Origin of the sequence: Streptomyces sp. NPDC008313 (assembly GCF_042956125.1) — a bacterium.
GTDB lineage: Bacteria > Actinomycetota > Actinomycetes > Streptomycetales > Streptomycetaceae > Streptomyces.
Genome location: NZ_JBIBFR010000003.1, coordinates 282,004 through 339,674 on the forward strand (window position 1 = coordinate 282,004; position 57,671 = coordinate 339,674).

Annotated in this window: 44 protein-coding genes and 2 pseudogenes (1 of these 46 running past the window's edge); 20 read left to right on the top strand and 26 right to left on the bottom strand. The window is 71.4% G+C overall.

Going from position 1 to position 57,671, the window contains the following annotated elements; genetic code table 11:
* Positions 1-33 precede the first annotated feature (33 nt).
* From murC to ACFY93_RS06015, 3 genes are all read right to left on the bottom strand, one after another.
* Positions 34-1,428 carry a UDP-N-acetylmuramate--L-alanine ligase gene (gene murC, locus ACFY93_RS06005; RefSeq protein WP_391353948.1) on the bottom strand — a complete coding sequence of 465 codons (1,395 nt, stop codon included), beginning with the start codon at positions 1,426-1,428 and terminating at the stop codon, positions 34-36.
* A 51-nt stretch (positions 1,429-1,479) separates the two neighbouring features.
* Complete coding sequence (locus tag ACFY93_RS06010; RefSeq protein WP_391353950.1) at positions 1,480-1,953, bottom strand: indole-3-glycerol phosphate synthase; 474 nt, start codon at positions 1,951-1,953, stop codon at positions 1,480-1,482.
* Positions 1,954-2,167: 214 nt separating this feature from the next.
* Positions 2,168-3,028, bottom strand: a complete 861-nt coding sequence (locus tag ACFY93_RS06015) for a dihydrofolate reductase family protein (protein ID WP_391353952.1) — start codon at positions 3,026-3,028, stop codon at positions 2,168-2,170.
* A 37-nt stretch (positions 3,029-3,065) separates the two neighbouring features.
* On the opposite strand from ACFY93_RS06015, the gene zapE reads away from it, so the two are divergent.
* The 6 genes from zapE (at position 3,066) to ACFY93_RS06045 (ending at position 8,962) form a co-directional block, all read left to right on the top strand.
* Complete coding sequence (zapE, locus tag ACFY93_RS06020) at positions 3,066-4,160, top strand: cell division protein ZapE (RefSeq protein WP_391353954.1); 1,095 nt, start codon at positions 3,066-3,068, stop codon at positions 4,158-4,160.
* A gap of 137 nt (positions 4,161-4,297) precedes the next feature.
* On the top strand, positions 4,298-5,491 hold the full coding sequence (locus tag ACFY93_RS06025; protein ID WP_391354152.1) for an SPFH domain-containing protein: 1,194 nt from the start codon (positions 4,298-4,300) through the stop codon (positions 5,489-5,491).
* Between the two features lie 97 nt (positions 5,492-5,588).
* Positions 5,589-6,956, top strand: coding sequence for an alkaline phosphatase PhoX (locus ACFY93_RS06030; protein ID WP_391353955.1), 1,368 nt, complete (start codon positions 5,589-5,591; stop codon positions 6,954-6,956).
* Between the two features lie 165 nt (positions 6,957-7,121).
* Complete coding sequence (locus tag ACFY93_RS06035; protein WP_391353957.1) at positions 7,122-7,985, top strand: polysaccharide deacetylase family protein; 864 nt, start codon at positions 7,122-7,124, stop codon at positions 7,983-7,985.
* A 16-nt stretch (positions 7,986-8,001) separates the two neighbouring features.
* Positions 8,002-8,190: a hypothetical protein gene (locus tag ACFY93_RS06040; protein ID WP_391353959.1), complete on the top strand. Its 189-nt coding sequence runs from the start codon at positions 8,002-8,004 to the stop codon at positions 8,188-8,190.
* Positions 8,191-8,233: 43 nt separating this feature from the next.
* Positions 8,234-8,962, top strand: a complete 729-nt coding sequence (locus ACFY93_RS06045; protein WP_391353960.1) for a peptidyl-tRNA hydrolase — start codon at positions 8,234-8,236, stop codon at positions 8,960-8,962.
* 131 nt (positions 8,963-9,093) lie between these two features.
* Here the strand turns inward: ACFY93_RS06045 and ACFY93_RS06050 are convergent, their stop codons facing one another.
* The 3 genes from ACFY93_RS06050 to ACFY93_RS06060 all read right to left on the bottom strand — a co-directional run bounded on the left by ACFY93_RS06050 (position 9,094) and on the right by ACFY93_RS06060 (position 12,171).
* Positions 9,094-10,206: a hypothetical protein gene (locus tag ACFY93_RS06050; RefSeq protein ID WP_391353961.1), complete on the bottom strand. Its 1,113-nt coding sequence runs from the start codon at positions 10,204-10,206 to the stop codon at positions 9,094-9,096.
* Between the two features lie 362 nt (positions 10,207-10,568).
* Complete coding sequence (locus ACFY93_RS06055) at positions 10,569-11,546, bottom strand: CU044_5270 family protein (protein ID WP_391353962.1); 978 nt, start codon at positions 11,544-11,546, stop codon at positions 10,569-10,571.
* On the bottom strand, positions 11,539-12,171 hold the full coding sequence (locus ACFY93_RS06060) for a sigma-70 family RNA polymerase sigma factor (protein ID WP_391353964.1): 633 nt from the start codon (positions 12,169-12,171) through the stop codon (positions 11,539-11,541). The genes ACFY93_RS06055 and ACFY93_RS06060 overlap by 8 nt, the downstream gene beginning before the upstream one ends.
* Positions 12,172-12,273: 102 nt before the next feature.
* On the opposite strand from ACFY93_RS06060, the pseudogene ACFY93_RS06065 reads away from it, so the two are divergent.
* The 4 genes and pseudogenes from ACFY93_RS06065 to ACFY93_RS06080 form a co-directional block, all read left to right on the top strand.
* Positions 12,274-12,383, top strand: a pseudogene (locus tag ACFY93_RS06065) (metallophosphoesterase); the annotation flags it as partial.
* 161 nt (positions 12,384-12,544) lie between these two features.
* Positions 12,545-13,900, top strand: coding sequence for a DUF692 family multinuclear iron-containing protein (locus ACFY93_RS06070; RefSeq protein WP_391353965.1), 1,356 nt, complete (start codon positions 12,545-12,547; stop codon positions 13,898-13,900).
* A 138-nt stretch (positions 13,901-14,038) separates the two neighbouring features.
* Positions 14,039-14,884 (top strand): TIGR04222 domain-containing membrane protein, encoded by an 846-nt coding sequence (locus ACFY93_RS06075; RefSeq protein WP_391353966.1) that lies wholly within the window; start codon positions 14,039-14,041, stop codon positions 14,882-14,884.
* Positions 14,885-14,991: 107 nt separating this feature from the next.
* Positions 14,992-16,596, top strand: a complete 1,605-nt coding sequence (locus ACFY93_RS06080) for an alpha/beta fold hydrolase (RefSeq protein WP_391353968.1) — start codon at positions 14,992-14,994, stop codon at positions 16,594-16,596.
* Between the two features lie 33 nt (positions 16,597-16,629).
* On the opposite strand, the gene hemQ is transcribed toward ACFY93_RS06080, so the two are convergent.
* Positions 16,630-17,361, bottom strand: a complete 732-nt coding sequence (hemQ, locus tag ACFY93_RS06085) for a hydrogen peroxide-dependent heme synthase (RefSeq protein WP_391353970.1) — start codon at positions 17,359-17,361, stop codon at positions 16,630-16,632.
* A gap of 4 nt (positions 17,362-17,365) precedes the next feature.
* Positions 17,366-18,823: a protoporphyrinogen oxidase gene (hemG, locus tag ACFY93_RS06090; protein ID WP_391353971.1), complete on the bottom strand. Its 1,458-nt coding sequence runs from the start codon at positions 18,821-18,823 to the stop codon at positions 17,366-17,368.
* Between the two features lie 161 nt (positions 18,824-18,984).
* Here hemG and ACFY93_RS06095 point away from each other — a divergent pair, with 161 nt between their 5' ends.
* Together ACFY93_RS06095 and ACFY93_RS06100 are read left to right on the top strand one after the other, a co-directional pair.
* Entirely contained in the window at positions 18,985-20,070 is a 1,086-nt protein-coding gene (locus ACFY93_RS06095; RefSeq protein WP_391353972.1) for a DUF4349 domain-containing protein, read from the top strand.
* Positions 20,071-20,097: 27 nt separating this feature from the next.
* Positions 20,098-21,543: an FAD-dependent oxidoreductase gene (locus ACFY93_RS06100; RefSeq protein WP_391353973.1), complete on the top strand. Its 1,446-nt coding sequence runs from the start codon at positions 20,098-20,100 to the stop codon at positions 21,541-21,543.
* A 23-nt stretch (positions 21,544-21,566) separates the two neighbouring features.
* Here ACFY93_RS06100 and ACFY93_RS06105 read toward each other — a convergent pair whose 3' ends face one another.
* Both ACFY93_RS06105 and hemE read right to left on the bottom strand, forming a co-directional pair.
* Positions 21,567-21,908, bottom strand: a complete 342-nt coding sequence (locus tag ACFY93_RS06105) for a hypothetical protein (RefSeq protein WP_391353975.1) — start codon at positions 21,906-21,908, stop codon at positions 21,567-21,569.
* Positions 21,909-21,978: 70 nt separating this feature from the next.
* Positions 21,979-23,046 carry a uroporphyrinogen decarboxylase gene (hemE, locus tag ACFY93_RS06110; RefSeq protein WP_391353977.1) on the bottom strand — a complete coding sequence of 356 codons (1,068 nt, stop codon included), beginning with the start codon at positions 23,044-23,046 and terminating at the stop codon, positions 21,979-21,981.
* Between the two features lie 192 nt (positions 23,047-23,238).
* On the opposite strand from hemE, the gene ACFY93_RS06115 reads away from it, so the two are divergent.
* The 5 genes from ACFY93_RS06115 to ACFY93_RS06135 all read left to right on the top strand — a co-directional run bounded on the left by ACFY93_RS06115 (position 23,239) and on the right by ACFY93_RS06135 (position 30,035).
* Positions 23,239-23,925, top strand: coding sequence for a DUF3000 family protein (locus ACFY93_RS06115; protein WP_391353979.1), 687 nt, complete (start codon positions 23,239-23,241; stop codon positions 23,923-23,925).
* Between the two features lie 530 nt (positions 23,926-24,455).
* Positions 24,456-25,118, top strand: coding sequence for a response regulator transcription factor (locus ACFY93_RS06120; RefSeq protein WP_019073943.1), 663 nt, complete (start codon positions 24,456-24,458; stop codon positions 25,116-25,118).
* Between the two features lie 83 nt (positions 25,119-25,201).
* On the top strand, positions 25,202-26,479 hold the full coding sequence (locus ACFY93_RS06125) for an HRDC domain-containing protein (protein ID WP_391353980.1): 1,278 nt from the start codon (positions 25,202-25,204) through the stop codon (positions 26,477-26,479).
* 203 nt (positions 26,480-26,682) lie between these two features.
* Positions 26,683-27,909 (top strand): acetyl-CoA C-acyltransferase, encoded by a 1,227-nt coding sequence (locus ACFY93_RS06130; RefSeq protein WP_391353982.1) that lies wholly within the window; start codon positions 26,683-26,685, stop codon positions 27,907-27,909.
* Positions 27,906-30,035 carry a 3-hydroxyacyl-CoA dehydrogenase NAD-binding domain-containing protein gene (locus ACFY93_RS06135; protein ID WP_391353983.1) on the top strand — a complete coding sequence of 710 codons (2,130 nt, stop codon included), beginning with the start codon at positions 27,906-27,908 and terminating at the stop codon, positions 30,033-30,035. The genes ACFY93_RS06130 and ACFY93_RS06135 overlap by 4 nt, the downstream gene beginning before the upstream one ends.
* A gap of 155 nt (positions 30,036-30,190) precedes the next feature.
* Here ACFY93_RS06135 and ACFY93_RS06140 read toward each other — a convergent pair whose 3' ends face one another.
* The 6 genes and pseudogenes from ACFY93_RS06140 to ACFY93_RS06165 all read right to left on the bottom strand — a co-directional run bounded on the left by ACFY93_RS06140 (position 30,191) and on the right by ACFY93_RS06165 (position 38,392).
* A complete protein-coding gene (locus ACFY93_RS06140; RefSeq protein WP_391353984.1) occupies positions 30,191-31,225 on the bottom strand; it encodes a hypothetical protein in 1,035 nt (344 codons plus the stop codon).
* A gap of 52 nt (positions 31,226-31,277) precedes the next feature.
* Positions 31,278-32,345 (bottom strand): NlpC/P60 family protein, encoded by a 1,068-nt coding sequence (locus ACFY93_RS06145; RefSeq protein WP_391353985.1) that lies wholly within the window; start codon positions 32,343-32,345, stop codon positions 31,278-31,280.
* 36 nt (positions 32,346-32,381) lie between these two features.
* The gene (locus ACFY93_RS06150) at positions 32,382-32,864 is read right to left on the bottom strand and encodes a poly-gamma-glutamate biosynthesis protein PgsC/CapC (RefSeq protein WP_391353987.1); all 483 of its coding nucleotides are present in this window, start codon (positions 32,862-32,864) and stop codon (positions 32,382-32,384) included.
* Entirely contained in the window at positions 32,861-34,546 is a 1,686-nt protein-coding gene (gene pgsB, locus ACFY93_RS06155; protein ID WP_391353988.1) for a poly-gamma-glutamate synthase PgsB, read from the bottom strand. Before pgsB ends, ACFY93_RS06150 begins: the two co-directional genes overlap by 4 nt.
* Positions 34,547-34,551: 5 nt before the next feature.
* Positions 34,552-36,821, bottom strand: a pseudogene (locus ACFY93_RS06160) (HAMP domain-containing protein).
* A 350-nt stretch (positions 36,822-37,171) separates the two neighbouring features.
* Entirely contained in the window at positions 37,172-38,392 is a 1,221-nt protein-coding gene (locus ACFY93_RS06165; protein WP_391353990.1) for a CapA family protein, read from the bottom strand.
* 20 nt (positions 38,393-38,412) lie between these two features.
* On the opposite strand from ACFY93_RS06165, the gene ACFY93_RS06170 reads away from it, so the two are divergent.
* Positions 38,413-39,381, top strand: coding sequence for a hypothetical protein (locus tag ACFY93_RS06170; protein WP_391353991.1), 969 nt, complete (start codon positions 38,413-38,415; stop codon positions 39,379-39,381).
* Positions 39,382-39,414: 33 nt separating this feature from the next.
* Positions 39,415-39,786 carry an NTP pyrophosphohydrolase gene (locus ACFY93_RS06175; protein ID WP_391353993.1) on the top strand — a complete coding sequence of 124 codons (372 nt, stop codon included), beginning with the start codon at positions 39,415-39,417 and terminating at the stop codon, positions 39,784-39,786.
* 27 nt (positions 39,787-39,813) lie between these two features.
* Here ACFY93_RS06175 and ACFY93_RS06180 read toward each other — a convergent pair whose 3' ends face one another.
* From ACFY93_RS06180 to ngcE, 10 genes are all read right to left on the bottom strand, one after another.
* Positions 39,814-41,286: a glycosyltransferase family 39 protein gene (locus ACFY93_RS06180; RefSeq protein WP_391353994.1), complete on the bottom strand. Its 1,473-nt coding sequence runs from the start codon at positions 41,284-41,286 to the stop codon at positions 39,814-39,816.
* A gap of 82 nt (positions 41,287-41,368) precedes the next feature.
* Positions 41,369-42,898: an amino acid permease gene (locus ACFY93_RS06185; RefSeq protein ID WP_391353995.1), complete on the bottom strand. Its 1,530-nt coding sequence runs from the start codon at positions 42,896-42,898 to the stop codon at positions 41,369-41,371.
* 168 nt (positions 42,899-43,066) lie between these two features.
* Entirely contained in the window at positions 43,067-45,043 is a 1,977-nt protein-coding gene (gene dxs, locus ACFY93_RS06190) for a 1-deoxy-D-xylulose-5-phosphate synthase (protein ID WP_391353997.1), read from the bottom strand.
* Positions 45,044-45,270: 227 nt separating this feature from the next.
* On the bottom strand, positions 45,271-46,563 hold the full coding sequence (locus ACFY93_RS06195) for a sugar ABC transporter permease (RefSeq protein WP_391353999.1): 1,293 nt from the start codon (positions 46,561-46,563) through the stop codon (positions 45,271-45,273).
* On the bottom strand, positions 46,560-47,351 hold the full coding sequence (locus ACFY93_RS06200) for an ATP-binding cassette domain-containing protein (RefSeq protein ID WP_391354001.1): 792 nt from the start codon (positions 47,349-47,351) through the stop codon (positions 46,560-46,562). The genes ACFY93_RS06195 and ACFY93_RS06200 overlap by 4 nt, the downstream gene beginning before the upstream one ends.
* A 185-nt stretch (positions 47,352-47,536) precedes the next feature.
* The gene (locus tag ACFY93_RS06205) at positions 47,537-48,631 is read right to left on the bottom strand and encodes a substrate-binding domain-containing protein (protein WP_391354154.1); all 1,095 of its coding nucleotides are present in this window, start codon (positions 48,629-48,631) and stop codon (positions 47,537-47,539) included.
* A gap of 133 nt (positions 48,632-48,764) precedes the next feature.
* Positions 48,765-49,964, bottom strand: a complete 1,200-nt coding sequence (locus tag ACFY93_RS06210) for an ROK family protein (protein ID WP_391354003.1) — start codon at positions 49,962-49,964, stop codon at positions 48,765-48,767.
* Between the two features lie 237 nt (positions 49,965-50,201).
* Entirely contained in the window at positions 50,202-51,068 is an 867-nt protein-coding gene (locus tag ACFY93_RS06215) for an ABC transporter permease subunit (protein ID WP_391354156.1), read from the bottom strand.
* 169 nt (positions 51,069-51,237) lie between these two features.
* On the bottom strand, positions 51,238-52,161 hold the full coding sequence (locus ACFY93_RS06220) for an ABC transporter permease subunit (RefSeq protein WP_391354005.1): 924 nt from the start codon (positions 52,159-52,161) through the stop codon (positions 51,238-51,240).
* Between the two features lie 59 nt (positions 52,162-52,220).
* Positions 52,221-53,672 carry an N-acetylglucosamine/diacetylchitobiose ABC transporter substrate-binding protein gene (gene ngcE / locus ACFY93_RS06225; RefSeq protein ID WP_391354007.1) on the bottom strand — a complete coding sequence of 484 codons (1,452 nt, stop codon included), beginning with the start codon at positions 53,670-53,672 and terminating at the stop codon, positions 52,221-52,223.
* Positions 53,673-54,243: 571 nt separating this feature from the next.
* Between ngcE and ACFY93_RS06230 the strand changes: the two genes are divergently transcribed.
* A protein-coding gene (locus tag ACFY93_RS06230; protein ID WP_391354009.1) for a GH92 family glycosyl hydrolase crosses the window boundary here: on the top strand, positions 54,244-57,671 show its 5' portion. The gene runs 376 nt beyond the window's last position; only the first 3,428 of its 3,804 coding nucleotides appear in the window; it begins with the start codon at positions 54,244-54,246; the stop codon falls past the right edge of the window.

Consider the following 57,671-nt stretch of genomic DNA (forward strand, 5'->3'; position numbering starts at 1 on the left):
CGAAAGCGTCGGTCACCTGTCGCCTGCCACCTGTCACCTGGAGCGCAGGTGGTCCAGGATCCGCGGGCCGAGGTCCGTGACGTCGCCCGCGCCCATGGTGAGAACGAGATCACCGGCCCCGGCCATTCCCGCGACCACCGCGGCGGCGTCCTCCTTGTCGTGGACGGCCCGGACGTCCGCGCCCGCCGCCCGCGCCGCGTCGATGATCAGCTCGCTGGTGACGCCGGGGATCGGGTCCTCGCGGGCCGGGTAGATGTCCAGGACCACCGAGGCGTCGGCCAGCGCCAGCGCCTGCCCCATCTCGGTGGCGAGCTCCTGGGTGCGGGAGAACAGGTGCGGCTGGAACAGGACGAGGATGCGCGCCTCGCCGGCCGCCCCCCGCATCGCCTCCAGGTCCGCCGTCATCTCCGTCGGGTGGTGCGCGTAGGAGTCGACGACCTGGACGCCCGCCTCCTCGCCCTTCAGCTGCAGCCGGCGCTTGACGCCCGTGTAGGAGGCCAGCGCGGGGGCCAGCTCGGCCGCCGGGATGCCGAGCGCGACGCCCGCCGCGAGGGCGGCGACCGCGTTGTGCGCGTAATGACGGCCGGGCACGGAGACGGCGAAGGTGAGCTCGGAGCCGTCCAGCAGGACCGTCACCTCGCTCTTCAGGCCCTGCGGCACCACGGACAGCACCCGTACGTCCGCGTCCCCGGCCTCGCCGTACGTCACCACGCGGACGTCGCGGGACCGGATGCGGCGGGTGAGCTCACGGGCGCCGTCGTGGTCCGAGGAGATCACCAGCGTGCCGCCCTCGGTGATCCGGTCCACGAACGTCTCGAACGACGCGTAGATCTCGTCCATCGAGGCGTAGTTCGCGTGGTGGTCCAGCTCCACGTTCAGGACGATGGCCACCTCGGGCGCGTACTTGTGGAAGCTGCGGTCCGACTCGTCCGCCTCGGCGACGAAGATCTCGCCCTCGCCGTGCAGGGCGTTCGAGCCGGGGGCGTCCAGGTCGCCGCCGATCGCGTAGGACGGGTCGAGGCCGAGCGACGACAGCGAGACCGCCAGCATCGACGTGGTCGTCGTCTTGCCGTGCGTGCCGGCGACGGCGATCGGGCGCAGCCCCTCCATCAGGGCGGCCAGCGCGTCGGACCGGTGGACGACGGGGATGCCCAGCTCGGCCGCGCGGGCCAGCTCGGGGTTGTCGGCGCGGATCGCGGAGGAGACGACGACGCAGCTGGCGTCGTCGGCGAGGTGCTCGGCCGCGTGCCCGATGTGCACGGTCGCGCCCTGCGCCCGCAGGGCCTCGGCGGTCGCGGACTCCTTGGCGTCGCTGCCGGCGACCTTGGCTCCGCGCTGGGCGAGGATCTTCGCGATCCCCGACATTCCGGCGCCGCCGATTCCGATGAAGTGCGGTCGGTCCATGGCGGTGGGAAGGCCGGGTGCCATGCGTGTCTCTCCCAGGTGAGCGAGTGGTGCGAGCGGTACGAGACGCCCAGCCTATGCCTTGCTGTGGGAGAAGAGTTTCAGCACCGGCACCCCCACCTTGTGGCGGGCCCGGGAGGCCCAGTCGCGGTGGAAGAACTCCTCCACGTAGTGGGGGTCGGTCAGCACGATGACCTCGTCGGCCCGGACATCGTCGACCAGCGTCCGCAGGGCGTCCAGCGGGTGGTTCTCGATCAGGCGTCCCTCGGCCGTGCTGCCCGTCGAGCGGAGCGCGGTGAGCGAGACCTCCAGGGCCTGCCTGCCGAGGGCCGCCGCGTCCCTGCCCTCGGGGGTGTCGTGCTCGTGGGCCGCGTCGTCCAGTTCACCGAGGGCCACGTCGTCGATGGCCCGCAGCAGCCGGTCCGCCTGGTCGCCGCGCGGCTGGAGCAGCACGTGGAAGGCGACCGCCTCGTCCCCGTGCAAGGTGGTGACGAACTCCACGTCGGCGGACGTCAGGGCCTTCTCGATCATCAATACGCTTGTGAACACGCCAGGCGCCCTTCTCGTCCGGGGCCGCCCTTTCGGCCCCTGCGGAAACATCCTGCCCCGTGACCCCACGAGGTCTGTCGGATTCAGTGTGCCCGGCGACGACGAACCGGAACGATCAACTTCGACGAGCCGCCGCGAGCCGGCGTCCGCGTCCGGCGGCCCGGACGGGCCGGCCCGTCCGGGCCGGTCGGGTCCGTCGGCGCCCGCGGCCCCCTCAGGCGCGCCGGTAGCGGCCGAAGAGGAATCCCGCCTCCTCCAGCAGCGACACCAGCGCGTAGTGGCTGGGAACCGCCAGGGAGGGCCCGCCCGTGATGCGCTGGGCGTCGCCCACGGTGAGCATCGGGGCGACGGTGACGCAGAGCTCGTCGAGCACCCCGGCCGTGACCAGCTGGCCCAGCAGCCGCGGACCGCCCTCGGTGAGCATCCGGGCCAGCCCGCGGTCCGCGAGGGCCCGTACGGCACGCGCCGGGTCCACCCCCATGCCGTCCCCGGCGACGATCACCGTCGCTCCCGCCCTCTCGGCGGCCGCCACCCGTTCGGGGGCGGCGGCGGCGCCGGTCAGCACCAGCGTGGGTGTCAGCGGTGAGGTGAACAGGGGCAGCGAGAAGTCCAGGTCGAGGCTCGCGGTCACCACCGCGATCGCCGGTGCGGGGGTCTGGCCGGCCTCCTCGCGCAGCGCCGCGAAGTCGGCACGCGCGCGTGCCGGGCGGTAGCCCTCCTGGCGTACGGTCTCGGCGCCGACCAGGACGACGTCCGCGAGCGCCCTCAGCACCCCGAAGACGCGCATGTCGGCGGCGCTGGAGATCGGCTTGGAGTGCCCCTCGTGCTGGGCGGCGCCGTCGAGCGTGGAGACCATGTTGGCGCGCAGCCACGCGTCGTGGCCCGCGGGATAGGCGTACGCCTCCGCCAGTTCCAGGAGCCCCCACTCCCGGTCCTCCGTGTCCGGGGCCGGGCCCGCCGCACGTGTCGGCGCGCCTTCCGGCGCGGGGGCCGCGCCGCGCGCCGCCTCCGTTTCGAAGGCCTCACCCGAGGTCCGGGCCGGTGTTTCGTCGGTCACAGGGAACAGGCGTCGCATGACGTGCAGTGTGGCACGGCCCTTAGAGTGGGGAACCGTGTCGTCCTCCCTCGCCGCCTCTGGGCTCAGTCCGATAGCCGAAGCGGTTCCGCTGTCCCTGTGCGCCCGCGAGCCGCACGTCCCCGCCGACCGGCTCGTCGCCGAGATGGTGCCGCCGCCGCGGTTCGACTCGGTCCGCTTCGATACGTACATCCCGGACCCGAACCAGCCCAGCCAGACCGAGGCCGTCCAGGTCCTCGCCTCCTTCGCCGCCGGTCTCGGCGGCGCCCACGCGAGCGGGGGCGCCAAGCGCCGCTGGTTCGGCCGCGGCAAACCGGCCGCTCCCGCCGGCCCGCGCGGCGTCTACCTCGACGGCGGTTACGGCGTCGGCAAGACCCACCTCCTGGCGTCCCTGTGGCACGCGACTCCGGCGGAGCCCTCGCTCAAGGCCTTCGGCACCTTCGTGGAGCTGACGAACCTGGTCGGCGCGCTCGGCTTCCAGCAGACCGTGCGGACGCTCTCCGGACACCGGCTGCTGTGCATCGACGAATTCGAGCTGGACGACCCGGGTGACACCGTCCTGGTGTCCTCGCTGCTCGGCCGGCTGGTCGACGAGGGCGTGGCACTCGCCGCCACGTCGAACACGCTGCCGGGCAAGCTCGGCGAGGGCCGTTTCGCGGCCGCCGACTTCCTGCGCGAGATCCAGGGGCTGTCCGCGCACTTCCGCCCCCTGCGCATCGACGGCGAGGACTACCGCCACCGCGGGCTGCCCGAGGCCCCGGCGCCGTTCTCCGAGGAACAGGTCACCCAGGCCGCGTACGCGGCGCAGGGGGCGTCGCTCGACGACTTCCCGCAGCTCCTCGACCACCTCGCGCGCGTGCACCCCAGCCGCTACGGAGCGCTCACCGACGGGATCGGCGCGGTGTGCCTGACCGACGTGCGGCCCGTGCCCGACCAGTCGACGGCGCTGCGCCTCGTCGTGCTCGCCGACCGGCTGTACGACCGTGAGGTGCCGGTACTGGCCTCCGGGATGCCGTTCGACCGGCTCTTCAGCGAGGAAATGCTGAACGGCGGCTACCGGAAGAAGTACTTCCGCGCGATCTCCCGCCTGACCGCGCTGGCCCGGGACGCCAAGGGGCTCGTGACGGCGTAGGCCCGGGGCCCGCCGGTCGTGCGCCCCGGCCGCGGCCGTCTCGACCACCGGCCCGGAACGGGCATATCGTGGCAGCAGTGACGTACGCGGCTGCGGCGGCGGTGTCGTATGCGCGCGGCGCCTCGGAAGGGGTCGTCATGCTCCAGGAACTCGTGGTCGCGGCGGTGGCGGTCGGTTCCGCCGGGCTCGTGTACGTCGCTTCGGCCGCCCGGGTCGTCAAGCAGTACGAGCGGGGTGTGGTCTTCCGGCTCGGACGGCTGGCCGGTGACGTCCGCGGACCCGGGTTCACCATGGTGATCCCCGGCGTGGAGAAGCTGCGCAAGGTCAACATGCAGATCGTCACGATGCCGGTGCCCGCGCAGGAGGGCATCACCCGGGACAACGTGACGGTGCGGGTTGACGCGGTCGTCTACTTCAAGGTGGTCGACGCCTCGAACGCGCTCGTCGAGGTCGAGGACTACCGCTTCGCGGTCTCGCAGATGGCGCAGACGTCGCTGCGTTCGATCATCGGCAAGAGCGACCTCGACGATCTGCTCTCGGACCGCGAGAAGCTCAACCAGGGGCTGGAGCTGATGATCGACAGCCCCGCCGTGGGCTGGGGCGTGCAGATCGACCGCGTCGAGATCAAGGACGTGTCGCTGCCCGAGACGATGAAGCGGTCCATGGCCCGCCAGGCCGAGGCCGACCGCGAGCGCCGGGCGCGCGTCATCAACGCGGACGGTGAGCTGCAGGCGTCCAAGAAGCTCGCCCAGGCCGCCGGGGTGATGGCGGAGCAGCCCGCGGCGCTGCAACTGCGCCTGCTGCAGACCGTGGTGGCGGTGGCCGCCGAGAAGAACTCGACGCTGGTCCTGCCGTTCCCGGTGGAACTGCTGCGGTTCCTGGAGCGGGCGCAGACGGGGGCGCCCCCGGCGGTGGGCACGGCACCGGCGGCACCGCAGGCGGCTCCGGCACCGCAGCAGGGGGCGCCGGCTCCGGAGTCGCGGCCGGTGGACCCGTCGGCGCCCTCGGCGCCGCAGGTCCTGGGTTTCGCCGACGAGGGCCGGGAAGCCGCACCGGCCACCCCGCCGGCCGCCGCCTCCGAGGAGACCACCGGCCTGCCCGTCTCCGACCTGACCGCCCTGCTGACGCACGCCGAGGCGGCGTTCCTCCCGGCCACGGAGGCGGACGCGGACACCGCACCCGCCACCGGCCCGGAAGCCGCCGCCCCGGGAGCCGCCCCGCAAGCCGGCCGGGGAACCGGGCCCGGGGAATCCGGCCCGGCGGCCCCCGGCGCCGCCCCCGCGCCTCCCCCGCACGGAGCCACGCGCCACACCCCCGGCCGCGACGCGTGACACGAGCGACGCACGCGACACGCGTGGTTCCCGCCACCCGCACCGCGTGATACACACAGCGGGGTCACATCCTGTCCGCCAGCAGGAAGGTTGCCCCATGTCAGCAACACGACGTCAGGTCCTCGCGCGTACGGGCGCCCTGGGCGCCTCGATCGCCTTCGCCGGAAACCTCTCCGAGCTCTTCGCCGGTACCGCCGCCGCACAGGGCCTGGGCCACAGCGGTTACGGCCCCCTGATCCCCGACCCGGACGGCCTGCTCGACCTGCCGAAAGGTTTCCGCTACCGGGTCCTGTCCCGCGAGGGGGACCAGCTGCGTTCCGGCGAGGGACCGGTTCCGAGCAACCACGACGGCATGTCGGCCTTCGCGGGCCACCACGGCCGCGTCCACCTGGTCCGCAACCACGAGAACCGCGCCGACGGCCGCGTCCCGGTCCCCACGGTCGAGGGCATCACCTACGACCCGATGGGCAAGGGCGGCTGTACGGCGCTGACGCTCGACCGCCACAACCGGGTGCTCTCCGAGCATGTCGCGATCGCCGGTACGGCGGTCAACTGCGCGGGCGGCCACACCCCTTGGGGAACCTGGCTGACCTGCGAGGAGACCGAGGACAGGGCCGGCACGAACGGCTACACCAAGGATCACGGCTTCATCTTCGAGGTCGATCCGGTCGACCCGCGCCGCACCAGCGCCGTACCGCTCACCGCGATGGGCCGCTTCCAGCACGAGGCGATCGCCGTCGACCCGAAGCGCGGCACCGTCTACGAGACGGAGGACGCCTTCGACAAGCCCTTCGGCCTGTTCTACCGCTTCCAGCCCGAGAAGCCGCTCGGAGGCGTCGGTTCGCTGCGCGCGGGAGGCAGACTCCAGGCGATGCGCGTTCCCGGCGTACCCGACCTCTCCACCATCCAGGAGACCGGCGCGACGTTCGACCGCATCGAGTGGGTGGACGTCCCCGACCCGCTCGCCGCCGAAACACCCATCCGCTTCCAGGACTTCGGCCCGAAGGGCATCACGCACGCCCAGAAGCTGGAGGGCTGCTACTGGGGCGGCGCCTGCGTGTACTTCGTCTCGTCGTTCGCGCACAGCTCGCAGGGCTCGGCCGCCGACCACTTCGGCCAGATCTGGCGGTACGACCCCTCGGAGCGCCGGCTGACCCTGGTCATCGTCTTCGGCCCCGACACCGACGTCCAGCTGCCCGGCGAGTCCCCGGACAACATCTGCATCGCCCCCAGCGGCGGCCTGATGGTCTGCGAGGACGGCAACGGCGCCCAGCACGTCTTCGGCGTCACCCGCCGCGGCGAGGTCTACGCGATGGCCCGCGGCGCCCAGAACATCGGCACCCCCGAGGCCCCGGAGTGGGGCGAGTTCGCGGGTGTCACCTTCTCCCCTGACGGCGACACGATGTTCGTGAACTGCTACACACCGGGCACGACGTTCGCCGTGACGGGGCCGTGGCGCAGGTGACGTGAGCGCGGGCGGCGGGAGGCGGCCGCCCGCTCCGGTCCGTACGGTCCGGAGCGGGCGTGGGTACGGCCACCTGGCCGCCGGGCGGGTGATGTGACCGCCGCATCGGCACGGCACGCGGCACCCATGGGCGAATAGTCACATTTACCCCTATACGTTCATCCGGTGATCACTCCTGTACGACGTGCCGTCGCCGTCTGCACCCTGGGCGTCCTGGGAGCCGCCGCGCTCACCGCGTGCGGCTCCCCCGACACCGCTCTGCGCGCTCCGCGCCCAGGTCACTCCGCGACCCCCGTCCCCACCCGGTCACGGCCGCCCACCGTCGCGCCGGGCCCCGCCGGCCTGACCCCCGTCTTCGCGAACGGCCCGCGTGCGGCGGGGAGGACGGTCGCACTCACCTTCGACGCGGACATGACCGCCGACGAAGGGCCGCGGGCGGCGTCCGGAGAACACTTCGACAACCCCGCGCTGATCGCCGCACTGCGCGCTCTCAAGGTGCCGGCCACCGTGTTCATGACGGGGAGGTGGGCGGACCAGTATCCGCGCCAGGCCCGTGCCATCGGGCGGGACCCCCTGTTCGAGGTCGGCAACCACTCGTACAGCCACTACGCCTTCACCGACGACTGCTACGGCCTGCCGACCATGTCCGAGGACCGGCTGGCGTCGGACGTGAACCGGGCCTGGGCCGCGTTCCGCAGGGCCGGGGTACCCGATCCGATGCCGTACTTCCGTTTCCCCGGAGGCTGTTACGACGACCGGGCGCTGCGCACGCTCGGCGCGGCGGGTGTCACGGCCGTGCAGTGGGACGTGGTCAGCGGCGACGCGTTCGCGACGGACGCTGACGCCGTGGCCCGGCAGGTGCTCGACGGGGTGAAGCCGGGGTCGGTGGTGGTCATGCACTGCACCCGCAGCGCGGCCCCGGTCACGGAGCGGGCGGTACGGACGGTCGTCCCGGAGCTACGGAAACGGGGCTTCCGCTTCGTGAAGGTATCCGAGCTGATCCGGTCGGCGGCGTCACGGCCCCGGTGAGGCCTACGCTGAAGGCGTGACCGACGACTACTGCGCCTCCGCCCCCGCCCCGGAGCCACCCCCGGCTCCCGCGACGGACGGCGAGCCCTTCGCCGAATGCGTCCTGTGCCGGGAGCCGACGGAGTACCCGGAGTCGTACAGGGGCATCACGCTCTGCCCCGTCTGCGCGTGGCAGGAAGCGGGGCGCGGCGCCTGCTCGGGCTGACGCGCCCGAGGCGGCGGCTGTCCCGCCTGGCAGACTGAAGGCCGTGAGCAGTGATCCCATCCCGGCCTACCAGGCCGCCGGCGACGGCCCCTTCCGTTCCGAGTCCTCCCCGCGCGACGAGGCCCCGCAGTTCGTGCTGCCGCTGGTCGTGCGCATAGAGAAGAGTGCTCCTCCGCCCCGTACCGACGCGCTGGAGACGGCGGCCCGCGCGGTGCTGACGCTCCTGAGCGACGAGCGCGCGCACAGCGAGGGCGAGTGGGCGCAGGCCGTCCGCGACTGGCAGGACGCCCGCATCCGCAAGGTGGTGCGGCGGGCGCGCGGCGCGGAGTGGCGGCGGGCGGAGACGCTGGACGGCATCACGGTCACGGGCAAGTCCGCCGAGGTGCGCGTCTTCCCGCCCGTCCCGCTGGACGGCTGGCCCAAGGACCTGGCCAAGCTCCAGGTCTCCGGAACCGAACTGGACGACCCCGAACCTCCGGCGGACGCCGACCCCGCGGCACCGGTCCTGTGGATGAGCCCGGACCTGGAGATGTCGGCGGGCAAGGCGATGGCCCAGGCGGGCCACGGCGCCCAGCTCGCCTGGTGGGAGCTCTCGGACGAGCAGCGCACAGCCTGGCGCGACGCCGGCTTCCCCCTCGCCGTCCGCACCCCCACCCCGTCCCACTGGACCCACCTCACCACCAGCGGCCTCCCCGTGGTCCGCGACGCCGGCTTCACGGAGATCGCCCCGGGCTCCTGCACGGTGATCGCGGACCACCCGGCACTGCGGTAGGGCTCCTCCGCCCTCCCCTGCCCACGGCACGCCACCCCGGCGACCCGTGGGCACCGCGTCACCCGCACGCGGCCCGGCAGCGCGGGCCGGCCGCCTCCCACCGGGATGATTCGATGGCGCGGGGGAGACGGTCAGCCGTCGAACTGGTCCCACTCGACCAGGTCGGCCAAGGGGGCGAGAGCACTGCGGTGGGTGGCGCCGGCCCAGGCGCTGAACCTGTTGCCGCTTCCTTCATCCGTGACATGCAGGACAAGTCCGGGAGCTACGTAGAAACGCGTGGGAGCCGCAGGCCAGAAGGGGCGCAAGGGCACGGGACGGAGTGCCCCGGCGAGCCGGTCGACCTGCTCTGCGGTGAGCCGACAGGACGACGCCACGTAGTCGGCGCCCATGGACGCCTCGAAGAGCGAGAACTGGATGAGGAAGCCACTGAGTGGTTCCTGCTCAGCGATCAGCGGTTCGTCGTCCTCACTGAACCAGACGGTCGGATCCGCTTCGGAGCCTTCGAGCGTCCACAGCAGCGACCACAAGAAGCACCCCTGATTCTCTTCGCCGAAGACAAGCATCTCCCCCATGGCATCGGTATGTAGCTTGGAGAGGGGAAGAACTCGGTTCTGCACTCCCAGGCAGCGTGGACGGTGCTGTCCCAGCCGGTAGAACTGCCTCAATCCGTCGGGCAGATCCACGGGAGGTACCGGCGCCGACGGTGGCGCGACGGTCTCGGACTCAGCGGGATACCAGCCGGTGACGAACTGTTCGAGCGCACTGCCTCGCCGGCCGTCCAGGTGCCGGAGCCACCCCAGGTCCGGGAGGCCCGATGGAGGGGCAGCAGGACGCACGCGGGCCAAGTCGGGCTTGCTCAAGGGCGAACGAAGCCGAAGGGCGCAGTCGGAGAGAACCTGTTCGTTGCGGCCCGGCTGAACGACCGTCCCGGCCCGGGTCACGGATCCGGTGCCGAGATACAGCAGACCCTCCGGGGTACGCACCGCCAGGTGTACAGGCAACTTCGCTTCGCTTGTACCGCGTTCCCAAGGCTCCTTCAGGAGCCGTTGCCGTACCGGCGTCGGAGCAGGACCGAGGAGTCGGACCTCATCAGCGTTCCACACACAGCTCCTGTCGAGGGCGTCTCCGGCTGCCACGATGATCAGTGTCCCGGCATCGCCGATGCCCACGGTGGCGTTCCCGAAGGTGAAGCTCTCGGTAGCTGCCGTGCCACCGCAGAGCGTGTATGCCCACTCCTCGTCCACGAGTGACATGAGGGATAGACCGTGAGAGTGATCGACCATGCGGACATCTTCCTCGACGGTCCGACGCCAGATTCGCTCATGCCAGAAGCCGCCTGCCAGCAGGCTCCCAGAGTTCGTGAAGGCGGCTCGACAGGAATCAAGTCGCCTCTGCGGCTGGGGCACCAAGGAGGGCCAGGAGCGCGTCCTGGCGTTGCGGCCTTCGGCGGGTGCGGGGTGAGGCTCAAACGTCCTCGGGGTCGGGTCGGGCCGGTGTGGGTGGGGCCATGGCATCGGCACGCCGGGCTCCCCGAGGCACACCTCAGGGCCGCCGGCGACCGTCTGCCGGCGCCGGCGGCCCCGCGGGCCCCCCGGGGGACTGCGGTCTACGGGCGCTGCCTCACCCGGTCGACGATCCCCCAGTCCACCACGTGCGACAGCTGGACGTACTTCTTCTTCCCGGAGGCCGAGACCCGCTCGTCGCGGAAGCCCAGGAATGCGTACGACTCCGGGTCGAAGATCAGGTACCTGGTTTTGTAGGACCCGCGCTCGGTGGAGGCGATCCCCACCCCGGTCCGCCCGGCGGAGTCCTTCACTCCCGGGATCGTCTTGACGCCGGGCACGAGGGCCAGCGCCTCGTACGCCGCGGGGCGCAGTCCCCCGGGCAGCGCCGGGTTCTTCAGGAGTTCACCGAGCAGCCAGTAGGCCTCGTACCGGTCGGGCTTGTCGAGATCGCTGATCGACCGGTCGTCGGAACCTCCTAGGGAGCCGAAGGAGATGATGGCGAAGATGAGCTTCTCCGGGTCTTGGGGCAGCTTCTTCAGCTCGCTCCACTTCCGGGGCGGCCACACCCCGCCGCCCTTGCCCGCGGGCTCCTCCCACATCTCGCGGCCCAGTTCCATGGACAAGGAGCGCTTCGAGACGTCCACCGAATCCCACATCTCGTCGGTGTAGGTCTTGACCTCGCCGGTCTTCTGCTCCGTCTCCTTGATGATCCGCTTCGAGTAGATGAACTGGTCGTCGCGCGGCGCCACCGGTTCCTTCTCCTGCTTGCGCTCCCACGCCGCCGCCCCGTTCAGCACCGTCGCGGCGGCGTTCTCCACCCGCGGGGTGCTCGTGCCCTGCGCGCCGCCCTCGCCGGAGCCGTCCGTGCCGATCAGCACGGCCGTCCCCGTGACCGCCGTGGCGACCGCCGCGGCCGCCGCGAGGCGCAGTGCATGGCGGCGGCTGGGGCCGGTGCCGGTGCGCTGGTCCGCGTGGGCCATCGCGTTGAGCAGCCGGTGCCGGGCCCGGTCCCGGGCCGGACCGGTGAGCGGGGCCGCGTCCGCGTCCCACTCCCTCAGAAGTTCGAGTTCGTCATTCATGGCCGGATACCTCTCGCAGTGCCGTCGGATTGGATCCGCCCAATGTTTCGCGCAGTTTGCCGCGAGCCCGGTGCAGCCGTGATCTGACCGTGCCCACGGGGATACCGAGGGCCTCGGCCGCCTCCTCGTAGCTGTGATCCGCCCAGGCCACCAGCAGGAGCACGTCCCGATGCCGAGCCGGCAGCGCGGCCAGCGCCGCCGCCAGCTCGCGGCGTACGGCCCGCGCCACCACCCGGTCCGCGGCCCGGTCGGCCAGCGGCTCGTCGTGGTCGGCGGGGGCCGGGACCCGGGCCATGGCCTTGAACCGGCGGGCCTCGGCCCGCCGATGCCGACCGACCAGGTTGGTCGCTATGCCGAACAGCCAGGGCCGGGCGTCGACGCCCGCGCCCCGGGCCGGATCGTAGCGATGCCGCTGCTGGAATGCGGTGGTGAAGGTCTCCGCCACGAGGTCATCGGCGACCTCGCCGCCGAGGCGGCGGGCCGCATAGCGGTGCACGGCGTCGGCGTGCCGGTCGAAGAGCGCGGCGAACGCCTCGGGCTCATCCCGGGACCGCGCGATCACTGAGGCGTCGCTCTCGGCATCGGCACGCGCGGTGCCGTTGCCGACGCCTGGTCCGACGGTCATCGGGGCTCCTCTCGTCCAGGGGACGATGCTCGAACACTTGGGCCTTCACCTGCCTTTCGCCCCTCGCGCCGAAGCGGTTCCCTCGGCCTCCTCCGCGACGCCGTGGTCCGCGGCCACACCCCCATGCCGTTCGTCCGTCTCGCCCACGGCCGGCTCGTGATCAGCCCCGCGGCATCGGCACACCCTACGGACGGACCGGAGCGCAAGAGGCGGGCGCGCGAGTTCCGCCGAAGCTCAAATGTTGCTCTGAACGTCCTCGGGGTGGGGTTGGGCCGGTGTGGGTGGGGCCATGACACCGGCACGCCGGGTCGTCGGGGTGTCGTCGTGGGTGGGCGGCGGGAGCGGCCGGGGGACGAGTGAGGGGGCGGGGACGATGACGCGAGCAGGGGTGCGGGGGGCGGCCGTGGCGGTCGGGGCGCCGGTGGTGCTGGGGACCGGGATCGGGTGGCGGCCGGAGATCGCCGAGGCCGTGGAGCGGATGCCCGGGATCGACTGGGTCGAGGCCGTCGCGGAGAACGTGTGTCCCGGGCATCTGCCCGAGTCGCTGGTGCGGCTGCGCGAGCGCGGCGTCACCGTCGTGCCGCACGGGGTCTCCCTGGGCCTCGGCGGCGCCGACCGTCCCGACGAGGGGCGGCTGGCCGCACTCGCCGAGCGGGCCGGGGCGCTGGGCTCGCCCCTCGTCAGCGAGCACATCGCGTTCGTACGCGCCGGTGGCCCGCTGACCGCGTCCCCGGTGCTGGAGGCCGGGCACCTGCTGCCCGTTCCGCGGACCCGGGACGCGCTGGACGTGCTCTGCGAGAACGTCCGCATCGCGCAGGACGCGCTTCCCGTGCCGCTCGCGCTGGAGAACATCGCCGCGCTCATCTCCTGGCCCGGCGAGGAGATGACGGAGGGACAGTTCCTGTACGACCTGGTGGACCGCACCGGCGTACGGCTGCTGATCGACGTGGCCAACCTGCACACCAACCACGTCAACCGGGGCGAGGACCCGGCCGAAGCCCTCCGTGAACTCCCCGTCGAGGCCATCGCGTACGTCCATGTCGCGGGCGGCTTCGAACGGGACGGCGTCTGGCACGACAGCCACGCCCACCCCGTGCCCCGGCCCGTCCTCGACATCCTCGCCCACCTCGCCTCCCGGACGGCCCCGCCCGGTGTCCTCCTCGAACGCGACGAGAACTTCCCCGAGCCCGCGGAACTGGAACGGGAGCTGGACGCGATACGGGAGACGGTCGCGGGGGCCGTGAGGGGTCCGGAGCGGGCTTCGGCGCCGGCCGGGGCTCCGGAATGGCGTGACACCACGTGCGCGGCGCCCGAGCCCGCGCGGCAGCGGCTCGCGCTCGCTCAGGCCGCGCTGCTGTCCGCGCTGGTCGCCGGCACCCCCGCACCGGAGGGGTTCGACCGGGCGCGGCTCGGGGTGCAGGCGCGCGCCCTCGCCGCCAAGCGGGCGGACGTCGTGGCGAAGGTGGCCCCGGAGCTGCCGGACATCCTCGGGTCCGGGTACCGGCCCGCGTTCCTCGCGTACGCGCAGGGCCGTCCGATGACCGGCGGCTACCGGCGCGACGCGCTGGACTTCGCCGAACAGCTGCTGCCCGCCGGACGACTGGGCGACGCGGACGCCCGCCGGCGGCTGCGGGAGTGGTGGCTGGACCGGTCCGGGCCCGCGCCCCGTCACCGGCGTCCCGGTGCCCGGCTGGCCCGTGCCGCCCGCAGGGTTCTGCCGCACCGCTGACCGGTCCCCGTCCTCAACGGCCGCCCGCCACCGGCACACTCGGCCGAAACGGCGTGGAACGTCACGTACCGCCCACGCTCTGTCCACATAGTGAACAAGCTGTGGCGCCTTTCGAACGTCTTCGCATAGAAAAACGTCATGCTCTGGGTGCTGCTCCTCATCCTGGCCTGGGCCGTGGCCGGTACCGCCTGTATTCGCCTGTGCCTGGCGGCGGTTCGCGCGGCGGACGTCGACGCGGGTGCCTCGGAGGCGGGCCGCGGTCACGATCTGACGCTGTACGAGGCGGCGTTCCTGTCCGGAGGACCCACCCGGGTCGCCGAGCTGACCCTGGTGTCGATGGCGCGTCAGCGCCGTCTGCTGCTCGCGCACACGGGCTGGGCCACGGTCGTGGACCCGCTCGGGCGCGACGACATGGAGCGTTGCGTCATAGGGGCCATCGGCCCGGAGGGGCAGTCCCGGATCGCGCCCGTACGGGCGGCCGCCGCTGCCGCCGACGCCGTGCGCTCCCTCGCCGACCGTCTCGTCGCCGCGGGACTCGCCGTACCGGACGGCGCCCGCGGCGGTGTCGAGGGGTGCGTCCGTCAGGTGCGCGCCGCCGCCGTGGCCGTCCTCGGCCTGGGCACCGTCGCGGTGCTGAAGCCGGATCAGGCGAGCGAGCCGCGCGTCATGATCGCCGTCTGGTTCGCGCTGCCGCTCCTCCTCGCGCTGAGCTGCCTCACCATCGCGCGCGTGGAGGTGCACCCGTACACCAGCTGGGCGTCCCCGGCCGGACAGCGGCTGCTCGGCGCACTCCCCCACCGGCCCCACGGCACCGACGACGCGAACGGTGACGCGAACGGCGGCACGGGCGACGACCGTACGTACCTCACGACCGTCGCCGTACGGGGTATCCGCGCGGTCGGCGAGCCCGGACTGCGCGCGGCCTTCGCGCACCGCGACCAGCCCGGACGGGGCCCCGCACGGGGCGGCCGGGGCGGGTTCTAGGGGCGCACGGAAGCGCGGGGCGCGACATCCGCGGAGCGGTGCTTTACTTCGGCGGGCGGTGATCCAAGCATCCCCTCTGTCGTGCACGTGCGCCGAAGGGACCCCCGATGAGAGCCGCCGTCCTCCACGGAACCGCCGGGGCGCTGCTGCTCCTGACCGGCCTCGTCGCCGGTCCCGCGCACGGCGCGCCCCTCCCGGCGGACGGCGCCGCCGAGGCGCGCGGTGTGGCCGTCGCCGCCGGGCGTGCCGCGGCCGCCGGCATCCGCTTCGGCAGCTGCGCCGACGAGCCGGACATGCCGGCCACCCTGACGTGCGGCACGGTCACCGTCCCCCTGGACTACGCCCACCCCGACGGCCGGCACATCGAGTTGACCGTCAGCCGTATCGAGGCCACCGGCAAGGGCGGGGCCGCGCGTCAGGGCGCGCTGGTCTACAACCCCGGCGGCCCCGGCACCTCCGGCATGCACTTCCCGCTCCTCGGCTACCTCTCCGAGTGGCGGCGCGTCGCGGCGGCCTACGACCTGGTCGGCTACGCCCCGCGCGGGGTCGGCCGCTCGGCGCCCCTGTCCTGCCGCGCCCCCGGGGACCGGCCCCAGGGGCCCGCACCGGCGCCGGTCCACCCCTCCGCGTCGTACAAGAAGAAGCGGATCGCCCGGGCGAAGGCGTACGCGCGTGGCTGCGCCCGGCGTTCGGGCGGCGCCCTGCGGCACTACTCGTCCCTGAACAACGCCCGCGACCTCGATGTGCTGCGGGCGGCGCTCGGCGAGCGGAAGCTGACGTTCATGGGTGTCTCGTACGGGACGTACTTCGGGGCGCTCTACGCGACCCTGTTCCCCTCGCACGTGCGCCGGATGGTCTTCGACTCGGTGGTGAACCCGGACCCGGAGGCCGTCTGGTACCGGGACAACCTCGCGCAGTCGGCGGCGTTCGAGGGCCGCTGGGCGGACTTCCGCGCGTGGACCGCCCGGCACGACCGCGTGTACGGGCTCGGCTCCACCCCGCAGGCCGTCGGGCGTGCCTACGACTGGGCGCGGGCGCGGCTCGCCGGGCGGCCGGCGGGCGGCACGGTAGGGCCCGGGCAGTTGCAGGCGGCGTTCCTCGACGCCGGGTACTCCGACGACCTCTGGCCGCACCGGGCCCTCGCCCTGTCCGCGTATCTGAGGGGTGACCCGAAGCCACTGGTCGAGCAGGCCGGTCCGCACCCGGAGGCGGCCGCCGGACAGGAGAACGGGAAGGCCGTCTACACGGCCGTCGAGTGCAACGACGCTCCCTGGCCGGCTCACTGGCGCACCTGGGACCGCGACGCCACCCGCCTCGCGCGCGTGGCGCCGTTCGAGACGTGGGACAACGTGTGGGCGAATCTTCCGTGCGCCTACTGGCCCGTGCCGCGGCAGCGGCCCCTCGACGTGCGCGCCCTGCCCGGCGCGCTGCCGCCCACGCTGATCCTCGCGGCCGAGCGGGACGCGGCGACACCGTACGAGGGGGCGCTGGAGCTGCGGCGGCGGCTGTCGGGCTCGGTCCTGGTGACGGAGCGGGCCGCCGGTTCCCACGGCATCGGCGGCGAGTCGAACCCGTGCGTCAACGGCTACCTGGAGGCGTATCTCCTGGAGGGCCGGCTTCCGGCGCGGCAGGCCCGGTGCGCGCCCCACGCCGAACCGGAGCCGGTGCGGGCATCGCCCGTACGGACGGCGGGGCGGGGCGGGCGCCGGTGAAGGCGCCCGCGCCGGCTTCGCGAGGCCCGCGTGCTACGCGAGGCCCGCGACGAGCTCGCTGACGTCCTTGCGGCGGCCCGTGTAGAACGGGACCTCCTCGCGGACGTGCATCCGGGCCTCGGAGGCGCGCAGATGGCGCATGAGGTCGACGATGCGGTGCAGGTCGTCGGCCTCGAAGGCGAGCATCCACTCGTAGTCCCCGAGCGCGAACGCCGCGACCGTGTTCGCCCGCACGTCCGGGTAGCCACGGGCCAGCTTGCCGTGGTCGGCGAGCATGCGGCGGCGGTCCTCGTCCGGCAGCAGGTACCAGTCGTACGAGCGGACGAAGGGGTACACGCTGATGTAGTCGCGCGGCGTCTCGTCGGCGAGGAACGCCGGGATGTGCGCGCGGTTGAACTCGGCGGGCCGGTGCAGCGCCATGTTCGACCAGACCGGCTCCAGGGCGCGGCCCAGCCGGGTGCGGCGGAAGAGGTTGTACGCCTCCTGGAGCTGGTCGGCGCTCTCGGCGTGCCACCAGATCATGAGGTCGGCGTCGGCGCGCAGCCCGGAGACGTCGTACGTGCCGCGGATCTTCACGTCCTTGGCGGTCAGCTGGTCGAAGAGCTCCTGGACCTCGTCCGCGTAACCGGCGCGGTCCTCGGGCAGCGCGTCCTTCAGCTTGAAGACGGACCAGAGGGTGTAGCGGATGACCTCGTTGAGGTCCTTGGCCAGCTTGCCCTTGTTCGGGATCCGGTCGGGCGCGGGGGTGGTGGCGTGGTCACTCATGTCCCTATTCTCCTGCTCCTCCGTGGAGGCTTTGCACCGGGTCGGCGGTGAGCCGCGGCACGGCGCCGAGGTCACCGTGGATCTGTTCGGCGGCGGCGTACGCCCCGGCGATGCACGCGGGGATGCCGACGCCGTCGTAGGCCGCGCCGCACACGGCCAGCCCGGGGAGGGCGGCGAGGTGCTCGCGGACGCGGGCCACGCGCGCGTGGTGGCCGACGGGGTACTGGGGCAGGCCGTCCTGCCAGCGGGTGACGCGGGTCGCGACCGGGGTGGCGTCCAGGCCGGTGGCGGCCTTCAGGTCGTGCCGGGACACGTCCACGAGGCCGTCGTCGTCACGGCCGAGGATCTCCGTCTCCCCGTACCGGCCGACGGAGGTCCGCACGACGACCAGGTCCGGGTTCTCCTCGGCGATCCAGCCCCACTTGCGGGAGGCGAAGGTGGACGCCTTGATGGTGCGGCCGTCCACGGGCGGCACCAGGAATCCGCTGCCTTCGAGGAGGCCGGTCTCCGCGCGCCGGTAGGCGAGCGTGATCAGTGCCATGGAGGCGTACTCGACACCGGCGAGCTCGGCCGCGGCACCGGGAGCCTCGGCGCGCAGGAGGCGGACGGCGGCCGGTGCGGGCACGGCGACGACGACCGCCCCGGCGAGCAGGACCCGGTCCCCGGCGGTGATCCGCCAGCCGTCCGGTGCCGTCCGGCGCAGCTCGGTGACGGGTGCCCCGGTGAGGATGTCCCCGCCGCGCGCCCGCACCGACTCGGCGACCGCGAGCGGAAGGGTGCCCACCCCGCCCTCGATGCCCATGAACACCGGGCCCGTCTGCTGGGCCGTGGCGGCCGTGGCCTGGATCTCCCGGACGCCCTCGGTGAGGGAGGTGTGCGTCCGCGCGATCCGGAACAGCTGCGGGACCGCCGAGCGCATCGAGATGCGGTACGCGTCGCCCGCGTACACGCCGCCGAGCAGGGGCTCCACCAGGCGGTCGACGACCTCGCGGCCGAGGCGGGCCGCGACGTACTCGCCGACCGCCACGTCGTCGCCGACCTCCGTGCGGGGCAGCTCCGCGTCGCGCGCGATGCGGGCGAGGCCCTCCTCGGAGAGCACCCCGCCCAGTGCGGCGGCGGTGCCGGGTACGCCCATGACGTGGCCCTTGGGCATGGGGCGCAGGGCGCCGCGGGTCCACAGCGAGGCCGTCGCGGTGGCCGGGGGCCGGAGCCGGCCGCCGATGCCCACCTCACGGGCGAGGCCGACCGCCTCCGGGCGGCGGGCCAGCATCGACTCCGCGCCGAGGTCGACGCGGGCGCCCGCGATCTCGCCGGGCAGCAGCTTGCCGCCGACCCGGTCCGAGGCCTCCAGCACGGTCACCCGCGCTCCGAGGCCCAGCAGCCGGTGCGCGGCGGCCAGGCCGGCGATGCCGGCTCCGATGACGACGACGTGCTGCCCGGCGCCCGTGGGTGATCCGCTCATGACCCCACCTTCTCAGACGGCGCCGACGGTCCCGCCAGGGCCATGTGGCCCCACCGAGTCCCCAACGTGACCCGATCGGGACCGAACCCGTCAAACGCCGGGACCCGGCCGGGCGTCGAAGAAGCAACAGCCGTCACGACACACCCCCGGGGGACTCCCGCATGAGCACCTTGAGCACCATGGGCACACAGCACACCCGACGGCGACGGCGCGGGCACGCGCGCGCGGGGCGCCCGGCGCGTCCGGTCCAGGTCCTGGCCGCCGCTCTCCTCGCCGCGACGCTCGGGCTCGCGGGATGCGGCGCGGCCGGCGGGGACAGCGCCTCCGACAAGAGGGACACGTCGGCCGCCCGGCGGGATGCCGCCGGTGCCGCCGGCAGCGCCGCGGACAACGGCAAGTCGAGCGAGGGCGGCGCGTCCGCCGAGAGCCCGGTGCCGGCCGCGTCCCACATCGTCCGCACCGCGTCCCTGACGGTGCGGGTCAAGGACGTGCCGAAGGCCCTCGCCGAGGCCCGCACCACCGCGGAGACGGCGGGCGGCTTCGTCGGGAACGAGACCACCACCCGCGACGGGAAGGGCCGCGAACGCACCCGCGTCGTCCTGCGCGTGCCCACGGACGCGTACGACGACGTGCTGGGCGGCCTCCAGGGCACCGGGGAGGTCCTGGAACAGAGGGCCAAGGCGACGGACGTCACCGACCAGGTCGTCGACGTCGACAGCCGCGTCAGGTCGCAGCGCGCCAGCGTCGCCCGCATCCGCGAGCTGATGGACCGGGCGACCAAGCTCAGTGACGTCGTGACCCTGGAGGGGGAGTTGAGTTCCCGTCAGGCCGACCTGGAGGCCCTGCTCGCCCGGCAGGCCGCCCTGAAGGACCGCACCGGCCTCGCCACCATCACGCTGTCCCTGTCGGAGACGGCGGTGAAGAAGGCGGACACGGACGACGGCCCGGGCTTCGTGGACGCGCTCGCGGGCGGCTGGGACGCCTTCGTGACGATGCTGCGCTGGATCGCCCTGGTGCTCGGCGCGATGCTTCCCTTCGCCGCCCTCGCGGCACTGCTGGCGCTGCTGTGGGTGCGTCTCGTTCGCCCCCGGCTCCCCCGCCGTCCCGCCCCCGGTCCCGTCACGGCGCCCGTCCCGGCCCCGGCTGCGCCCGGGCGCTCCGGCACGCTCCCGGTCGCGCCGCCCGTACGGCGGGAGGACGGCGCCCGGGAGGAAGACGGCCGGAAGGAAAGCGGCCTGGGGGACTGAAATGCCGCGCCCCCGTAGCGTGTTCGTATGAGCGTGATCGGTGCGAGCGGTACGGGCGAGGTCAGTGGTACGGGCGACGGCGGCAGCGGGGGGCGCGCGAGGGAGCGCCTGGTCGTGGTCGGCGGGGACGCGGCGGGCATGTCCGCCGCGTCCCAGGCACGCCGGCTGCGCGGCCCCGGCGAACTGGAGATCGTGGCCTTCGAGCGCGGCCACTTCACCTCCTTCTCCGCCTGCGGCATCCCGTACTGGGTCGGCGGGGACGTCGCCGAGCGGGACCTGCTGATCGCGCGGACCCCCGAGGAGCACCGCGCCCGCGACATCGACCTGCGGATGCGTACGGAGGTCACGGAGATCGACGTCGCGGGCGGCCGTGTCCGCTCCCGTGACCTCGAGTCGGGCGCCGAGGCGTGGACGCCGTACGACAAGCTCGTGCTCGCGACCGGTGCCCGCCCCGTCCGGCCGGACCTGCCCGGCGTCGACGCCCCCGGGGTGCACGGGGTGCAGACCCTGGACGACGGGCAGGCCCTCCTGGACACCCTGAGCACCACCCGGGGCCGCCGAGCCGTCGTCGTCGGGGCCGGCTACATCGGCGTGGAGATGGCCGAGGCGCTGATCAACCGGGGGTACGAGGTGACGGTGGTCAACCGCGGCGAGGAGCCGATGGCCACCCTCGACCCGGACATGGGGCGTCTCGTGCACCACGCCATGGAGGGCATGGGCATCACCATGGTGAACGACTCCGCGGTCACGGAGATCCGCACGGGCGACGACGGCAGCGTCCGCGCGGTCGCCACCCGGGACGCCGAATACCCCGCCGACGTCGTCGTCCTGGGCATCGGGGTGCGCCCCGAGACGGCCCTCGCGCGGGCCGCGGGGCTGCCGCTGGGCGAGCACGGGGGGCTGCTCACCGACCTGGCGATGCGGGTGCGCGGGCACGAGAACATCTGGGCGGGCGGGGACTGCGTCGAGGTCCTCGACCTGGTGTCGGGGCGCGAGCGGCACATCGCGCTGGGCACGCACGCCAACAAGCACGGCCAGGTCATCGGCTCCAACGCCGGCGGCGGCTACGCCACGTTCCCGGGCGTCGTCGGCACGGCGGTGAGCAAGGTCTGCGCGCTGGAGATCGCCCGGACCGGGCTGCGCGAGAAGGACGCGCACCGGGCGGGTCTGCGGTTCGAGGCCGTGACCATCGAGTCGACGAGCCGCGCCGGCTACTACCCCGGGGCCGCCCCGATGACGGTCAAGATGCTGGCCGAGCACCGCACGGGGCGGCTGCTTGGCGTGCAGATCGTCGGCCGCGAGGGTGCCGCCAAGCGCGTCGACATCGCCGCGGTGGCCCTCACCGCGGGACTGACCGTCGAGCAGATGACGGCGCTGGACCTGGGGTACGCGCCGCCGTTCTCACCCGTGTGGGACCCCGTCCTGGTGGCGGCCCGCAAGGCGGTGGCGGCGGTACGCGCGCGTGGAGCGTGACAGGGGGCGCCGAAGCGCGTCCGTCACGCCGTCTCGTGCCCGGCGCCCGCCGTCTGGTTGATCCGGTCGATGGCCTGGCGGGCCTGCTCGCCCGGCGGCCTCGCAGGCAGCGAGGACACCGACGCCGAGGAGGCGACGGCGGGCGGCTGGGCGGCCGGCGGCTTCGCGTGGGCGGCGGGCCTGCTGGAGCGCAGCCGGTGGCTGACGGCCTCGTCCAGGGTCACCGGGCGCTGCATCCGGGCGGCGAGCCGCCCGGCCTCCTGGCCGAGCGCGGCGACGTCCTCCCAGGGCAGGTGCAGCACGAGGGCGATCTCCGCCTCGCCGTCGGGCAGGGCGTGCATCGGAGGAGTACCTCGGTCGGTCATCGCCTGTTCCTCACGTCTTCGTCGCGTCGCGTGCGGTCGAGGAGACATACGTACGCGTGGGCGAGGACGTTCAGCCGGCGGTCCGGGTGTGGACGTCGTCGACGAGGCGGGTCAGGGCGTCCGGGTCGGTGGTCGGCAGGACGCCGTGGCCGAGGTTGAAGATGTGCCCCTCCAGGCCGGCGGCGGCGTCGAGGACCTCCTGCGTCTTGGCCCGGACGGCCTCGGGCGAGGAGAACAGGACGGCGGGGTCCAGGTTGCCCTGGAGTGCCTTGCCGGGGCCGACGCGGCGGGCGGCCTCGTCGAGCGGGACCCGCCAGTCGACGCCGACGACGTCCGCGCCCGCCTCGCCGAGCAGGCCGAGCAGCTCGCCGGTGCCGACGCCGAAGTGGATGCGCGGGACCCCGTACCCCTCGACGGCCCGGAACACCTTGGCCGAGGCCGGCATCACCGAACGCCGGTAGTCGGCGGGGGCGAGGGCGCCGACCCAGGAGTCGAAGAGCTGGACCGCCGAGGCGCCCGCCTCGATCTGGACCTTGAGGAAGGCCGAGGTGATCTCCGCGAGCCGGTCGAGCAGGTCCGCCCATAGCTGCGGGTCGCCGTACATGAGCGCCTTGGTGTGCTCGTGGTTGCGGGACGGGCCGCCCTCCACGAGGTAGCTCGCCAGGGTGAACGGCGCGCCCGCGAAGCCGATGAGCGGGGTCTCGCCCAGCTCGGCCGTCAGCAGCCCGATCGCCTCGGTGACGTACGAGACGTCCTCGGGGGTCAGGTCGCGCAGCTTGGCCAGGTCGGCGCGGGTGCGGATCGGGTCGGCGACGACCGGGCCGACGCCCGGCTTGATGTCGAGGTCGACGCCGATGGCCTTCAGGGGGACGACGATGTCGCTGAAGTAGACCGCCGCGTCCACGCCGTGCCGGCGGACCGGCTGCAGGGTGATCTCCGCGACCAGCTCGGGCCGCGTGCACGACTCCAGCATCGGGATGCCCTCGCGCACCTTGAGGTACTCGGGCAGTGAGCGACCTGCCTGCCGCATGAACCACACCGGGGTGTGCGGCACGGGCTCGCGCCTGCACGCCTTCATGAAGGCGGAGTCGTACGTCGCTGTCGGCTGCTGCCCCGAGGGGCGGTCGTTGGCACTCACGACGCAAAGTCTCCCACGCCCGGCAGGCGCCACCGCCCCCGGTCCGAGCCCCGGCCCTCGCCCACCGGACCGGTGCGGAGGGTGCGCGCCGGGAGCCCGGGCGGCGTGTTCCGGCCACGCGATCCGGACAGTGGTCCGGCGTACGGGTGTCTTGCCCTGCGCGAAGGCTCCGTTCCCCTTAATCTTCCCCGCATGGCTGCGGCTCAGGGACGACTGTCGGACGGCGCTGGCGGAATGGACGAGAAGAAGGAGAAGGAGGGGGAGGAGCAGCGGGAGCGGGACGCGACACAGACGCCTCCGGTGCCGTTCCGGGCGGCCGTCGAGGCGCTGAGGGCGGCCCGGCCGCGACCGGAGATCGAGCTCGACCCGACGCCCGCGCCCAAGCGCCTGGCCCCGTACGCGTACGCCCTGGAGGCGGCCGTCGTCGAAGAGGACGAGGACCTGGCCGACGGCAGGCTGGTGCTGCTGCACGATCCGGCGGGGCACGACGCCTGGAAGGGCACCTTCCGTCTCGTCACCCTGATCCGGGCGGAGCTGGAGCCGGAGATGGCCTCGGACCCCCTGCTGCCGGAGGTCTGCTGGTCGTGGCTGACCGGCGCGATCCAGGCGCGGGGGCTGTCGTTCGGTGAACCGAGCGGCACGGTCACCCGGGCCGGCTCCTCCTACTTCGGCGGGCTCGCGGAGCGTCCGGCCGCCTCCCAGATCGAGATCCGGGCGTCGTGGACGCCTCGCGAGGGCCTGGGCGGTGTCCCGGACACGGCGGCGCATCTCGCCGCGTGGTGCGACCTGCTCTGCCAGATCGCGGGCCTGCCGCCCGTCTCCCCGGGAGACGCCTCAGTCGTGACCCTCCCCCAGCGCCGCGGCCCGCAGTCCCGCTGACCTCCGCACCGCCCCCGGCCCCACCGCCCTCCGCACCGTCCGACCCCGCGCCGCCCCGCACCGCCCCGCACCGCCCCGCCGACCGTCGCGCCAGCCGGCCCGCCCCGCCAACCGCGCGCCACCCGGCCCGCCGGTCCCGGCGTCCGGTCCGGCCCGCCGCTCCGGCCCGTCACTACGGCCCGCCGCTTCGGCACCGCCCCCGTAGGTCCCGCGTCACCCCGCCGACCCGGCCGCGTCGAACACATACGACGCGGCCGGTCCTGTTTTCGAGTCCGGCCTGCCGGTCACCCCCGCGCATGACCGGCGCTTTGTCGATACGGCCACTTTCGGACGCATGCGAAAGCGCATCGCCTCGGTTTGATCTTCGGGTGATCGCTCGTGCGTCCGATTTGCACGGATTGTTACTCACCAAATCGTGATCATTCTCTAAAGGCCGAGGGGTTTGATGCCGAAGACGTCTGTGACCTTGAAAGCACGGTTCGTCCCGGCTCCATCCCCAGCCGGCCCCGTCCCGCCCCCCAGGAGGCCTGGTGTCCGTTCTCCTCGAGCAGCCCGCAAGCCTGGTCGCCTACCGCCCGAACAAGCCGACCGCCATGGTGGTCGTGGCCGACCCCCGGGTCCGCTCCACGGTCACCCGCCATCTGTGGGCGCTCGGAGTGCGTGACGTCATCGAGGCGTCGTCCGTCGCGGAGGCCCGTCCCAGAATCGGCAACCCGCGCGACATCTGTGTCGCCGACGTCCACCTGCCCGACGGCAGCGGGCTCACCCTGCTGTCCGAGACCCGCGCCGCGGGCTGGCCCAACGGCCTCGCCCTCTCCGCCGCCGACGACATCGGCGCCGTCCGCAACGCCCTCGCGGGCGGGGTGAAGGGCTACGTCGTCACCGGCACGCGGACGAACGTGGGGCTCCCCACCCGCCCCGGCGCCGCCCCCATCGGTTCCGCCGCCGCGCGGATGCACCGCCGCCCCCCGGGTGCCCCGAGCCACCCGGGCGGCTACCGGGAGCTCTCCGGCCGCGAGGTCGAGGTGCTGCGACTGGTCGCGGAGGGCCAGTCGAACAAGGCCATCGGCGTCTCGATGGGCCTGTCCGCCCTGACCGTCAAGAGCCATCTCGCCCGGATCGCCCGCAAGCTCGGCACCGGCGACCGTGCCGGGATGGTCGCGGTGGCCCTGCGAACAGGGATCATTCACTGACCTGGCTGGTTCACGACCCCCGGATGCCCGTCGGCGGAACGTTCCGTCGGCGGGCGTCTTGCATACACGGATAGTCTTGACAGGTGACCGACGCCCAAGAGACCGCAGCTAACAGCTCACTGCGAACCACCGGAGGCGGCCCTCCGGACGACGTCGAATCGGCGCCGATCCCCTTGCTCGAGCCCCGCGAGGGCATTCCGCCCGTCGTCGCCGACGAGGCCGCGCTCGCCGAGGTGATCGCCGCCTTCGCCGCCGGCCGGGGCCCCGTCGCCGTCGACGCCGAACGCGCTTCCGGATACCGGTACGGCCAGCGCGCCTATCTGGTGCAGCTGCGCCGCGAGGGCGCGGGCTCCGCACTGATCGACCCCGTGGCCTGCCCCGACCTGTCGGGGCTCGGCGCGGCGGTCTCCGGCGCGGAATGGGTGCTGCACGCCGCCACCCAGGACCTGCCCTGCCTGCGCGAGATAGGCATGGTCCCCACCCGCCTCTTCGACACCGAGCTGGCCGGGCGCCTGGCCGGCTTCCCGCGCGTGGGCCTCGGCGCCATGGTCGAGGGCGTCCTCAGCTTCGTACTGGAGAAGGGCCACTCCGCCGTCGACTGGTCCACCCGCCCGCTGCCCGAGCCGTGGCTGCGCTACGCCGCGCTGGACGTGGAGCTCCTGGTCGACCTGCGCGACGCCCTGGAGAAGGAGCTGGACCGGCAGGGCAAGCTGGACTGGGCCCGGCAGGAGTTCGACGCGATCGCGCAGGCCGAGCCCGCGCCGCCGCGCAAGGACCCCTGGCGGCGCACCTCGGGCATGCACAAGGTGCGGCGCCGCCGGCAGATGGCGGTCGTACGGGAGATGTGGGAGACCCGGGACCGCATCGCGCGGCGCCGGGACGCCTCCCCGGGCAAGGTGCTCGGCGACACCGCGATCATCGAGGCCGCGCTCAGCCTGCCGTCCGGCACGACCGCGCTCTCCGCGCTGGGCGGCTTCGGGCACCGGCTGAGCCGGCGCCAGCTGGAGCAGTGGCAGGCCGCCGTGGACCGGGCGCGGGCGCTGCCGGAGTCGGAGCTGCCGCAGCCCGGCCAGCCGGTGACCGGTCCCCCGCCCCCCCGCGCCTGGGCGGACAAGGACCCGGCGGCGGCGGCCCGGCTGTCCGCCGCCCGCGCCGGGGTGTCGGCGCTCGCCGAGCGGCTGAACATGCCGCAGGAGAACCTGATCACCCCGGACACCGTGCGCCGGGTGTGCTGGGAGCCGCCGGCCGTGCCCGACGCGGAGTCGGTCGCCGCGGCGCTCACCGGCCACGGGGCGCGCCGCTGGCAGGTCGAGCAGGTCACGCCCGTCCTCGTGAAGGCGCTGACCGCGACGAAGGCCTGACGTCCCGCCGCGGCCGGTCCCGGCGGCCGGCCGCGGCGGGGGCGCGGTGCGGACGCGGCCGGGGTGTGCTCCGGGTGTGACGTTCACCGCTTGGGCGTACGGGACTGGGCAGCATGGTTACTCGTAAGTAGCATGTGGGTGAGCGCGCGCTCAGTCGCGTGTGACGCGCAGCAGTGCCATCCCGCATCTGGAGGAGAGCCATCGTGCCTCGTACCGTCAGGGACGTCGTCTTCGTCGACGGCGTCCGCACCCCGTTCGGCAAGGCGGGCCCGAAGGGCATCTACCACGAGACCCGCGCCGACGACCTCGTCGTGAAGGCGATCCGGGAGCTGCTGCGCCGCAACCCGGCTCTCGACCCCAAGAAGATCGACGAGGTCGCCATCGCCGCGACCACGCAGATCGGTGACCAGGGTCTGACGCTGGGCCGCACGGCCGGCATCCTGGCCGGGCTGCCGCAGTCCGTCCCCGGTTACTCCATCGACCGCATGTGCGCCGGCGCGCTGACCGCCGTCACCACGACGGCCGGCTCCATCGCCTTCGGCGCGTACGACGCCGTCATCGCCGGTGGTGTCGAGCACATGGGCCGCCACCCCATGGGTGAGGGCGTCGACCCGAACCCGCGCTTCGTCAGCGAGAAGCTGGTCGACGAGTCCGCCCTGTTCATGGGCATGACCGCGGAGAACCTGCACGACCGCTACCCGACGATCACCAAGCGGCGCGCCGACGAGTACGCGGTGCGTTCGCAGGAGAAGGCCGCCAAGGCGTACGCCAACGGCAAGATCCAGCAGGACCTGGTGCCGATCTCCGTGCGCCGCACCACCCCCGAGACCGGTGAGACCGGCTGGGGCCTGGTCACCGCCGACGAGCCGATGCGCCCGGGCACGACGCTGGAGAGCCTGACCGGTCTCAAGACGCCGTTCCGTACGCACGGCCGCGTCACCGCCGGCAACGCCGCCGGGCTCAACGACGGTGCGACCGCCTCGATCATCGCGTCCGAGGACTTCGCCCGCGAGAACGGCCTGCCGGTCAGGATGCGCCTGGTCAGCTACGCCTTCGCGGGTGTCGAGCCCGAGGTGATGGGCTACGGCCCGATCCCGGCGACCGAGAAGGCCCTCGCCCAGGCCGGCCTGTCGATCGACGACATCAACCTCTTCGAGATCAACGAGGCCTTCGCCGTCCAGGTGCTGGCCTTCCTCGAGCACTACGGCATCGCCGACGACGACGCGCGCGTCAACCAGTACGGCGGCGCGATCGCCTACGGCCACCCCCTCGCCTCCTCCGGCGTCCGTCTGATGACGCAGCTGGCCCGCCAGTTCGAGGAGCAGCCCGAGGTCCGCTACGGCCTCACCACCATGTGCGTCGGCTTCGGCATGGGCGCCACGGTGATCTGGGAGAACCCGCACCACAAGGACGCCGGAGGCGACAAGTGAGCACCACCGCTGAGCTGCTGAAGGGCGCCGCCGAGCTCTTCCCGGGCGAGGTCGTCACGCAGGCGCACGTACGCCACTTCGAACTGCCGCTGGGCGCGGGGCGCTTCGCGCTCATCACCCTCGACAACGGCTTCGACCACACCAAGCCGACCACCCTCGGCCCGCAGTCGCTGGCGAACATCGACGCCGCCCTCGACCAGGTCGAGAAGGAGGCCGCGGACGGCGAGATCGTCGGCGTCGGTGTCACCGGCAAGCCGTTCATCTTCGCGGTCGGCGCCGACCTCAAGGGTGTCGAGCTGCTCAAGGAGCACGAGCACGCGCTCGCCATCGGCAAGGGCGGCCACGAGGTCTTCAAGCGCCTCGGCTCGCTCGCCGTGCCCACCTTCGCCTACTACAACGGCGCGGCGATGGGCGGCGGCGTCGAGGTCGGCCTGCACTGCACCTACCGCACGGTGTCGAAGGCCCTGCCCGCGTTCTCCCTCCCCGAGGTCTTCCTCGGTCTGGTCCCCGGCTGGGGCGGGTGCACGCTGCTCCCGAACCTGATCGGCGCCGACCGTGCCGTCTCGGTGATCATCGAGAACTCGCTCAACCAGAACAAGCAGCTCAAGGGCGCCCAGGTACACGAACTGGGCATCGCCGACGCCCTGTTCGAGGGTGCGGACTTCCTGGAGCAGTCGCTGATCTGGACGGCGTCCGTCCTCAAGGGCGAGATCGTCGTCGAGCGTGCCCCCGTCGACCGCGGTGAGGCCTGGGACCAGGCCGTCGCGCGCGGCCGGTTCATCGCCGACGGCAAGGTGCACGGTGCGGCCCCGGCCGCCTACCGCGCGCTGGAGATCATCGCCGGGGCGAAGAACGGCGACCTCCAGCAGGGCTTCGACGCCGAGGACAAGGCGCTCGCCGACCTCATCATGGGCGGCGAACTGCGGTCCGGCATCTACTCGTTCAACCTGGTGCAGAAGCGCGGCAAGCGTCCCGCCGGTGCCCCGGACAAGAGCCTGGCCCGCCCGGTCACCAAGGTGGGCGTCGTCGGCGCCGGCCTGATGGCCTCCCAGCTGGCGCTGCTCTTCCTGCGCCGCCTCGAGGTGCCGGTCGTCCTGACCGACATCGACCAGGAGCGCGTCGACAAGGGTGTGGGCTACGTCCACGCCGAGATCGAGAAGCTGCTCGGCAAGGGCCGCATCAACCAGGACAAGGCCAACCGCCTCAAGGCGCTGGTGACCGGTGTCCTGGACAAGGCCGAGGGCTTCGCGGACGCGGACTTCATCATCGAGGCCGTGTTCGAGGAGATGGGCGTCAAGCAGACGGTCTTCGCGGAGGTCGAGGCGGTGGCCCCGGCGCACGCGATCCTCGCCACCAACACCTCCTCGCTGTCGGTCACCGAGATGGCGTCGAAGCTGAAGCACCCCGAGCGGGTCGTCGGCTTCCACTTCTTCAACCCGGTCGCGATCCTCCCGCTCCTGGAGATCGTCCGCGGCGAGCGGACCGACGACGCCGCGCTGGCCACGGCCTTCGGTGTCGCCAAGAAGCTGAAGAAGACCGCGGTGCTGGTGAAGGACGCCCCGGCGTTCGTCGTCAACCGCATCCTCACCCGCTTCATGGGCGAGATCCAGAACGTCATCGACGAGGGCACCCCGGTCGAGGTCGCGGAGAAGGCGGTCGAGCCCCTGGGCCTGCCGATGTCCCCGCTGGTCCTGCTCGAACTGGTCGGCCCCGCCATCGGCCTGCACGTGTCGGAGACCCTCAACCGGGCCTTCCCGGACCGCTTCACGGTCTCCCCGAACCTCGCCGCCGTCGTCAAGGCCGGCAAGCGCGGCTTCTACGTGTACGACTCCGGGAAGCCGGAGCTCGACCCCGAGGTGGCCGCCCTCCTCCAGCAGGGCGACGTCGTCCTCACCGAGGAGCAGGTCCGCGCCCGCGTCCTGGACGCCGTCGCCCAGGAGATCGGGCTCATGCTCGACGAGGGTGTCGTCGCCGAGGCGCAGGACATCGACCTCTGCCTGATCACCGGCGCCGGCTGGCCCTTCCACCTGGGCGGCATCACGCCGTACCTGGACCGCGAGGGCGTCTCCGAGCGGGTGAACGGCAAGAAGTTCCTGGAGCCGGGCGTCGCGTCGGTCCCGGCGTAACCGCCCCGCTGTATCCCCGGGTGCCCCGCACACCACATCGGTGTGCGGGGCACCCGTCGTTGCAGTGCGGGGCATCCGGCTTCGTCCGTCGACGCCCGTAGTGCGCTGCCACCGCATATCACGCTGACGCGCCTGGCGCGCCGCCGTACTCGCCCTCAGGCGCCGGGCGGGCCGGAGAGGTCCCGCCACGCCTCCAGCGCCAGCCCCGCCTCCGCCTTCCGCCGGGTGATCCGCAGCTCCCCGGCCCCCGGCGCGCGACTCGCCGCGACCACGCGCCCGTTCTCGTCCTCCGCGAGCGACACCAGGGCGCCCGGAGGCAGTCGCGGCCCCGACTCGGTCCACCATGCCCCCGCCGCCTCGTCCTCGGTCGGGTACGCGGCGAACGCCACCCGTCCGCTCGCCGCCCCCTGCGCGAGCAACGTGCAGTCGTGGCCGTCGAGTTCGCAGCGGAGGGCGGACACGGGCCCCGGCCCGGCCGCCGCGAGCAGCGTGCGGGGCTTGCCACCCGGCCGCCAGGCGCACAGGTCGCCGGACGTGTCGGTGAAGAAGAGTGTGCAGGCCTCCGGGGAGGTCGCCAGCGCCCGCAGGGTCCCGGGCCGGACCGGCGTCTCCACGGCCTCCTGGAGCACCGGCCGTGCGCCGGCCTCCTCCTGCCGCCAGTGCCAGATCCCCTCCGGCCCGGCCGCGAACAGCTCGACGCGCCCCGACTCCCCCGTCACGGCCGCCAGGTCCTCGTACAGCTCACGTCCCTTGAGGTCGTGCCACGGCCCCCAGCCGCCCTTCTCCTTCTGGCCGGTCATGCTCACGCCGCCGCCCTTGTTGCGGACGAAGACATGGGCGCGCCCTTCGGCGTCGACCGCCACGGCCGGGGCGCCGGTACGGTCGCCCTTCTTGTCCGGGTGGCCGATCGGGTTCCAGTCCAGGGCGGCGAGACGGGGCCGGAAGTGCGTGGAGTGGACGAGGCCCGCCTCACCGGGGACGGTGGGCCGCCACGACACGAGGTGGGTGTAGCCGTCGGCGCCCTGGCCGACGGCGAGCACGGGGTGCAGGCGCTGGTCGCCGCCCACGGTGCGCGGGGCGTCCCAGGGACCGCCGGGCCCGCGCTCGGCCCGGCACAGGACGGCGTCGTCCGACAGAAGGTACACACTGAGCCTGCCGTCGCGCCCACGTCGCAGCCAGTCGCCGTTCACCAGTTCACTTTAAGCGGGGCCGGCCCCGCGCGCGGGAGCCACCCCCGCCCGTTCAGAGGCGCTTGGCGCTGCGCAGGGTGGACGCGTAGTAGCCGTTGCCGTCGAGGCGGGAGGTGCCGCCCTTGTCACCGATGGTCGGGCCGTTTACCTCTTCTCTGCTGGAGACGAAGATCATGTGCCCGTCGGTGTCGTGGCCCATGTACATGCCCACGTGGTCCAGGCGCTGCTTCGTCCGCTGGTCGAGCTTGAAGAAGACGAGGTCGCCCGGCTGCAGGACGTCGATGTGGGAAGGCCGGTCCGAGGCTCCGACGCCCTTGAGCGGGATGATGTCCGCACCGATGTCGGAGCGGGCCATGCCGTTGGCGCTGCGCGGCAGGCCGTCGCCCGAGGTGTCCGAGGACCTGAGGGGGTAGCGGGCGCGGTAGCCCCAGACGAGCCGCTGGAAGCCCGAGCAGTCGACCGCGCGGGCCCGCTGCGTCTCGGGCTGCTGGGTGACGCCGTCACGGAAGGTGTACGGGATGCCGAGGTAGTCGTAGAAGTCGGACAGCTCGTCCCGCAGGTCGTTGCCCTCGCTGCCGTTCGGGTTGAGCGGGCCGAAGGACGCGTCACCGGCGTAGGCGATCCCCTCGTCGTCCTTCTTGACGGGGGCTCCCTCGATGTACTGGAAGGCGTACGCGAAGACGTCGTCCTCCTCGCTGCCGTAGAACTCCTTGAACCAGTCCTTGAACCACTTCTCCTTCTCGGCGCCCTTGCGCCACGTCTCCGGCATCAGCCGCACCCAGTCCTCGGTGACCACCCGGGACTTGGTGTTGGACGGTTCGGTGAAGGTACGTGACGGGCCCTTGAGCGTCGCGGTGCGGGCGCCGTCCGTGAAGGTGGCGATCACCGCCCCGCCCTCGCTGCGCAGCACGGAGCGAGCGGGGGCGCGCAGACGCTCCCAGGTCTGCTTTCCGCCGACCTTGCCCGAGTTCTCCAGGTCGACCTTGTCGGTGACCGACTGCACGGCCGGTACCTTCTCCTGTTCGTCCTGGCGCAGTTCGAACGTGAAGTACGCGCTGCCGGCGAGCAGCGTGAGGACCGTGGCCGCGTGGAGAACGGGGCGGCCTTTGCGCTTCGGCATGGTGACGGCTCCAGTGGTTCCGAAGTGGACGGCGGGTCAGGCGGACGGCATGGCGCCGAGGAGGATCCCGGCGGTCAGCACGACGTAGGTGGCGAGGGTGACGGAGCCGGTGGAGAGCAGCGTGGCTCCCTTGGGCTGGCGCACGAGCTGGTAGCCGACGAGGCCGGGGACGATGAAGCCCAGCGTCTGGTTGGCGTACAGCAGCGGGAACTCCATCTGCAGGACGATGATCACGGTGGCCTGGATGAGTACGCCGGTCAGGACGACGGCCGCGAACAGCCGCTTCCCGTAGAGGATCACCACCCGCTGCAGGAGCAGGGTGGTGACGTACGTCAGGACGGTCACGCCGAGCACGAGCGCGGCGCGCTGGAGGTCCTCGATGAGAGTGAGCGCGAGCCAGCCGGGGGTGATCATTCCGCCGGGTGAGAGGTTCGTCGTCAGATAGCAGATGAGCGAGAACATCAGACCCAGACCGATGCCGATCGCGGCGATCTCGGGGGTGAGGACGGAGGGGATCAACGGGGCTCTCCTGCGCTGTGCCACTGCTGCGGGTCGTCGTCGGTGGGCGTGGGGGGTACGCGGGGCTCGAACAGGCCGCGCGTACCCGGCAGTTCAGCCGTGCCGGAAGGTGTCGCGGCCGGGGCCTGCGGCGCCTGGGGGCTCGGCCGGAATTCACGGGTCTGCTGGACGGGTGGCCGTTGCTGCGGCACATGCCGCGGCGGCGGGCTCTGGAAGTGCTGCTCCGTGCCGGGCGTGTACGGCTGCGCCGGTCGCGGAGGGTGCTGCTCGGTGGTGCGCTGCTCGGGGACGTGCGGCTGCGGCGTGTACCGCGTCTCGTACGCCTCCGGGTAGTGCTGGAACGGGTCGATGCGCGGTGCGTACAACGGCATCGTCTCGACGTGCTCGGGGACGCCGGACCGTCGCGTCCCGCTGTCGGCACTCACCGCGCCGGGCGCGCCGCCGTGGGGGCCCGCCGGGGGGCCGTCGGAGGTGCTGTCGTCCGCGCTGTCGTCCGCGCTGTCGTCGGCGGGCAGTTCGGCCAGATACTCGAGCAGGTGCTCGCCCTGGCCGTGGATGTTGCCGATCGCCACCAGCGAGGAGTCGGGGCCGAGCCCGTCCAGCAGTTGCGCCATGAACTCCTCTGCGGCACGCCGGTCGCCGCCGAGGTCGACGGCGCGGTCCCGGTAGGCCGCCGGGATCGCGTCGATGGCGCTCTTCGCCGGATGGCCGATCACGAAGACCCGCTCGGGGTCCAGCTCGGGAATGATCTCGCCCATCTGGCCGTTGCGCTCGACGCGGTCGGGACGGCAGTTGATGACGACGTTCAGCGGCCGGTGGATGGCGCCGAGGTCGAGCAGCTGGTTGATGTTCATCAGCGTCGACTCGGGGTCGTTGGCCGCGAAGACGTTGGCGAAGCGCAGCTTCTTGTCGTCGGGCGTGAGATAGCGCTCGACGGAGAGGACACCGGGGTCCGGCGGGGCGTCGTACATGCCCTGGAGGGCGGTCTGCCGGTCCACGCCGAGGAGTTCGGCGACGGTGAGCGCGATCGCGACGTTCTCCTTGAAGGTGAACCAGCTGAAGCCGCGCAGCTCTTCGTCGCTGACCGTCTCGGGGTCCGCGTAGATCAGTTTGCAGTCCCGGGAGTCCGCCTCCTCCTGGAGGATGTGGAAGCGGTCCTGCTCGGCCGTGACGCAGATGCCGCCCTCCGGCATGGACCGGCACAGCGAGCGGGCCACGTCGTCCAGGGTCGGGCCCATCTCGGCGAGGTGGTCCTCACGGACGTTGCACAGCACGCCGATCGTGGAGCGGATCAGCTTGGACTGGTTGATCTCCTGGAGGGCCGGCATGACGGCCATGCACTCGATGACGAGGGCGTCCGGGTTGTACGCGGCGGCGCGCCGGACGATGCCGATCTGCTCGACGACGTTGGCGATGCCGAACTTGCGGTAGACGGGCTCCTCGGTGGCGTCGGGGTGGATGAAGCGGGCGGCGGTTCCGGTCGTCTTGGCGACGGTCGTCAGATCGCCGCCGCGCAGCGCGCCCGCGCACAGCCGGGTGATGGACGACTTGCCGCGGATGCCGTTCACGAGCACCCGGGCGGGGATGTTGTCCAGGTTGGTGAAGTGCCGCCGCTGTTCGACGATGCCTGCCACCAGCAGGACGGCGCAGCACACCATCAGGACGGTGTAGAGGAAGAGCACTGGGATCAGTTCCTTACGTACTGCTCGTGCTGCGGATCGTGTGGGTCCTGGGAGCGCCGCGGGCGGGGTGGCGGCTGGCGTCGCTGTTCCTGGAGCTGCTGACGCAGCAGCTCCAGCGATCGGGTGATCGCCCCCACCTCGTCGTGGTTGCGGGGGAAGAGGACGGACTTGCGGTCCCCGCCTACCAGTGCCTCGGCCTGGCCGGCCAGGGCGCGCAGGGGGCGTGCGACGACGATGTGCATCCAGCCCAGGCAGGCGGCGGCCGCGGCCGCGCCCAGCAGTCCGGCGAGTACGGTGCGGTGCTGGATCTCGTACTCGGGGATCGCGAGGCGGTTCGCGGGCTGCCAGCTGACGACCGTCCAGTCGAGCGCCTTGGCCGCGCCGCCGCCCACGAACGGGGCCGAGGCGGCGATCCGCACACCGTCGTGCCGGTAGAGGACTCCGGCCGCGTGGGCGGACTTGCCGACCTTCTGGTTGGAGGCGGAGACCAGATCCTCGAGGTGGTCGTCGGGCAGGGACTGGAAGGCGAGGAAGCCGGTGTTGCCCGCGATCACGTGGCTCTTGGAGTCCACGAGGCGGACGACGCCGAGGCCCGGGCGCTTCAGGAGCGAGTTGAGGAAGTCGATGCGGAACTCCCCGATCAGCGCCGATCCGTCACGGCCCGGGATCTCGGCCGTCCCGACCACGAGGGGCTTCTTGCCTCCCTGGCCGAGCAACCGGATGGGTGCGGCGGTGGCCGCTCCCGGCTTGGCCTCGTGCGGGTCGTCGCCGGCCTTGGCGACCACGTGTCCGGAGGCGTCGACGACGTAGAGCGCCTGGTAACGCTGGTGCTGGTTGATGGTGCGGTCGAGGACCTTGGTCATGTCGGTGGAACTCGTGCGGTCACCGATGAGGGTGGCCACGGACTGGAGGTCCGCCTCGCCCTCGTTCATGGCGCGGCGCACCCGGTCGCTCAGTGTGTCGGTGCGCTCACGCTGGTCGTTGACCAGTTGCTGCGGTACGACGACCGTGCCGTCCGCGCGGTTGAGAGTGAGCAGGAGGGGGGCCGACCAGGCGAGAAGCAGCACCGCGCAGACGGAGAGCAGGGCGCGGGTGCCCGTGCGGCGCAGGCCGCTGGGCCGAGCGGCGGGGCCCGCGGTCTCGTGGGATTCGTCGAGGAGCTGGCGGCGCAGCTCTTCCAGGGCGTTGCCGATACGGCGGGCCTCGCCGTATCCCGGGACGCTCACCGGGCGGTTCAGGTCGCCGCGGGTGAGGCGGCGGGACTCGAGGAAGAGCTTGATGAGGGGCCGCTGCACGGTGCCGATCAGTACGGCGACGGCGATGCCGCCGATGACCAGCAGGGCGCCGCCCGCGATCAGCCAGAAGACGGGTGAGGCGGTGCGGGTGGGGTCCTCCGCGACCTGGACCATGGCGACCACGGTGAGACCGAGGCCGGTGGCGGTGGTGGTCTCGCCGGGCTCCGGTGAGGCGAGGGTGGCGTACCCGGCCACGGAGCGGTCGCTGAGATACCGGCCGCCGAGCAGGCTGCCGCTCACCCCCTGGTAGCCGCCGGATCCGGGTTCCTTGCTGCTGAGGGGATTCTTCCCGGCCTTCTCGGCCGCCTTCCCGGCGAAGACCTTGAGCTGCTTGTTCGAGGCGGCGACCTCCTCGCGCTGGAGGTCGGTGAGTACCTGCTCCGGCTCGGGGATGCCGTCGCTGCTGAGGATCGCTCCGGAGCGGTCGACCACCGCGATGGAACGGAACTGGCCGAGGCTGATGCCGGGGAACCGCAGACTGTTGGAGGCCACCAGAAGCAGTTGGGGCTTGCCGGCCAGGACAGCAGGGCGAAGGAGAGCAGCCGGACCTCACCGTTCTCGAGCCGGACCATACGGGGCGCGAGCCCGTTCTCGTCGGCGAGGGAGGACCGGTCGAGCGAGGTCAGCGGAACGGTCTCGCCGCGAGCCGCGACGAGTTTGCCGGACCGGATCTCGATGACCGCGGTGCCCATCCACTTCTGGTACGTGTTGCCGAGCTTGTCGAGCACGGTGTCGCCGCCGACCGGCTCGCCCGCGCTGAAGAGGGCGGCGGACCGGGTCAGGTCGGTCACCGATTCGTCGATGGACGCGCGCAGGGCGATCGCGCCGTCCTCCGCGAAGTGCTGCTGCGACGTCTGGACCGCCTTGGGTACGACGACGTCGCCCGCCGGTCCGAGCACCAGCGCCGTGATCCCCGCGAGGGAGAGCAGGAGTACCGACAGGACCGCGATCGGCGGACGTATGCCTCCGAGCAACGACATGTCGGCTCTTCGGCGGGCACGGTGCTGCCGCGCCGGGGACGTGGGCGCCAACGAACGGGTCCTCTCATGCGGTCTACGGGCGTGCTGGGCGTACGCAGGACCTGAGGGACATGCGTACGCGGGGTACGGGACGTGAGCGGGTGCCACGGCTGCGCGACGGAGACTTGTGGGTCTCCAGGTGTGTGAGACACGTGAAGGAGACCCGAAGTTGTACGAACCGAACGTGATCTACGCAACAGTGCGTTTCGGGTGGCCACATACGGGCAGAAGTGAACAGCTCGCCCGGCGGCAGGACACAATCGGCCGCGCTGGATCCGCTCGGGTACCGGCGGGCCGCCGCCCCGCCCGCGTCAGTCCGGCAGGTCCGTGAGGGGCTTCAGACCGTCCTTGGCCGCACCCCGATTGAGCATGGTGCCCTCGGTGCGTTCGTAGGCGAGCCGGTAGCGGGCCCGTTCCTGATCGGTCAGGTCCTCGGACTTCAATGCCTCGGCCACGCTCAGCAGCCGGTAGTCCTGGACCTCGCCGTCCTCGGCCTCGGCGGTGGCACCGTCACCGGTGTTCTCGTGGTCCGGCGGGATGTCGACGAGCGTCGGTTCGTACCGGGCCCGCACACTCCACTCACCGTCGTGCTCCGTGAAGGTGAACCACCCGATCACACCCTCCTCGGTGAGACCTGTCGGAACGTCGTGACGGGCGATCTGGTTGCCGAGGCCGTAGGCGATCCACGTGCCACCGACCTTCTCCATCGGCTGGACGACGTGCGCGTGATGGCCGATGACCAGGTCGATGCCGGTCTCGTCCGCCAGCCGACGGGCGAACTCGAGCTGCGGCGCGGAGGGGTTGGGGTGGTGTTCGCGGCCCCAGTGGATGGAGAGGATCACGACTTCGGCACCGGCCGCCCGCGCCTGCTTCTCCGCGGTCCGGATCCTGTCCAGGTCGTTCTGATTGACGAGCCAGGGCTTGTCCTTGGGCAGCTCACGGCCGTTGAAGCCGAAGGCGAACGAGAGCTGCGCGACCTTCACGCCCTTGACGTCCATGACCAGCGGGGTGAGCGCGTCCTTCTTGGTGCGGAAGGAGCCCGTGTGCTTCAGACCGGCCGCGTCCAGGGTGTCCAGGGTGCGCTTCACACCGCCGTACCCGTGATCGAGGGTGTGGTTCGAGGCCGTGGAGCAGGTGTCGTACCCGACGCCCTTGACCGCCTGGGTGATCTGCGGCGGTACGAGGAAGTCCGGGTAGCTCCGGAACGGTCCGTTCGGCTTGCCCACCACCGGCTCGAAGTGACATATCGCCAGATCGGCCTTGCTGATCACCGGCTTGACGCCGGCCATCATGGGGCCGAAGTCCATGCCGTTCGCACCCTCGCCGGTCTTCTTCCCGTCCTTCCGCGCCTGCTCGATCAGCTGGGGATGGATCAGAATGTCCCCGGCCGCGGCGACGGTGAACGAGCGGCCGCCACCCGTCGGGCCGTCGTCCGACTCGTCCGTGACAAGGCCGCATCCGGCCAGCGCGGCCACGAGGGCCAGCGGAGTCAGAAGGGCGGGCAGGGCAGGGCGGCTACGGCGTCTGGTCACCGGGATATCTTGGTACAACCATGCGAGAGACTCGGTCGATAACGATAACAATCGCAACACTTCTCTCCCTTGTTCTCGCCCTGGCGGGTGCGGTCACGGTAGCCGTGCGGTGGTCGGGGGCCGACGACCGGAATGCCGCCGGGAGCCGTCCGGAAGACGGCCGCCCCTCCGTCGATCTGGCGGACTCCGTCAGCGCCTACACGAGCCGGTTCACCCCGGACCACGGCTTCCGGGCGCCGTCGGCCACAGAGCGGCGGACCCTCGCCGAGGGAGTCGGACTCCTGCTCGACGGACGTCGGGATCAGGCAGTACGACGGCTGGCTCAGGTCGACTTCGCCGTTCGCACAGTGATCGACAGCGGGAGCGGACGCCGCTTCGCGGAGGTGTACGACCAAGCCGAACAGGCCCGCGCCCCGAGGGGCTGGGGTCGCGTGTATGTGGGCCTCGGCCACCGCCCCCGCTGGTCCGTACAGGTCCCTCATCCTGTCGCGGACCGGGCCACCGAACAGCTCGGCGTACGCGTTCTACGGAGCGCTCCGGGCGGCATCCTCATCGTTGCCGGCGCACATCGCAAAGCAGCACGAGGCGATGCGGCCGACGTGGCGCATCGCCGGGACACGGTCTTCCACGCGGTCTGTGCCGAACTCGCCCGGCGCGGGATCCCCGGTGTACAGCTGCACGGTTTCGCCGCCGGCTCCGCTCCCGGCTACGACGTCGTGGCCTCCACGGGCGCCGGGCGGTCGGGCCGCGCCGACGGGCGGCGCCTCGCCGACGCCCTCCGGAAGCGGAATGTCGAGGTGTGCCGGGGATGGGTCCGCACGTGTCCGCTGGAGGGGCGGGAGAACGTCCAGGGCCGTGCGGCAGCGGCGGAGGATGTTCCGTTTCTGCACATCGAGTTCGCCCCTTCCGTGCGCGGCGATGACCGGCTGGCCGCCGAGGCGGTGGCCGCGATCCGCACCGTGACATCACGTTGGGCCGCCGCGACATGACCGCGGCGGCACCGGCCGTGCCACCCTGGCCCCATGGACGAGCCGCTGCTGGTGATCATCGACGGGGCCAATGTCGTCGGGTCCGTGCCCGACGGGTGGTGGCGGGACCGGCGGGGGGCCGCGGAGCGGTTGCGGGACCGGCTGGCGCGGGACGGGCTGCCGGGGCACGCGGGGCCCGTGGAGATCGTGCTGGTGGTGGAGGGCGCGGCCCGGGGCGTGGAGTCGGTGCCGGGTGTACGGGTGGAGGAGGCCGCGGGCAGCGGCGACGACCGGATCGCGGAGCTCGCGGCCGGGGCGGCCGGCCGTGACCGCCTGGTCGTCACGGCCGACCGGGAGCTGAGGCGCCGGGTGACCGAGGCGGGGGCGGAGGTCACCGGGCCGCGCGCCGTGCGGGGACCGGCCTGAGCCGGACGGGGCCCGGGGAGCGGGCGCTCAGCCGGGCACGCGGGCGTACAGGACCGCTCCGTCGGCCGTGGCCACCGGTGCGTAGCCCGCTCTCAGGAGGTGCCGCAGGGACGGGATCCGGGCGGGGGCGTACGGCTTGCCGCCCGAGTCGTCGACGACGAGGGCGGGCGGGTGGGCCGTCATCTCCCGGCGGAACACCGGCCAGGCGCCCGCGACCGCGTACTTCTCGCCGACCCGGGGGCCGTCCCGGCCGCCGCTGTAGTTGGTGAGGAGTCCGGCGGTGAGATAGCGGCTCGCGGGGGTGCGGTCGGCCAGCCAGTACGTCTCGGGGTGTATGCCCCAGACGAGGACGCGCTCCCCGGGATCCGTCCGGCGCGCCACCGCGTCGGCTAGGCGCTGGGTGTGGACGAGGCCGGGGCGGGGGGCGAAGAGGCCCCAGGCGAGGAACAGGGCGCAGCAGCACGCGGAGGTGGCCACGGCGGTCACCGGGCGGCCGGGGGGCAGGACGTGCAGCGCGGCCGTCGCCAGCAGGGCGAGGGGCGGGACGAGTTGCAGGTAGTAGTGGCCGAAGAAGTGGAAGCCGGCCGCTACGGCAGCCGCCGAGGAGGCCGGCCACAGCCACAGGTCCGCCGAGCCGGTGCGGGCGACGCGCAGGGCGCGCAGCATCGGTGGGATCAGTCCCGCGCAGGCGACGGCGAGGATCGCGGTGTTGGCCAGGCCCCGGGCCAGTACGTGGAGTTCGGAGCCGGTGAAGGAGGCGTACGCGCCCGACCCGGTGACCGTCCAGAAGAGAAACCCGGCGGGGTCGGTGGCCAGTGCGGCGGCGAGGAGGGGCAGCACCGCCCCGGCGGTGAGCCGCAGCACGCCGCGCGGTGGCGACCCGTGCCGCCACAGCAGCCACACCACCGGTACGAGCACGGCGGCGCCGGTCTGCTTGGTGAGGAACGCGCAGGCGACGGCCGCTCCGGCCGCGCCCCAGCGGCGGCGGTCGGCGCACCACATCGCGGCGGCCGTGGACGGCAGCATGAAGACCTCGAAGGTGGCGGCCTGCGCGTCCTCGGGGTTGAGTCCGACGGAGATCAGCAGGTGCAGGACACCGGCGGCGCGGCCCGCCGTGTCGCCCCAGCGGCGCCGTGCCAGGGACGCCAGCAGCAGCGCGGTCAGCAACTGGGCCGCGACCGCGAGGACCCGTACGGAGGTGAGCGAGGCGTCGCCGAAGACCGCGAAGGCGCCCTCGTACAGCCAGGGCACGAGTGGCGGCTTGCGGTCCACGACGGTCTCGTACAGCTCTCCCCCGTCCGCCAGCAGCCGGGCCTGTACGGCGAGGTAGCCCTCGTCCGGGTTCCACAGCGGGTGCGCGAAGGAGGGGACGCGGGTGACGCAGGCCAGCAGGGTCAGCACCGGCAGCAGCCGGCGCCAGTACGGGGGGCGCGCGGCCGGCTCCGCCACCGCCCGGGAGCCGGTTACGGAGCGTGCTGGCGTACGGGCCGGGGCGAGCATACGGGCACGCTATCCGGCCCCGACGTCTCCACCGAAGCGGGACATACGGGGCCGGGGTGACACATGAGAAGGAGACTGTCGGTCACCGGTTGCCGTCGGCGGGTCCGCCGGGGCCCGCGGCCCCCTCGGCGGCGGCCTTCTCGCGCAGGGCGAGGCGGCTGTGCGTGCGTCCGTAGAGGAAGTAGATGAAGAAGCCGATCACCATCCAGATCCCGAACCGCACCCAGGTCTCCGCCGGCAGGTTGAGCATCAGCCACAGCGAGGCCAGCACGGACACGATCGGGACGAGCGGCACCAGCGGGGTGCGGAAGGACCGGTGCAGGTCGGGGCGGGTGCGGCGGAGGATGATCACGCTGATGGCGACGACGACGAACGCGAAGAGCGTGCCGATGTTCACCAGCTCGGCCAGTTCGCTGAGGCTGGTGAAGCCCGCGACGATCGCGATGACCACGCCGAGCAGGATGGTCGGCCGGTGCGGGGTCCTGAACCGGGGGTGGACGCGGGAGAAGAAGCGGGGCAGCAGCCCGTCGCGGCTCATCGCGAAGAACACCCGGGTCTGGCCGAGCAGCAGGATCATGCAGACGGTGGTGAGGCCGACGGCGGCGCCGAAGCTGATGACCCCCGCGAAGAACGGGTGCCCGGTGGACTTGAAGGCGTCGGCGAGCGGGGCGTCGATGGACAGCTTCGTGTAGTGCTGCATGCCCGTGACGACGGTCGCCACCGCCACGTAGAGCAGGGTGCAGATGATGAGGGAGCCGAGGATGCCGCGGGGCATGTCGCGCTGCGGGTTCCTGGTCTCCTCGGCGGCGGTCGCCACGATGTCGAAGCCGATGAAGGCGAAGAAGACGACGGAGGCGGCCGTGAAGATGCCCATCACGCCGAAGTTCGTGGGCGCCCAGCCGAACATCAACTGGATCAGCGGGGCCTTGAGGCCGCCGCCCGCCGCCTGCTCCTGCGCCTCGGGGATGAACGGCCGGTAGTTGCCGCCCTTGATGAAGAAGGCACCCGCGATGATCACGATGAGGACGACGGTCACCTTGATGGCGACGACGATCGAGGTGATCCGGGCCGAGAGCTTCATGCCGAGGACGAGGATGGCGGTGAGGACCAGCACCAGCGCGGCGGCGAGGATGTCGAAGCCGAAGCTGTCGGCCCCGTCCCGGCCTCCCAGCGCGTCGGGCAGATGCCAGCCCGCGTTGTCCATCAGCGAGCGGATGTAACCCGACCAGCCGACCGCGACCACCGCGGTGGCCAGCGCGAACTCGAGCACGAGGTCCCAGCCGATGATCCAGGCGGGCAGCTCGCCGAGCGAGGCGTAGGAGAACGTGTACGCGGATCCCGCGACCGGGATCGTCGAGGCGAACTCGGCGTAGCACAGGGCGGCGAGGGCGCAGACGACGCCCGCCGCGACGAAGGCCAGGGAGACCGCCGGGCCCGCGTTCTCCTTGGCGACCTTGCCGGTGAGGACGAAGATGCCGGTGCCGATGATGACACCGATACCGAAGACGGTGAGGTCCAGAGCGGACAGAGACTTCTTGAGTGCGTGCTCCGGTTCCTCGGTGTCCGCGATCGACTGCTCGACCTTCTTCGTCCTGAAGAGGGTGCTGCTCACGGTTGTACCTCCCGCGCTCGTCGTCCTCGACATGATCGAGGGGGCTCTGGCTCCGCCTGCCCCGGCGCGGGGAGGTTCACGCGAACGGGCCGGTTCCACCACCCGTACAGGGTGCTGGAACCGGCCCGATGGGTCTGCGGGGCCGCCGGACCGCTCCGGCCGGAGGGGTCAGTCGCGGGCGGGCTCCACCGAGTCCGCGGCCTGCCCGGCCCGGCGCCCGGCGCGGCGCCCGGCGCGGCTGCCGCCGGACGCGCGCAGCTCCTCCTGCGGCCCGTCCAGCTTCGCGACGAGCCCGGTGACCTGGCGGGCGATGTCGGGGGCGGTCAGCCCGATCTCCGCCATCACCTCGGCGCGTGAGGCGTGGTCGAGGAAGCGCGGGGGGATGCCGAAGTCGCGCAGCGGTACGTCGACGCCCGCGTCGCGCAGCGCCTGCGCGATCGTCGAACCGACGCCGCCGACCCGGGAGTTGTCCTCGACGGTGACGACGACGCGGTGCTGTTCGGCGAGGGGGGCCATGGCCTCGTCGACGGGCTTGACCCAGCGCGGGTCCACGACCGTCGTCGAGATGCCCTGCCGGTCGAGGAGGGCGGCGATCTCCAGGCACATCGGGGCGAGCGCGCCGACCGAGACGAGCAGCACGTCCGGGGCGTCGGTGCCCGGCTCGCGCAGGACGTCCATGCCGCCGATCCGGCCGACGGCGGGCACCGCGGGTCCGACGGCGCCCTTGGAGAAGCGGACGACGGTCGGCGCGTCGTCGACCTCGACGGCCTCGCGGAGCTGGGCACGGACCTGGTCGGCGTCGCGCGGCGCGGCGAGCCGCAGGCTGGGGACGACCTGGAGGACGGACATGTCCCACATGCCGTTGTGCGAGGCGCCGTCGGTGCCGGTGACGCCCGCCCGGTCGAGGACGAAGGTGACGCCGCACCGGTGCAGGGCCACGTCCATCAGGACCTGGTCGAAGGCGCGGTTGAGGAACGTCGCGTAGACGGCGAAGACGGGGTGCACCCCGCCGGTGGCGAGCCCGGCCGCGGAGACGGCGCCGTGCTGCTCGGCGATGCCGACGTCGTACACCCGGTCGGGGAACGCCTTGGCGAACCGGTCGAGGCCGACCGGCTGGAGCATCGCGGCCGTGATGGCGACGATGTCCTCGCGCTCCTTGCCGAGGGCGACCATCTCCTCGCCGAAGACGGAGGTCCAGTCGGCGCCGGAGGACGCGATCGGCAGGCCGGTGTCGGGGTGGATTTTGCCGACGGCGTGGAAGCGGTCGGCCTCGTCCTGGAGGGCGGGCTGGTAGCCGCGGCCCTTCTCGGTGAGGCAGTGCACGATGACCGGGCCGCCGAAGCGCTTGGCGCGGGCGAGTGCGGACTCCAGGGCCTCGATGTCGTGGCCGTCGATCGGGCCGACGTACTTGAGGCCGAGGTCCTCGAACATGCCCTGCGGGGCGATGAAGTCCTTGAGGCCCTTCTTGGCGCCGTGCAGCGTCTCGTAGAGGGGCCTGCCGACGACGGGGGTGCGCTCCAGGAAGTCCTTGCCGCGGGCCAGGAAGCGCTCGTAGCCGTCGGTGGTGCGCAGGGTCGCCAGGTGGTTGGCGAGGCCGCCGATGGTGGGGGCGTACGAGCGCTCGTTGTCGTTGACGACGATGACCAGGGGGCGGTCCTTGGCGTCGGCGATGTTGTTGAGCGCCTCCCAGGCCATGCCGCCGGTGAGTGCGCCGTCGCCGATGACGGCGACCACGTGGTCGTCGCGCTTCAGCACCTGGTTGGCCTTGGCGAGGCCGTCGGCCCAGCCGAGGACCGTGGAGGCGTGGCTGTTCTCGATGACGTCGTGCTCGGACTCGGCCTGCGAGGGGTAGCCGGAGAGGCCGCCCTTCATCTTCAGCCGGGAGAAGTCCTGCCGGCCGGTGAGCAGCTTGTGGACGTAGGACTGGTGGCCCGTGTCCCACAGCACACGGTCCTTCGGCGACTCGAAGACGCGGTGCAGGGCGATGGTGAGCTCGACGACGCCGAGGTTGGGGCCGAGGTGGCCGCCGGTCTTGGAGACAGCGTCGACGAGGAAGGTCCGGATCTCGCCCGCCAGCTGGTCCAGCTGCTCAAGGCTGAGCCGATCCAGATCGCGCGGTCCCCTGATGCGGGTCAGCAGCGGCACCCGTGCCTCCTTGCAGTAGAGCTGTTCGAGCGTTGCCGGGCCAGTCGAGTCTAATCTTCCGTCATCACCGGCGATGCCGGGGCTCCGCGTCGTACATCACGCGTATGGCCGTACACCGTCGTGCGGCGGGTTCCCCGGACGGTGCCGGTGGAACCCGCCGCGGGGACGGGGAAGTGCCCGGTACCGCCATGGGTACCGGGCACTTCGTCCAGGGGCTGACCGGGCCGTCAGGCGCGGCCGGCCGACTTCTGGGTCTTGCGGGTGACCGCGTCGATGACGACCGTGGCCAGGAGCACTCCACCGGTGATCATGTACTGGACCGGGGAGGCGATGCCCTCCAGCGCCAGGCCGTAGGTGATCGAGATGATCACCATCACACCGAGCAGCGCGTCCCAGGTGCGTCCGCGCCCGCCGAAGAGCGAGGTACCACCGATCACGGCGGCCGCGATGACGTTCATCAGGAACTCACCGGTGCCCGCGCCCTGGTTGGCAGAGGCGATCTTCGAGGCGACGAACAGACCGCCGATCGCGGCGAAGGTGCCCGCGATGGCGAAGACCGAGATGCGGACCATCTCCACGTTGATACCGGCACGGCGGGACGCCTCGACGCTGCCGCCGAGCGCGAAGACCTTGCGGCCGTACGCGGTGCGGCGCAGGACGAAGTCCGTGAGCACCAGGAACGCGAGGAAGATCACCACGGCCAGCGGCAGGCCCTTGTACTGGTTGAAGACGATCGCGACGGCGAAGGCCAGGATCGCGAGCAGTACGGTCCGGACGATGATCTCGTTCAGCGGCCGGGACGGCACACCGGCGGCTTCACGGCGGCGGTTGTCGAAGAAGGCGGCGAGGAAGTACCCCACGACCGCGACGACGGCCAGGCCGTAGGCGGCGACCACGTCCGAGAAGTAGTAGCTGGTCAGCTTGGCGACCAGACCCTCGGAGTCCAGGTTGATGGTGCCGTTGCTGCCCAGGATCTGCAGCATGAAGCCCTGCCAGAACAGCAGTCCGGCCAGCGTCACGGCGAAGGCCGGCACGCCGATGCGGGCGAAGATGAAGCCGTGGATGGCGCCCGCCACCGTGCCGGTGAGGATCGCCAGCACCAGGGCCAGCACCTCGTTCATCCCGTGCGTGACGTTCATGACGGCGAAGGCCGCGCCCGCGACACCGCTGACCGAGCCGACCGACAGGTCGATCTCGCCGAGCAGCAGGACGAAGACGATACCGACGGCGATCATGCCCGTGCCGACCATGGCGACGGACATGTCGGAGAAGTTGCCGGCGGTGAGGAAGTTCGAGTTCAGGCTGGTGAAGATGGCCCAGATGACCAGCAGGCCGATCACGACGGGCAGGGAGCCGACGTCGCCGGCCTTCAGCTTCCGCTTGAACTCGCCGAGGTAGCCGGCGAAGCCCTGCTCGCGTACGAGCAGGCGGGGGTCGACCACGGGGACCGCCGCGGCGGCCGCCTCGGGGTTCTCCACGGCGTGGTCCTCGGTGGGGGTGGAAATCTTCTTGATACTCACTTCTTGATCTCCCCATTGGTGCGCGCCGCACGACGGGTCACGGCGTTGTCCGTGGCACCGGTGATGGCGGAGATGATCTCTTCCTGCGAGGTCGACTTGACCTCGAAGACACCGTTGTTGCGGCCGAGGCGCAGGACGGCGACCTTGTCGGCCACGGCCTTCACGTCGGCCATGTTGTGGCTGATGAGAATGACGGCGTGGCCGCGCTCGCGCAGCCGCTCGACCAGGTCGAGGACCTGGGCCGTCTGCTCGACGCCGAGCGCCGCGGTGGGCTCGTCGAGGATGACCAGCTTGGGCTCGCCGAGCATGGAACGGGCGATGGCCACCACCTGGCGCTGACCGCCGGAGAGGGAGGCGATCGGGATGCGGACGCTCGGGATGCGGATCGACAGCGTGTCCAGCAGCTCGCGGGAGCGGCGCTCCATCTCCACCTCGTCCAGGACGCCGCGCCTGCGGATCTCCCGGCCCAGGTAGAGGTTGCCGACGACGTCGATGTTGTCGCACAGCGCGAGGTCCTGGTACACGGTCGCGATGCCCAGGTTCTGGGCGTCGTGCGGCCGGTTGATCTGGACGGACCTGCCGTCCCACTCGATGGCGCCCTCATCGATGGGGTGCACGCCGGCGATCGTCTTGACCAGCGTGGACTTTCCGGCGCCGTTGTCGCCCACCAGGGCGACCACTTCACCGGCGTGGACCTCAAGCTCTACGTCGGTGAGCGCCTGGACGGCACCGAACCGCTTGGAGACCCCGCGCAACGCCAGCACGGGCGTAGCGGACACGTGAACCATCTCCTTCGCCGCCTGACCCGGCGGGAGGTTGTGCAAAGTATGGGAGGGGGGAGAGTTACCGTCCGGCGCCCCGCCCTAGCTTGCGGGGCTGATGACGGCGGTGCGCCGGACGAGTTCTCAGTGCGCCGGCCCCGCGGGGCGGTCCGGAGGCGGACCGCCCTGCTTGGAGTGGGACCGGGCGCTGGTTACTTCAGACCGATCTTGTCGCAGGCCTTCTTGTACTTGGCCGTGCAGATCTCGTCGATCGTGTAGATGCCGTCCTTGATGACGGTGTCGTTGATGTTGTCCTTGGTCAGCGAGACGACCGGGACGATCACCGAGGGGACACCCTTCTCGGTGGCGCTGTCGACCTTGTCCTTGGCGATGGAGTCGAGCTTCTCGCCCTTGGCGAGCGCGACCGCCATCTCCGCGACGACCGAGGCCTCCTGCGGGACGGACTTGTAGACGCTCATGTACTGCTCACCGGTGATGATGCGCTGCACACCCGCGAGCTCGGCGTCCTGACCCGTGACCGGGACGGTGATGCCGGCGCCCTTGAGGGCGGTGATGATGCCGCCCGCCATGCCGTCGTTGGCGGAGTAGACGCCGATGACGTTCTTCTTGCCCAGGGCGGAGAGGGCGGCCTCCATGTTGGCGTTGGCGTTCTCCGGCTTCCACTCCTTGGTGTCGTACTCCTTGCCGACGTTCACCTTGCCGTCGAGGACGGAGTGGGCGCCCTTCTTGAACATGGCGGCGTTCGGGTCGGTGACCGCGCCGTTCATCATGACGATCTTGCCGTCCTTGGCCTTGCTGCCCAGCGCCTTCAGCAGCGCCTCGCCCTGGGCCTTGCCGACGGACTCGTTGTCGAACGAGGTGTAGCCGTCGATCGGGCCCTCGGCCAGACGGTCGTAGGCCACGACCGGGATGCCGGCGTCCTTGGCCTTCTTCACCGAACCTGCGATGGCCTTGGCGTCCACCGCGTCCACGATCAGCACGTCGACCTTGTTGGTCACCATCGTGTCGACCTGCTGGTTCTGGGTGCTGGCGTCCTGCTTGGCGTTGGCGTAGACGACCTCGCCCTTGTTGTTCGTCAGCTCCTTGATCTTCTTCTCGATCAGGGGCTTGTCGAGCTTCTCGTAGCGCGCGGTCTGGTTCTCCGGCAGGAGCAGACCGACCTTGATCGCGTCGCCCTTCTTCTTGCTCGAGGTGTCGGCCTTGTCGCCCGACTCCTTGGCACTTCCACAGGCGGCCAGCGAGACGGCCATGGCACCGGCAGCAATAGCAACGGCGGCGCGACGCATACGCGTGTTCACTTCAGAAACCTCCCTGACGAGGCCGCGACGTTGCGGCCGAGGTGGCTGGAAGTCAACTCGGCCGCGCGTGCGACGTCAAGAAGTAAATCCTTAACGAGATGGCAACGGTGCCATCCGTTCTCTAAGTGAAGGCAGGGGCAGCGGCGGTGAGCGACCCGTCCAAAAGGGTTGAATCACCCATTTCACTGAGGGCGAGAGCGAGTGCTCCGAGTACCTCGGCGCGGCCTCCGAGGGCCCCTGGCAACACCGAGAGCTGACGCGCGGCACTGGGGATCGCGTACCGGCCGACCGACTCCCTTATGGGCCCGAGAACGAGCTCCCCGGCCTCGGCGAGATCCCCGCCGAGCACCACCCGGCTCGGGTTCAGCAGGTTGCAGAGATTGGCGACTCCACTGCCGATGTGGCGGCCTACGTCGGCGATCACCCGACGGCAGCCCGGATCCCCGTCCCGCGCCAGCCTGACGACGCCCTCCATGGTCAGATCCGTGCCGTGACTGGGCTGGAGCAGCGGGAGCACATAGCGCGCCGCCGTGAAGGTCTCCAGGCAGCCCCGGTTTCCGCAGCGGCAGACGGGGCCGGATTCATCCAGAGTAATATGCCCTATTTCTCCCGCCGTGCCGCCAGGCCCGCGGTAGATCTTCCCGCTGATCACCAGACCGGCCCCGACACCGCTCGCGACCTTGATGTACGCCAGGTCCCTGACCCCGCGGCCACTGCCCCAGACCAGCTCTCCGAGCGCTCCCAGGTTGGCGTCGTTGTCCACGTGCACGGGCACGCCGAGCCGCCCCCGCAGCTCCTCGGCGGGCTTCGTGCCGGTCCAGCCCGGCAGGATCGCGGTGGAGCCGAGGGTGCCCGACTCGACGTCGATGGGGCCGGGCACGCCGAGGCCGACGCCGGCGACCTTGGACCGGTCCACCCCGGTCGCCTCGATCAGACGGCTGACCAGCTCCTCGGCACGGTCGAAGCCCTGCGCGGCGGACGCGTCGACGTCCAGCGGCTCGGACTCCTCGGCGAGCACCTGGTGGGCGAGGTTGCCCACGGCGACGCGCAGGTGCGCGTGCCCGAAATCGACGCCGATGACGATGCCGGCGTCACCGCTGAGCGAGACGCTGCGGGCCCGGCGGCCGCCCGCCGACGTGGGCGTGACCTCGACCGTTCCCCCGTCCTTCAGCTCCCGTACGATATTGGAAACGGTCGCGGCCGACAGGCCCGTCGCCCTCGCGATCTCCGCCTGCGTGAGCGATCCGGCGAGGCGCACCGCTCGTACGACGCGCTCCAGATTGGCCCGGTGCAGCGACGACTGCGACCCCGGAGTCTCCATCGACTCATCCACTCCTGCCCTCGGCCGGGCGGCCACGATGCCGCCCGTGACCCGGGTCACAGCAGTGGAACCCGGACCATTTACAAGTGTTGAACTCCAAGCTCCGCTGAACGGGTCAGCCCCGTCAAGTCCTTGAGGGAAATAGGGTCCAACCGAACTCTGTTCCGACACCGTCACGCTCCGGACACACGGACGCCACCCCCGGCCGGGGGTGGCGTGCGTGGTCGGGACCGTGGGCTACTTCAGGGCACCCGCCGTCAGCCCCTGGACCACCTGGCGCTGGAAGACGACGTACGCGGCGAGCACGGGCAGCATCGCCATCACCAGGCCCGCGAACAGGCCGGACCAGTCGCCCTTGTACCCCTGGCTGGTCGCCAGCTCCACCAGACCCTGGGAGAGCACCTTCTTGTCGGGGTCGGTGTTCAGCACCGTCGGGAGCATGTACTGGTTCCACTGCCCCAGGAAGTTGAAGATGCCCACGCTGATCAGGCCGGGCTTGGCCATCGGCAGCATGATCTGGAAGAACGTCCTGGTGTGCGAGGCGCCGTCGACGAACGCCGCCTCGGCGATCGAGGTCGGAAGCGTCCTGAAGAACGACGTCAGGAAGAAGACGGTGAACGGCAACGAGTACGCGATGTAGACGAGGATCAGACCCGGCAGCGTGTTCAGAAGCTGCATGTTGTTCAGGACGTAGAACAACGGCACCAGGGCCAGCATGACCGGGAAGCTCATCCCGCCCACGAACAGGTAGTAGATCAGGCGGTTGCCCGGGAACTCGAAGCGCGCCAGGACGTACGCCGCCATCGAGCCGAGCACCAGGGTGCCGGCCAGCGAGAAGCCCACCACGATCAGCGTGTTGCCGAAGTAGTCGCTCATGTGCGCCTGCGACCAGGCCCGCGACCAGTTCTCGAAGTGCAGCTTGTCCGGCAGCGACCAGGGCGAGCTGAAGATGGAGTCGTCGTCCTTGAAGGAGGTCATCACCGCCCAGAGCAGCGGCATGACGACCATGATCGCCCACAGGACGAGGACGCCGTGCGAGAAGACGTTGAGGACACCGCCCTCGCGGCTCTTCACCTTCCGGGGCGCCTCCCGCGTCTTCGTCACCCGGGGCCGGTCGAGAACCGGGTCCGGGGCCGGAGGGGTGTCGGTGGTCTTCACTCTCGTTCACCTCGCGAGACAGCGCCGGGCGCCTGGACGGAACCGTGCCGCGGCCGGGGCTCCGGCCCGCCGCGCGGGGGCAGTGGGGGGCGGTGTCCGCCCGAGGGGCACCGCATCAGAACTCCAGCCGCTCGCGCCGGCCCAGCCGCATCACGACCGCCGCGAACAGCAGCGTCACGACGAGGAGGGCGACACCGATGGTCGTCGCGTAGGCGGCGTTCGCGTCGCGGAACGCCGACTGGTACACGTACAGCGGAAGAACCGTGGTCGAGTAGTCCGGGCCGCCGGGACCCACGGTCATGATCTGGACGGCGGCGAAGGCCTCGGCGCCCAGGGCGAGGATGCCCATGTAGACCCAGCCCGACTGCACGGTGTCCCAGAGCAGCGGCAGAGTGATCCTGAAGAACGTGGCGAACCGGCTCGCCCCGTCCAGCAGAGCGGCCTCGTAGAAGTCCTTCGGAATGGACGCCATTCCGGCCGAGAACAGCACGACGAAGAATCCGACCGTGCTCCACAGAAGCACCGCCATCACGCACCAGAGGGCCAGGTTCGGGTCACCCAGCCAGTTCGGCTGGAAATCCCCGAGCCCGACCGCTTCCAGTGTTCCGTTGATGACGCCGTCGTTCGGGTTGTACGCGAACTGGAAGAGCAGGGCGACGATGGCGATCGAAAGCACCTGCGGGAAGAAATACGCGATCTTGTAGAAACCCGAGCCGCGCACTCCAGTGATGGCGGCGCCCTTCCGGCGCCGCCCACCGACATTCAGCATGAAGGCGAAGAACAGTGCGAGACCCAGCGTCACCAGCGGCAACAGCAACGCGAACACCAGGCTGTGCTGCAACGATTTCCAGAAGATGTCGTCGTCGAGCATTCTGGTGTAGTTGTCGAATCCGACCATCTTGAAGTCGGGGCTCAGACCGGTCCAGTCGGTGAATGAATAGTAGATCGCCTGGATGAACGGCCATACGACGAAGATTCCGTACAGGGCGAGGGGGACGACCAAGAACCCCGCGATGAACCGGTACTTGCCGTGTTGCATGGTTACCGACCCCGATCGTTTCGCGGCCGCCGCCGCTGGTGACGCCTACGCACGTGCCGCTACTGGTGCTTGTAGTGCTTGATGGACCCGTCCTTGGCCGCGGCGTCCGCATAGCCCTGGATCTTCTTGATGGCCTCGGCGGGCGTCAGTCGCCCGGCCATCATCTCGCCCAGACCGGAGACACCGATCTGCTCCTTCTGAAGCTTCACGTACCAGTCCTGCAGCCGCGGGTTCACGACGTTGTCGCCGGCCTTGTCCAGCGCCGCGACACCGGACTTGAGGCCCGGGGTCAGCTCGATGCCGTCGGTGCCGCCGTTGAACGCGCTCAGCGACTTGACCTGGCTGGTGAAGTTCTTCGACGAGGCCTCGCTGAGCATGATGCGCAGCTGCTCCATGCCGCCCTCGACGTTCTTCGCCTTGGCCGGGACGATGAACGGCTCGCCGCCGGACGCCCAGATGGTGCCGAACGGCATCTTGTCGGAAGAGTCGAGGCTCGACGGCGCGCCGACGGCCAGGTTGAAGTCGGAGGGGATGACCTTGGCCGACTCGTTCTCCACCCAGGAGCCGTTCGGGATGAACAGGGCCTTGCCCTTGGCCCAGGCCGTCTGCGACTGGATGTGGTCGATGCCGGGGGTGCCCTTGAGGATGTAGCCCTTCTTGTAGAGCTCGTAGTACGCCTCGAAGGCGGCCTTGACGGCCGGGTGCTTCCACGCGTTCGGCTCGAGGTTGTCGATGGCGTCGAGGACCTCGCGCCCGCCGATCTTGGCGATGAAGGGGTAGAGCGAGAACGGCAGGTAGTACGGGTACTTGCCCGCGTACGTCCAGCCGGCGATGCCCTTCTTCTTCGCCTTCGCGCAGAGCGCGAGCATCGCGTCCCAGTCCTCGGGATACGTGGCGTCGAGCTTGTCGAGCGCGGTCTGCGAGTACCAGACGCCGTAGACCGTGTACGCGTAGTACATGATCCACACCGGGTCGCCGTCGAACTGGCCCATCTCGACGATGCCGGGGCGCAGGGTGTCGCGGACCTTCTTCGACGGGTCGTCGACGGAGGGCGCGTCGAGGAGCGGCGTGAGGTCGGTGAGCTGCTTCTTCCCGACCAGGACGCCCATGTCCATCTGCTGGGCACCGGAGTTGTCGATCAGGTCCGGAGGGGTGCCGCCGTTGAACTTGGGCTGCAGCTCGGACTGGATCTTCTGGGTCTTGTGGAAGTCGATCTTGGCCTTGGGGAACGCCTTCTTGTACTGGGCGTTGGCGTCGGTCGCGTACTTGGTGCCGAAGCCGCCGTCGAAGATGACCACGGCGAGCGGGGCGGTCTCGTTGACTCCGAGCGGGTTCTTCTTCGTCTTCTTGCCGGACTCGGCCTTGTCCTCCGAACCGCTGTCGCTGCTCGCACACGCGGACAGGAAACTCATCGTCGGTACGGAGATCAGGCCGAGCGCCGCTGACCGCTTGATCAGGTCGCGGCGGCCTACACCATTGGTACCGCTGTTCTCGGCGGAAGTGGATCCCATGCTCAAGTCCTCGCCTTCTCCAGGACTCAGGCGGTGAACCGGATCCTCCCCGGCACCGCGGTCGGTACTGCATTACCCGGGAGGTGACCCCCGGACCCCCGCCGGAGAAAGCGTCCGGACCGAGTGCCCGGTGCCTCCCCGAGGGGACATACATAGAGCTGGGTCGTGCGTGATACCGGAATCGGCCGGAATGTGCGGCGGCCTGTGCGCGCGGCACGGTCCACCGTTTTCCCACCCCCCGGGTCATGCCTGCCCACAGCAGTCGAACGACTGGGCGGACGCCGACAGGTATAGTCCACTTCCCGCCGACGGAGCAAGATCGAAAGCACGTTTTGCCCAGGGTCTTTTCCGAGTTGAGACCTCCCGGAAATACCGGGCACGTGCACCTTCCCCGGACGAAGATCGACACGGCACGGACCTCCCGCAATCGGGGCAATAGGTAACCCTCTTGGCATGATTCGCCCCGGGCGCCCCGGACAACACCCTTGACACCGGAACAACTTGCCTCCCTACTGGTCCTTGCGCAGCAGAATTGACAACGTTGTCCAAGCGCCAGGGAGGGTGCTCGCGCATGGAGCCAAGAGCTCGGCACAGACGGGGTACTACAACAGCGCTGGGGGTGGCCGCCCTCGCTCTGGTGGCGGCCTCGCAGGGCACGGCGGTCGCCCTGCCCGCCCAAGCGGCGGCCGCCGACAAGGAGTTCGCCTCCTCGTTCGAGGCGGACGATCCGGCACCGGACTGGCTGAACACGGTCGACACGGGAGCCGACGGGAAGAAGCGCGCCTCGGGCGTCGACGGCGGCTACAGCAGCGGCATCCCGGGCAATGTCACCCAGCACGTCACGGACCTGCGGGCCAGCGGCGAGAACTCCGGCGGAGGCGAGGTGAAGGAGAACCTCGTCGACGTCGAGTCGAGCACCAAGTGGCTCACCTTCGCCCCGGCCGGCTGGGTGGAGTTCGACCTGGACTCCCCCGTGAAGCTGTCCCGGTACGCGCTGACGTCGGCCAACGACCACGACGAGCGCGACCCGAAGGACTGGACCCTGCAGGGGTCGGCGGACGGCAAGGACTGGAAGACGCTCGACACCCGCTCCGGCGAGAGCTTCGGCGAGCGGTTCCAGACCAAGTCCTACGACCTCGGCGCGCCCGCCGAGTACCAGCACTTCCGGCTGGACGTCACGAGGAACAACGGCGCCTCGGACGCGCTGCAACTCGCCGACGTGCAGTTCTCCACGGGCGACGAGACAGACCCGACGCCCCAGGACATGCTGTCGCTGGTCGACCGCGGCCCGAGCGGCTCCCCCACCGCCAAGGCGGGCGCGGGCTTCACCGGCAAGAAGGCGCTGCGGTACGCGGGCACGCACAAGGCGGACGGCCGGGCGTACTCGTACAACAAGGTCTTCGACGTCGACGTCGCGGTGAGCCGCACCACCGAGCTGTCGTACCGGATCTTCCCGTCGATGGCGGACGGGGACCGCGACTACGACGCCACGAACGTCTCGGTCGACCTGGCCTTCACCGACGGCACCTATCTGAGCGATCTGAAGGCGACCGACCAGCACGGGTTCGCGCTGACCCCGCAGGGCCAGGGCGCGGCGAAGATCCTCTACGTCAACCAGTGGAACAACGTCACCTCGGCCATCGGGTCCGTCGCGGCCGGCAGGACGGTCGACCGGATCCTGGTCGCGTACGACTCCCCGAAGGGCCCGGCGAAGTTCCGGGGCTGGCTGGACGACGTGGCACTGCGGACGGCCGCCCCGGCGAAGCCGAAGGCGCACCTCTCCGACTACGCGTCGACCGTCCGGGGCACCAACTCCAGCGGCGGCTTCTCCCGGGGCAACAACTTCCCGGCGACGGCCGTACCGCACGGCTTCAACTTCTGGACGCCGGTCACCAACGCGGGCTCGCTGAGCTGGCTGTACGACTACGCCCGCTCGAACAACGCGGACAACCTGCCGACGATCCAGGCGTTCAGCGCCAGCCACGAGCCGAGCCCGTGGATGGGCGACCGGCAGACCTTCCAGGTGATGCCGTCGGCCGCTTCCGGCACCCCGGACACCGGCCGCACCGCACGCGCGCTCCCCTTCAGGCACGAGAACGAGACCGCGCGCCCCTACTACTACGGGGTGACCTTCGAGAACGGTCTCAAGGCGGAGATGGCGCCGACGGACCACGCGGCGGCGCTGCGCTTCACCTACCCGGGTGACGACGCGAGCGTGCTCTTCGACAACGTCACCGACCAGGCCGGACTCACCCTCGACAAGGAGACCGGCACGTTCACCGGGTACTCGGACGTGAAGTCCGGACTGTCCACGGGCGCCACCCGGCTGTTCGTGTACGGCACCTTCGACGCGCCGGTGACCGACGGCGGCTCCTCCGGCGTCAAGGGGTACCTGAAGTTCAAGCCGGGCGCCGACCACAGTGTCACACTGCGGCTGGCGACCTCGCTGATCAGCGTCGACCAGGCGAAGGACAACCTGCGCCAGGAGATCCCGGACGGCACGTCGTTCAGCACCGTCAAGACGCGCGCCCAGCACCAGTGGGACGGACTCCTCGGCAAGGTCGAGGTCGAGGGCGCGACCCAGGACCAGCTGACGACGCTGTACTCCAGCATGTACCGGCTGTACCTGTACCCGAACTCCGGCTTCGAGAAGGTCGGGTCGAAGTACCAGTACGCCTCGCCGTTCTCGAAGATGCCGAACCCCGACTCGCCGACGCACACCGGCGCGAAGATCGTCGACGGCAAGGTCTACGTCAACAACGGTTTCTGGGACACCTACCGGACGACCTGGCCGGCCTACTCCTTCCTGACCCCCGGCCAGGCGGGCGAGATGGTCGACGGCTTCGTCCAGCAGTACAAGGACGGCGGCTGGACCTCGCGCTGGTCCTCGCCCGGGTACGCGGACCTGATGACCGGCACCTCCTCGGACGTGGCGTTCGCCGACGCGTACGTGAAGGGCGTCGACTTCGACGCGGAGTCGGCGTACGACGCGGCCCTGAAGAACGCCACGGTCGTCCCGCCGTCCTCCGGTGTGGGCCGCAAGGGCATGTCGACCTCGCCGTTCCTCGGCTACACGAGCACCGACACCCACGAGGGCCTGTCGTGGGCGCTGGAGGGCTACCTCAACGACTACGGCATCGCGAAGATGGGCCAGGCCCTCTACAAGAAGACCGGGAAGAAGCACTACAAGGAGGAGTCCGCGTACTTCCTCAACCGCGCCCAGGACTACGTCAACCTCTTCGACTCCAAGGCCGGCTTCTTCCAGGGCCGAAACGCCAAGGGTGACTGGCGGGTCGAGTCGTCTAAGTACGACCCGCGCGTGTGGGGCTACGACTACACGGAGACCAACGGCTGGGGCTACGCCTTCACCGCCCCGCAGGACAGCCGGGGCCTGGCCAACCTCTACGGCGGCCGCTCCGGTCTCGCCGAGAAGCTGGACACGTACTTCGCCACCCCCGAGACGGCGGGCTCCGAGTTCGTCGGCTCGTACGGCGGTGTCATCCACGAGATGACGGAGGCCCGTGACGTCCGGATGGGCATGTACGGGCACTCCAACCAGGTCGCGCACCACGTGAACTACATGTACGACGCGGCCGGACAGCCCTGGAAGACGCAGAAGAACGTCCGCGAGGTGCTCTCCCGCCTCTACACGGGCAGCGAGATCGGCCAGGGCTACCACGGCGACGAGGACAACGGCGAGCAGTCGGCCTGGTACCTGTTCTCCTCGCTCGGCTTCTACCCGCTGGTCATGGGCAGCGGCGAGTACGCGATCGGCTCCCCGCTGTTCACCAAGGCCACGGTCCACCTGGAGAACGGCCGGGACCTGGTCGTGAAGGCGCCGAAGAACAGCGCGAAGAACATCTACGTGCAGGGTCTGCGGGTCAACGGCAAGAAGTGGAAGAAGACGTCACTGCCGCACTCGCTGATCGCGAAGGGCGGTGTCCTGGACTTCGACATGGGCCCGAGGCCGTCCTCGTGGGGCACGGGCAGGAACGCGGC

What these genes read in the sequence shown, in the direction of transcription:
- murC (WP_391353948.1), bottom strand. Translation starts at nt 1,428, where the DNA reads ATGGCACCCGGCCTTCCCACCGCCATGGACCGACCGCACTTCATCGGA.
- ACFY93_RS06015 (WP_391353952.1), bottom strand. Translation starts at nt 3,028, where the DNA reads ATGCGACGCCTGTTCCCTGTGACCGACGAAACACCGGCCCGGACCTCG.
- ACFY93_RS06025 (WP_391354152.1), top strand. Translation starts at nt 4,298, where the DNA reads ATGCTCCAGGAACTCGTGGTCGCGGCGGTGGCGGTCGGTTCCGCCGGG.
- ACFY93_RS06030 (WP_391353955.1), top strand. Translation starts at nt 5,589, where the DNA reads ATGTCAGCAACACGACGTCAGGTCCTCGCGCGTACGGGCGCCCTGGGC.
- ACFY93_RS06055 (WP_391353962.1), bottom strand. Translation starts at nt 11,546, where the DNA reads ATGAATGACGAACTCGAACTTCTGAGGGAGTGGGACGCGGACGCGGCC.
- ACFY93_RS06060 (WP_391353964.1), bottom strand. Translation starts at nt 12,171, where the DNA reads ATGACCGTCGGACCAGGCGTCGGCAACGGCACCGCGCGTGCCGATGCC.
- ACFY93_RS06070 (WP_391353965.1), top strand. Translation starts at nt 12,545, where the DNA reads ATGACGCGAGCAGGGGTGCGGGGGGCGGCCGTGGCGGTCGGGGCGCCG.
- ACFY93_RS06075 (WP_391353966.1), top strand. Translation starts at nt 14,039, where the DNA reads ATGCTCTGGGTGCTGCTCCTCATCCTGGCCTGGGCCGTGGCCGGTACC.
- ACFY93_RS06080 (WP_391353968.1), top strand. Translation starts at nt 14,992, where the DNA reads ATGAGAGCCGCCGTCCTCCACGGAACCGCCGGGGCGCTGCTGCTCCTG.
- hemQ (WP_391353970.1), bottom strand. Translation starts at nt 17,361, where the DNA reads ATGAGTGACCACGCCACCACCCCCGCGCCCGACCGGATCCCGAACAAG.
- hemG (WP_391353971.1), bottom strand. Translation starts at nt 18,823, where the DNA reads ATGAGCGGATCACCCACGGGCGCCGGGCAGCACGTCGTCGTCATCGGA.
- ACFY93_RS06095 (WP_391353972.1), top strand. Translation starts at nt 18,985, where the DNA reads ATGAGCACCTTGAGCACCATGGGCACACAGCACACCCGACGGCGACGG.
- ACFY93_RS06100 (WP_391353973.1), top strand. Translation starts at nt 20,098, where the DNA reads ATGAGCGTGATCGGTGCGAGCGGTACGGGCGAGGTCAGTGGTACGGGC.
- ACFY93_RS06105 (WP_391353975.1), bottom strand. Translation starts at nt 21,908, where the DNA reads ATGACCGACCGAGGTACTCCTCCGATGCACGCCCTGCCCGACGGCGAG.
- ACFY93_RS06115 (WP_391353979.1), top strand. Translation starts at nt 23,239, where the DNA reads ATGGCTGCGGCTCAGGGACGACTGTCGGACGGCGCTGGCGGAATGGAC.
- ACFY93_RS06145 (WP_391353985.1), bottom strand. Translation starts at nt 32,345, where the DNA reads ATGCCGAAGCGCAAAGGCCGCCCCGTTCTCCACGCGGCCACGGTCCTC.
- ACFY93_RS06170 (WP_391353991.1), top strand. Translation starts at nt 38,413, where the DNA reads ATGCGAGAGACTCGGTCGATAACGATAACAATCGCAACACTTCTCTCC.
- ACFY93_RS06175 (WP_391353993.1), top strand. Translation starts at nt 39,415, where the DNA reads ATGGACGAGCCGCTGCTGGTGATCATCGACGGGGCCAATGTCGTCGGG.
- ACFY93_RS06180 (WP_391353994.1), bottom strand. Translation starts at nt 41,286, where the DNA reads ATGCTCGCCCCGGCCCGTACGCCAGCACGCTCCGTAACCGGCTCCCGG.
- ACFY93_RS06200 (WP_391354001.1), bottom strand. Translation starts at nt 47,351, where the DNA reads ATGGTTCACGTGTCCGCTACGCCCGTGCTGGCGTTGCGCGGGGTCTCC.
- ACFY93_RS06205 (WP_391354154.1), bottom strand. Translation starts at nt 48,631, where the DNA reads ATGCGTCGCGCCGCCGTTGCTATTGCTGCCGGTGCCATGGCCGTCTCG.
- ACFY93_RS06210 (WP_391354003.1), bottom strand. Translation starts at nt 49,964, where the DNA reads ATGGAGACTCCGGGGTCGCAGTCGTCGCTGCACCGGGCCAATCTGGAG.
- ACFY93_RS06220 (WP_391354005.1), bottom strand. Translation starts at nt 52,161, where the DNA reads ATGCAACACGGCAAGTACCGGTTCATCGCGGGGTTCTTGGTCGTCCCC.
- ngcE (WP_391354007.1), bottom strand. Translation starts at nt 53,672, where the DNA reads ATGGGATCCACTTCCGCCGAGAACAGCGGTACCAATGGTGTAGGCCGC.